A 52,101-nucleotide genomic window follows, 5' to 3' on the forward strand; every position below is an offset into this window, starting at 1 on the left:
CCCGCCGCCGCGCCGCCCGCCGCGCCGCGCACACGCTGCCCCGACGGCGCGGGCTGTGACTGCTGGTTCGCGGCATTCTGCGCGAGGACGGCGGGATTGACGCCCGTGTTCTGCGTGGCCCAGCTCTCGCATTGCGACATGTCGCTCGACTGCTTTTGCTGGCTCTGGCCTTTGGCTGGATAGAAGATCGCCTGCTGCGCCGTCGCCGCATGGGCGAGCAGCAGCGCGGCAAGCATCGACGTATGTCGTATCGTTCGTTTCATGATGAATCTCAGGTTGGTGCGAATGCGTACGTCAATCGCGTTGCGCGCAACGCGCGGCGAACGTATCGGGATGCGCCAGCCGCGCTGGCCGATCCGCTGCAATAAAGTGTGGAATCCGGGCAGGTCGAAGACAATTGGACCTTGGTCCAATAGCCGAACCCGCGGGCGTGGTCTCGCGCGGCGACCGCGCGCACGCGTGCGCTCGCGCTCGCGGATATCGGCGCGGATGAGTGACGCCGTCATAGCGGCGCAGCGATGCCGAGCACGGCACACACTGTCCGGAGAAACAGCACGTCGTTGAAGGGCTTGCGCAGATAGGCGCGCGCACCCGCGGCGAGCGCGCTTTCGCGCACGCCCGCATCGTCATGGGCCGTGATGAAGACGACGGGCACGCCGCTAGCGGCAAGGCGGCGCTGCACCTCGATGCCGTTGGAGCCGGGCATCTGCACGTCGAGAATCACGCAGTCGGGATGATAGGTAGGCGTGGCCGACAGCACGTCGAGAAACTCGTCGCCGCTCGTGTAGGTATCGGCTGCGATCCCGGCGGAGCGCAACAGACGCCTGATCGCCCTGCCCACCGACGCATCGTCGTCGACCACGACGACGAATGGTTTGTCTGTGCCCATCTGTTTAGCCTATTGAGCCGCCTCACCCGCGCGAACGATGCGCGGGCGTCTCTGCAATAGACTATGTAACTGCGGGCGCCCGTGGTATTGGACCTTGGTCCCGTATGAGACCGCTGGCGGACCCGGGCGCGTCGGGCACACGGCGCGAGCGCGCACTGTCGGGCGCATGCGTGCCGCTTGCGGTGGCCAGCTTGTCGGCGATGCGCACCAGCTCCGCGAGCGAACCCGCTTCCATCTTCTGCATCACGCGCGCGCGGTGCGCCTTGACGGTCTTCTCGACGGTGCCGAGCTCGGACGCCACCTGCTTGTTCAGCAGGCCGAGCACGATCAGATCCATCACCTCGCGCTCGCGCGCCGTCAGCCGGACCACGCGACTCTGCAGCTCTTGCAGTTCGCGCATCGACTTCGACACGACGGCGGAATGCGCGAGCGCCTGATCGATGGCGCGCAGCAGATCGTCGTCGCAAACGGGCTTGGTGAGGAAGTCGGTCGCGCCCGCCTTGATCGCGCCGACGGTCATCGCAATGTCGCCGTGTCCCGTCAGAAAGACGATGGGCAATCGCGTATCGACCTCGCGCTGCAATTCCAGTCCGCTCAGGTCGGGAAGCTGCACGTCGAGCACGACGCAGGCGGGCACGCGTTCGATACGCGCATGTTCGAGAAACTCGCGTGCCGAACCATACGCTTCGACTTCATAACCCGCCGATCTGACAAGACGCGTGAGCGCGCGGCGCACGGACGCGTCGTCGTCGACGACATAGACGAGCGCGGCGGCCGCGTTCATGACGCCACCTGCACAGCGGCAGCACCGCCCGCATCGCGCGATGCGGGCAGCGCGACGCAAAACGTCATGCCCCGGTCGGGATTGTTCTCAGCCCACAGGCGCCCGCCGTGCAATTGCACGATCGATCGGCTGATCGACAGGCCGAGCCCCAGACCTTGAGGCTTCGAAGTGACGAACGGCTTGAAGATGCACTCGAGCTTGTCGGCGGTGAGACCCGGCCCCCGGTCGCGGACTGCGATGCGCACCGCCGTCCCGTCATGCTCGGGTTGCGCAAAGAGCGCCACCACGCGATCGGACGCGGCGCATTCGCTGACGGCATCGAATGCGTTGAGCAGCAGATTCAGCAGCACCTGTTGCAGTTGCACCTTGTCGCCGCGCACGGCCGGCAAGCCATCGTCGATCACGTGCGACACGTGGATGCCGCGCGCCACGGCGTCGCCATGCACGAGCAACGCGACGTCGCGCAGCAGCCCGCGCACATCCAGACTCGCCAGTTGCTGCTGCTCCTCCTTTTTCACGAACGCGCGCATCCGGCGTATCACTTCGCTTGCGCGTCCGCTATCGGCGACGATGTCCTTCAGGATGTCGCGCACTTCGGCCAGATCGATCGACTCGTGATCCATGAAACGTTGCGCGGCCTGGCCGTTGCTGAGTATCGCCGTCAGCGGCTGATTCAGTTCGTGCGCGAGCGACGCTGCGAGTTCGCCCATCGTCGAGACGCGCGTCAGATGCGCCAGTTCGCGCCGATTGCGTTCGAGTTCGAACCGTTCCGTCACGTCGGTGATGAACGCGACAGTCGCGCTGCGTCCTTCATGACAGATCGCGCTTGTGGCGATCTCGACGGGAAATTCGCTGCCGTCGCGGCGTCGCGCGCGCAGATTGCAGGTCCGCGCGGCATGCGGACGGGTCGCGTGCAGCGAACCGCCCGCGCGGCCATGCTGCGAGAGCGTCGGCGCGATCAGGCCGACACAGGCGCCGTTGAGCGCGCCGCGCCCGTAGTCGAAGATGCGTTCCGCCTGCGCGTTGGCAAGAACGATCGCGCCATGTTCGTCGAACACCACGGACGCAACGGGCAGACTTTCGATGACGTCGGCGAGGCCGGACATCGCATAGGACTGTTTTCGGATGACATGGGAAAAGCCGAATACGCGGTACACGGAACCGAGGAGGCGTGCAGCCGCGCTCGACGCGCGCTGAAGCAGCGGCTCATCTGACATGTGGTTGCGTACAGGTGCGAAGGCTCCCGCCCGATGCGGGGCGACACGGCGCACGTGCAGCGTCCACCAGACAACGATTGCAGCCACCGCGACCGTCAAAGCAGAAATAGCGATGTGCATGGCTTACCGTTTTCCTCAAGACGTTCGCATACGGATTGCCACGGCGACGGCACGAGATGCGATCCCCCGATGCCTGGGCCTTCATGCATCGACTACATCGAGCCGTGACAACGTCTTGTACTGATGCACTCGTTAGCTAACGAGGTCAATGACCCACGGTAAAAAAATGAACAACCGAACTGCCGCTAGCCAAATCTTCATAGGGACTGCGAATAGCGGGCTATCAAAGCCACGTCGCGTTCTGGTGAACAATTACGGGTGACTTTTACTCATCCGATGCTGTACCGGCGGAAAAAAGTGCAACTTCATCCTAGGCAGAAAGCGAGGCTTAGTAAAGTGAAGAGAGGCTGTATCCGAGGCGCGCGCCATGTATTGAGGAAGCATTCTCTTAATCGCGCGATTCGTGCGCAGCCCGAAACGATTCAACGGATTATTAACCGTCGCGGGCCACGAAGTTTCAGCAGATGTGGAAGGGAGGCAGCGGGGATCATGCGAAATCGGACGGGCCCGGATCGGGGACGCCCGGCGGCGGGTCATCGTCGCCCAAGGGCTCGGGTTCGTCCGACGGTTGCGCCGATGCTTCGTCGTCTGTCTTCGGCTTTTCGGGCAATGGCTGGTCGAGGCCGGGCTCGGTAGGCGTCGGTATCGCGTCGCCGATTGGCTTGTTCAGCTCGGTCGGCGGAATTTCGGCCGGGTCCTCGGGCAGCGTATTTTCCTCGCGATTGGGGCTCGTCATCGTTGACTCCAATGGATTGGCAGACACATCCACTGATGCAACGACCATACCAATGGTTCTTGTGCAGGCGCATCCCATTGGCTGACGACGCCCGCGGTGTCTTTGAAACAGGCGATGTGCAATCGAACATGCACACGAAGGCGCCGCGCCAATATTTGAAGTGAAATGGCGAATGACTGGCGAGGAGCGCGAAGCCGTTGTAATTTGCGACGCCCGATCTTGCTGGCGAGAGCCGGCAGATATGCGCTCGACGCACGGCCCAAACGAAAGACGAGCGCACAAACGAAAACAGGCCCCGAAGGGCCTGTTTTGTTTGCATCTGGCGGAAAGGGTGGGATTCGAACCCACGATACGGTATAACCGTATACCGGATTTCGAGTCCGGCGCATTCGACCTCTCTGCCACCTTTCCAGATTCTTTGACTTGCCACCAAGGTGGTCTTGTCGCGTCACGCTAAGCGGGTCGTTGCTTGCGTGAGACGAAGATTATAGAACAGCCTTTTTCGAATTCCAAGTCCTTTTTCGCAGAACCTTGAAAAAGGACTTGGCGCGACGATGGCAGCGTAGACGCCTAGGCGGCCTTTGTCAGTTCGAGGCGCTCGACGCCGCCCAGATACGGACGCAGCACCGTCGGCACCGTCACCGAGCCATCCGCGTTCTGGAAATTCTCCAGTACCGCGACGAGCGTACGGCCCACCGCCAGCCCCGAACCATTGAGCGTATGCACAAGTTCAGGCTTGCCCTGCGCATTCCGATAGCGCGCCTGCATCCGGCGCGCCTGGAATGCTTCCGTGTTCGAGCAGCTCGAAATTTCTCGGTACGTGTTCTGCGCGGGCAACCACACTTCGAGGTCGTACGTCTTCGCCGCCGAGAAGCCCATGTCGCCCGTGCATAGCGTAATCACACGGTACGGCAGCTCCAGCTTCTGCAAGATCGTCTCCGCGTGCGCAACCATTTGCTCGAGCGCGTCATACGATGCCTCGGGCGCCACGACCTGCACCATTTCGACCTTGTCGAACTGGTGCTGGCGAATCATGCCACGCGTGTCGCGGCCGTACGAGCCTGCTTCCGAGCGAAAGCACGGCGAATGCGCCGTCAGCTTGATAGGCAGTTCGTTGGCATCGACGATGCTGTCGCGCACCGTGTTCGTCAGCGAAATTTCGGAAGTCGAAATCAGATACTGCGTGACCGTGTTTTCGCCGCCGCCCTTCTCGACGCGGAACATGTCGTCGGCGAACTTGGGCAGCTGGCCCGTGCCGTACAGGATTTCAGGATTGACGATGTACGGCGTATAGATTTCCGTGTAGCCGTGCTGCTGCGTGTGCGTGTCGATCATGAACTGCGCGAGCGCGCGATGCAGACGCGCGATCTGGCCGCGCAGCATCGTGAAGCGCGCGCCCGACAGCTTCGCGCCCGTCTCGAAGTCGAGGCCAAGCGGCGTGCCGACATCGACGTGATCCTTCACCTCGAAGTCGAACTGGCGCGGCGTGCCCCAGCGGCGCACTTCGACGTTGTCCGCTTCGTCGTTGCCGACGGGCACGCTCTCGTGCGGCAGGTTCGGCACGCCGAGCAGCAGATCGGACAGACGCTTCTGGATGTCTTCGAGTTGCAGAGCCGACGCCTTCATCTCGTCGCCGATGCCGCCCACCTCGGCCATCACGGCCGACGTGTCCTCGCCCCGACCTTTCATCGCGCCGATCTGCTTCGACAGACTGTTGCGCTTGGCTTGCAGCTCTTCGGTACGGGTCTGGATGGCGCGGCGTTCGGCTTCGAGCGCGGAGAACGCCGCGACGTCGAGGGTGAAGCCGCGGTCGGCGAGACGCTTCGCGACGCCGTCGATATCTTTGCGCAGCAGCTGGATGTCAAGCATGGGATGGGGCAACTGTTCGTGGTGTGAATGGGCGATTTTAGCGCACCGGCGCGTGCGGCCGGCGGCATTGTCGACTCTTGCGCGACGCGCGCCGTCAGCGCTTCTTCCCGTTCTCGCTGCGCCATTGCGCATCGAGTTCGGCAAGGCGCGAGAGCTTCTCGCCGATCTTGCCTTCGAGCCCGCGCGGCGTCGGCCGGTACCAGTGCTGCTCGCGCATGCCGTCGGGCAGATAGGTTTCGCCCGCCGCGTATGCGTCGGGTTCGTCGTGCGCGTAGCGGTACTCGTGGCCGTAGCCGAGTTCTTTCATCAGCCTGGTCGGCGCGTTTCGCAGATGGATCGGCACGGCTCGCGACTGGTCCTTGCCGACGAAGCTGCGCACCGCGTTGTACGCGTTGTAGCCCGCATTCGACTTCGGCGCGACGGCCAGGTAGATCACGGCCTGCGCGAGCGCCAGTTCGCCTTCAGGCGTGCCGAGACGCTCATAGGTTTCAGCGGCGTCGAGCGCGATGCGCGCGGCGCGCGGATCGGCAAGGCCAATGTCTTCCCACGCCATGCGCACGAGCCGCCGCGACAGATACCGCGGGTCCGCGCCGCCGTCTAGCATCCGGCAGAACCAGTACAGCGCGCCGTCGGGGTTGCTGCCGCGCACCGACTTGTGCAACGCGCTGATCTGGTCATAGAACGCGTCGCCGCCCTTGTCGAAGCGCCGCAGGTTTTCGGAGAGCGCGCTGGCAAGCAGGTCGCCGTCGATCTCTGTTTTCTTCTGCTGCGCCGCCGCGCGCGCGACGATTTCCAGGTTGTTCAGCAGCTTTCGACCGTCGCCGTCGGCCGAACCGATCAACGCGTCGCGAGCTTCGTCGGTGAAAGTCAGGCCCCCGAGTTCCTTTTGCGCGCGTTCCAGCAACTCGCGCTGCTCGTCGGTATCGAGGCTCCTGAGCACATACACGGCCGCCCGCGACAGCAATGCGCTGTTCACCTCGAAGGACGGATTTTCCGTCGTCGCGCCGACGAACACGAACAGTCCCGACTCGACATGCGGCAAGAACGCGTCCTGCTGGCTCTTGTTGAAACGATGCACTTCGTCGACGAACACCAGCGTCTGGCGGCCGTTCGCGCGATGGATCTGCGCGGTCTCGACGGCTTCGCGAATATCCTTGACGCCCGACAGCACCGCGGACAGCGCGATGAACTCGGCGTTGAACGCGTCGGCCATGAGCCGCGCGAGCGTGGTCTTGCCGACGCCGGGCGGGCCCCAGAGGATCATCGAGTGCGCCTCGCCGGATTCGAACGCGACGCGCAGCGGCTTGTTCGGGCCTAGCAGATGCTTCTGCCCGATGACTTCGTCGATGGTGCGAGGCCGCAGGCGCTCGGCGAGCGGGACATTGGCGCGGGTTTCTTCAAACATGGCGTTTTGGGGATAATCTCGGCTTTTCGGGTATAAACCGTCACGATGCAGCAGGCGATACGCGACGGCCTGGCCCAGAACGGCATGCAACCGCGCCGAACCGTCATTGGACGGCAAGCGGCGCATGCAGAGTTGTGCATTATGACAGCCGGCGCGCGGCGCGGCCTGCGGCAAACGTCATAGGCAATTTCTGATGGAACCGGCCGCAAGACGCGTACCGTGCGCGCAACCGCCGTGCGCGACCACCGCTAAGACAACGACAGACAGGAAACAGATTCGATGGCTCAAGATTTCATTGCCGGCGACGCCGGCTCGACCTACGCACCGCTCAAGCCGGTGCCGGACTCGCGCCGCGCGTTCAAGACGGGCGACGCGTTCGCGCTGTGGTTTTCGCTCGGCATCGGCCTGCTGGTCGCGCAGGCGGGCGCGCTGCTCGTGCCGGGGCTGTCGCTGCCGCATGCATTGCTGGCTATCGCGATCGGCAGCGCGATCGGCGTCGTGCTGCTCGCGCTCGCGGGCGTGATCGGCACCGACACCGGGCTCGCGGCGATGTCGTCGCTGCGCCCGACGCTCGGCGTGCGCGGCGCATCGATTCCCGCCGTGCTGAACATGATCCAGCTGGTCGGCTGGGGCGCGTTCGAGGTGATCGTGATGCGAGATTCCGCCGACGCGCTGTCGAAACAGGCCTTCGGCTTCTCGGCGCCGCTCGTCTGGACGCTGATCTTCGGCGTGCTGGCGACGCTGCTCGCGATCAGCGGCCCGCTTTCGTTCGTGCGGCGCTTTCTGCGTTCATGGGGCATCTGGCTGCTGCTCGCGGGCGCCGCGTGGCTCACTTACGCGGTCCTCGCGCAGCACGATCTGGGCGCGTTGATGCGCCGTCCGGGCAACGGAGAAATGTCGTTCGGCGGCGCGATCGACCTCGTCGTCGCGATGCCGTTGTCGTGGCTGCCGCTGATCGCCGACTACACGCGCTTCGGCCGCAAGGCGGGCGAGACGTTTCGCGGCACGATCCTCGGCTACGGCATTGCGAATCTCTGGTTCTATGCGCTCGGCGCCGTCTACGGCCTGGCGGCAGGCGGCGGCGACGCGCTGCTGACGACGGCCCTCGCGCAGGCGGGCGGCGGCCTCGCGCTGTTGCTGGTGCTGATCGATGAAATCGACAACGCGTTCGCCGACGTGCACTCGGCGGCAGTGTCGACGGGCACGTTCTGGACGCGCGCGAGCGTGCCGATGCTGTCGGCGGCGTTCGGCGCGCTGTGCACGCTGATCGCGCTCGTCGTGCCGATGGCGAAGTATCAGAACTTCCTGCTGCTGATCGGTTCGGTATTCGCGCCGCTGTTCGGCGTGGTGCTGGTCGATCACTTCATCGTGCGCAAACGCCGCATCGACGTCGGCTCGCTCGCCGACACGCAAGGCCGCTATGGCTTCTCGGGCGGCTGGCACATCAGCGCGTTCGTCGCGTGGGCGATCGGCATTGCCGCGTATCAGGCAATCAGCCAGTGGCTGCCGAATCTCGGCGCGACGCTGCCGGCGCTTGTGATCGGCGCGGTCTGCTATCTGGCGTTCGTGTCGACACGCAAGCAGGCGTACGCGTAAGCGTTTTCGCTGTTCAGACCCGCATGCGCGAGCGTGCCGGCCATGCCTCAAGCGCGCTTCTCACGCGTTCGATCACCTCTGCCCATTCGCCGGGCTGCGTCTGGCGGAACAAGCGCGTGTTCGGATACCACGGCGTGTCGTCGCGATCGTGCAGCCAGCGCCAGCACCCGTCGTAACGCGACAGCAGCCACACCGGCCGGTTCAGCGCGCCCGCCAGATGCGCGATCGACGTATCGACGCTGATCACGAGATCCAGTTGCTCGATGATCGCGGCCGTATCGGCGAAATCGTGCACATCGTGCATCGGGTCGAACGGACGCAGGTCCGGCGGCAGTGTATCGATTTGCGGTTGCGTCAGCGCGCCCTTTTGCAGGCTCACGAACGTGATGCCGGGCACCCGCAGCAACGGCAGATAGGCGCGTGCATCGAGCGAGCGGAGGCGGTCGACGGCATGGATTGCCGGCTGATCCGGGCGCGCGTCGCCCGCCCACACCAGACCGACCTTGAACTCGCCTTCGGGCAGGCGGCCCGCCACTTCGTCGCGTAGGCGGCCGGCACCCGCAGATAAGGCGTCGCGCCCGGAATGGTCGCGAGCGTCGTTCGCAGCCGATGCGGCAAGCTCATCGTCAGACAAACGTAGTCGTGCGACGCAATGGCGTGCTCGCCGTCGAGCGGAATGCACGCATCGACGCCATCGATCATTTCGAACAGGCTCCGCAACACGGGCGAGCAGGCGACGCTCAGCTTCGCGAGACCTTGCGCCCTGAGCATCGGCAGATAGCGGCAGAACTGCAGGCTGTCGCCATGTCCCTGCTCGGGCCAGACCAGCAGCGATCTGCCCACGAGCGACTCGCCGCGCCACATCGGACAATCGACCGGCGGCGGCGCGATCTTGCGCTGCGGCCAGACGGGATCGTAGCGAGTCTCAAACAGCGCCCAACCTTCTTCGAGACGTCCGAAGTAAGCAGCAGATGAGCCAGGTTGAGCTTTACCTCGAAGTAATCGGGCCGAAGCGCAAGCGTCTGTCGATACGACATTTCCGCCTCGTCGAAGCGCTTCTGCATCTTGAGCACGACACCCAAGTTGAAATGCGCCTTGACCGCGTCCGGACGCGCGGCGATTGCATGGCGGTAGGCGGCCTCGGCTTCGGACAAACGCACCTGGTCCTGGTACAGCACGCCGAGATTAAGAAAAGTATCGCTGTCGGCGGGCTGAAGACGGATGGCGTGCAGATAGGCCGCTTCGGCTTCGGCGGGACGGCCAAGCTCCGCAAAGAGCCGCCCCATGTTCACGTGAGCGCCCGCGTGGCACGGCGAAATCGCCAGCGCCTGCCGATAACACGCCTCGGCCTCCGCCAAACGGCCCTGTTCCTTGAGCGCGACGCCCAGGTTGTTGAGCGCGTCGGTGTAGTCGGGTTTGACGGCGAGTGCACGCCGCCAGTACGTTTCGGCGTCGCGTGGACGGTCGATCAACAGGCAGCATGCGGCCGCGAGGTTCAGAACGTGCACGCCAGTCGTGGGCGCATGCAGAAGCGGCGCGAGCTGCGAAAGCGCCTCATCGAAACGACCGAGACCATACTGAGATGCCGCCGTCGAATAGCGGTCGATCACCGGCTCGGGATTGCGCTGCAAATTGCCGTCCATGAGTTGACCCTGCGAGAGACGTTTAGGTGCGCCGTTGGCGCATGAGACAGGCGGGCGCGCTTTCAGATTTACCAGGAATTTGAATCGGGTGCGCGCGCCCAAACTTGTCTAGCCTACCGAGGCGCAACGGCCGTCTCTAGCTCACCATTCTTAAAAGCAACCCGGCAGGGCGAATTGCGCAGAATCCGGCAGCAGAAGGCAACAATGCCCATAACGAAGGTTATGGGCATTGTCTGAACGGCCTTGCGAGCCGTCTGCACTGATGCGGCGTTATCTGCCCGCCGCACTTAAGAAGACTTTTTACCGCGTCGCGGGCCGATACCCGACGCCCGGCAGCACGCACAGCAATTCGAACGCGAGATTGGCGGCGAGCAGTGCTGTCGTGCCGAACGGATCGTACGGCGGCGCGACTTCCACCAGATCGCAGCCGACGATGTTCAGCCCGCGCGCGCCGCGAATGATTTCGAGCGCCTGCGGCACCGTCAGCCCCGCGATCTCCGGCGTGCCCGTGCCCGGCGCGAAAGCGGGATCGATGCCATCGATATCGAACGTGATGTAGACGGGACCATCGCCCATCTGCTCGCTCACGCGTGACATCAACGGCACCAACGACTGGTTCCAGCACGACTCGGCCTGCACGACCTGGAAGCCCTGATCGCGGCACCAGTCGAAATCCTCCGCGGCGTAGCCCGTGCCGCGCAGGCCGATCTGCACGACGCGCTCGCAGTCCAGCAAGCCCTCTTCGACCGCGCGGCGGAACGGCGTGCCGTGCGCGATCTTCTCGCCCATCATCGTGTCGTTGACGTCAGCGTGCGCATCGACGTGAATCAGGCCGACCTTGCCGTGCTTGCGATGAATCGCGCGCAAAATCGGCAGCGCGATCGTGTGGTCGCCGCCCAGCGTGATCGGTTTCGCGCCGTGCAACAAGATTTCGTCGTAAGCGCGCTCAATCCGGCCGATCGAATCCAGGAGGTTATAAGGATTGATCGCAACATCGCCGATATCCGCGACCCGCAGCCAATCGAACGGCGCGGCGCGTGTCGCCATGTTGTAGGGACGCAGCAGCACCGATTCGGCGCGGATCTGGCGTGGGCCGAAGCGCGCGCCCGTGCGGTTCGACGTACCCAGATCGAACGGCACGCCGACGAAGCACGCGTCCAGACCTTGCGCCGAGCCCACGTTCGGCAGACGCATCATGGTGGCAATCCCGCCCGAGCGCGGCATCGCGTTGCCCGACAACGGCTGCGGCCGCTCCGTCAGGTCTGGAGAGACGAAATTCGGGGAAGTATTCATCGTGGTCAGCCAATGAAAAGGCACAACATCTTGGAAAGCTTCGAATCCAGCCGTCGCAAGGCGCGCGACGCCGGGGCATTGCTTATTTTTGTGCAGTTCCGGCGAAGATAAAATGCCGACGGAATAAACTTCACATCGATCGACACCGATGTATCCTGCCGCATGTTCTCCCAACTCACCGACCTAGACCTGCGCCTGATTCGCGTGTTCCTCGCCATTGTGGACGCGGGTGGGGTTTCGCCTGCTCAGGCTACACTGAATGTCGGCCAGTCGACCATCAGCACGCAGCTATCGACGCTCGAGACGCGTCTGGGCTATCGCCTGTGCGAGCGCGGCCGCAGCGGCTTTAGCCTGACCGCGCGAGGCGAGCAGTTCGTCGAAGCAGCGCGCGCCCTCCTTTCCGCCGTCGACGCGTTCGGCGTGCAGGCACGAAACGTCGGACGAAAGCTGGTCGGCACGCTCGGAATCGGCATGATTGGCCATACGCCCGTGTCGGAAAGCGCGCGAATCAGCGATGCGATCGCGCGTTTTCGCGCCCGCGACGAATCCGTGCGCTTTTCGATTCTGGTGCGCTCCCCAGGGGAACTCGAAGAATTGCTGCTGAGCGGACGCATTCAGATCGGCATTGGATATTTCTGGCACCGCGTGCCGTCGCTTGAGTACACGGAGATTTTTTCAGAGGAACAGTTCGCGTACTGCGCGAAGGGGCATCCGCTGTTTGCCCATGCGGGCAACGTGTCGCCGGCGGAAGCAGCGCAGCACGAATGGGCGTGGCGCAGCTATCCGCTGCCCGAAGCCGAAGCGTCGTCAACGCCGAGCAACGTGACGGCCGTCGCCGACAACATGGAAGCCGTCGCGATGCTGGTGCTGTCGGGCCATCACCTCGGCTATCTGCCGGGGCACTTCGCCGCGCCGTACGTGAAGGAGGGTTTGCTCGCCGCGCTGAACCCGCAGCAGATGGGCTACCGCGTCGCGTTTCATATGGTGACGCGCACGCGGCAGCATCGGACGGAAATCGTCGAGGCGTTTGTCAACGACATGAAGACCGCGCATCCATCGCCCGACCTTCATGTTTGAGACGGCGTTCAGCCGTTGATCACGTCGGCACCCTTGGGCGCCGTGAACTTGAACGTGTCGGCGGGCAGCGACGGATTCTTCTGGATGTTCGAGAATTTCAGCAGCGTCACGTTGCCGAACACGTCGTGCAGTTCCATTGCTTCGAGGTTGCCGTCGCGAAACCCGATGCCGACGCGTTGAAATTGCGTGTCCTTGGACTTCGGAATCAGTTCTAGCCAGTCGATGCCCGCCTTCACGCCCGCGTCCTTCAGCGTGAAGTTCTTGTCGAGGTCGTTGCTGCCGAACAGGATTGCCGCCGGGCTCGCGCCGAGCGCGTTGCCGAGCTTGCGCACGGTCACCTGGTTCAGATCCTTGTCATAGACGTACAGCTTGTCGCCGTCGGCTTGCAGCAACTGCGCGTACGGTTTCTCGTACGACCAGATGAACTTGCCCGGACGCGCGAACCTGAACGTGCCGCTCGACACTTTGTTCTGCGTCGCGTTCTGCGTCGACAGCACGCCGCTCGCCTGTTGCTGCGCGTTGCTTGGCGCGCGTACTTCCGTCTGCACAAACTCGCCGCGTGCCGAATGCACCTGTGAGACGAACTGCTTCAGTTGATCGGTGCCGCTTGCGAACGCATGCGACGCGACGAGCATCGATGCGCCGAAAGTCAGCGTTCGCATCAGACTGCCAAGACGGGTCTTAGACCCAACGATTTGCAGCATGTAGTTTTCTCCCTTCTCTGAGTGTCGCTTGCGATCAGCCGGGCGCGGAATCAAAAAAGCGGCAGCGCTTCGTCGCGTGCCGCTCTTCGCCATCCATCGCGTGAATGAAGCGCCCGGGTGTCACTCCGTCTCGCGCGCCGGCACGAGAATCTCGCGATTGCCGTTCGACGACATCGCCGATACCAGCCCAGACTGCTCCATCTGTTCGAGCAGGCGCGCCGCGCGGTTGTACCCGATGCGCAGATGCCGCTGCACGAGCGAGATCGACGCGCGACGGTTCTTGATGACGATCTCGACAGCCTGATCGTACAGAGGGTCGGACTCGCCGCCGCCCGCTCCGGTTCCCGCGCCTTCGGCGGAGCCTTCGTCGCCTTCGCCCGCGACGCCGCCTTCCAGCAGGCCTTCGATGTAGTTCGGCTCGCCCTGCTCCTTGAGCTTCTCGACGACGCGATGCACCTCGTCGTCGGACACGAACGCGCCGTGGACGCGAACGGGCAGACCCGAGCCGGGCGGCAGATACAGCATGTCGCCCATGCCGAGCAGCGACTCCGCGCCCTGCTGATCGAGAATCGTGCGCGAATCGATTTTCGACGACACCTGGAACGCCATCCGCGTCGGCACGTTGGCCTTGATCAGGCCCGTGATGACGTCGACGGACGGACGCTGCGTTGCGAGAATCAGATGAATGCCCGCCGCGCGCGCCTTCTGTGCAATACGCGCGATCAGTTCTTCAACCTTCTTACCGACCACCATCATCAGATCAGCCAATTCATCGATCACCACGACGATATTCGGCAGACGCGAAAGCGGTTCAGGATCATCCGGGGTCAGGCTAAACGGATTTGGAATTTTCTCTTCGCGCTTGTTCGCTTCTTCGATCTTGTTGTTGAAGCCCGCGAGGTTACGCACGCCGAGCTTGCTCATCAGCTTGTAGCGGCGTTCCATCTCGGCGACGGTCCAGTTCAGCGCGTGGCCGGCCTGGCGCATGTCCGTCACCACGGGGCACAGTAGATGCGGAATGCCTTCGTAGACGCTCATTTCGAGCATCTTCGGATCGATTAGGATCATTCGCACTTGATCCGCGCTCGCCTTGTAGAGCAGCGAGAGAATCATCGCGTTGATACCAACCGACTTGCCCGAACCCGTCGTACCCGCGACCAGCAAGTGCGGCATCTTCGCGAGGTCGGCGCACACAGGCTTGCCGCCGATGTCCTTGCCGAGGCCCATGGTCAGCGGGGAACCGGCGTCGGCATACACGGTCGAGCCGAGAATCTCCGACAACCGCACCGTCTGGCGGCGCTGGTTCGGAAGTTCGAGCGCCATGAAATTCTTGCCCGGAATCGTCTCGACGACGCGGATCGACGTCAGCGACAACGAGCGCGCGAGATCCTTCGCCAGATTCACGATCTGGCTGCCCTTCACGCCAATTGCCGGTTCAATTTCGTAGCGTGTGACAACCGGACCAGGATACGCCGCGACGACGCTTACATCGACGCCGAAGTCTTTTAGCTTCTTCTCAATGAGTCGCGAGGTGAATTCGAGCGTATCGGCGGAAATGGTTTCCTGCGTGGCAGGCGCGGGATCGAGCAGGGAGATGGGCGGCAGCGTGGAATCACCCGGCAGGCTGTCGAAGAGCGGCACCTGGCGCTCTTTCTCGACACGCTCGGATTTTTCCGGCTTCGTCACGGGCGGGACGATCATCACCGGCTCGTGCTCTTCGATCTTCACCCGGCTTTGTTCGACCTTGCCTTCCCGCTTGACGGCAGCCGCTTCGCCCAGCTTGCGGTCGCGGCCCGCTTCGCGGCGCAGCTTGGCGAGCGTCACGGCGTTGATGATCGACTCACCGACTTTCTCGCACACGGACAGCCACGAAAAGCGGAAATACACCGACAGACCGATTGCAAGCGCGATGAGCAGCGCGAGCGTGCCGCCCGTGAAGCCGAGCGCATGCGACACGCCCTTCGCGACGGCCTCGCCGATCACGCCGCCTGGCGCGCGCGGCAGCTGTACCTTCAGCGACCACATGCGCAGCGCCTCGATACCGTCGCACGCGAGCAGCACCAGCACGAACGCGAATACGTCGACAAGCCAGCTGTTGTCGCGCGGCGTGTCTTCGTCCGGTTCTTCGTGGCGCGTGATGCGCTGGTAGTTCGCCGAGATGCGGCGCGCCAGCAGCACGATCCACCACCACGCGGACAGGCCGAACAGCAGAAGGAGAATGTCGGAGGTCCAGGCGCCGACGCGGCCGGCCCAGTTCGAAATGTGATCGACCTGCGCCGCGTGCGTCCAGCTCGGGTCGCGGCGGCTGTAGCTGATGAGCGCCATCACGAGGAAAACGCCGAGCGCCACCTGGAGAATCCAGCGGATTTCGGTGAAAAGGCGCGACATGCGATGAGGCAATGCCTGCGCGTTCGCGGAATAAGGAGCTTTTGCCATTGAGCCTGTTGCGTGTGCAGCTTGCAGCGGTTTTCGACGCCGGTTCGGTTCCCGTCACCGGCAGCCGTTTCAGTTGCCCTTCATCGCTATCCGGGCTGTGCAAGCCGCCTGTCTTTCGTTGGCGACTATTGTAAACGCACTGTTGCATGCGAGGCTGTAAATGACGGTAACCTCGGCCGAACGGCCAGGAATGTCGTAAAACGCATACGCTTCGAGGCAAAATAGACGTGTTTTCAGCCGTTTTTGGCGCCGATAGCGGCATGAGTCATTCGGCAACCGCTATCGGCCTGATCGTAAAGCTTCATGAAGCACCTGCGTTCCCCGCCCTTTATAATACCGGGCGGATACCCATCTACCGTGTCAAGCAGGTTTCCCCGGCTCGACGCCAGTACTGCCGGTCATCGCCGCTTCACGCCGTGGCCGACGCTTTTAACGGATTTCGATCATGCCAGCTTCCCCGACCAAACACGCGAAGGTTCTGATTCTCGGTTCCGGCCCTGCCGGTTACACGGCGGCCGTCTACGCGGCGCGCGCCAACCTGTCGCCGGTGCTCGTCACGGGCCTCGCGCAGGGCGGCCAGCTGATGACCACGACGGATGTGGAGAACTGGCCCGCGGACGCCAAAGGCGTGCAGGGCCCGGAACTGATGGGGCGCTTCCTCGAGCACGCGGAGCGCTTCAACACGGAGATCGTGTTCGACCATATCCACACGGCCAAGCTGGACGAGAAGCCGATTCGCCTGATCGGCGATTCGGGGGAATACACGTGCGATTCGCTGATCATCGCGACGGGCGCGTCGGCGCAGTATCTCGGCCTGCCCTCGGAAGAGCTGTACATGGGCCGCGGCGTGTCGGCGTGCGCAACCTGCGATGGCTTTTTCTACAAGAACCAGCACGTCGCCGTGATCGGTGGCGGCAATACGGCCGTTGAAGAAGCGTTGTATCTGTCGGGCATCGCGAAGAAGGTCACGGTGGTTCACCGCCGCGACAAGTTCCGCGCCGAGCCGATCCTGATCGACCGCCTGCTGGAAAAGGAAAAGGAAGGCGTCGTCGATATCAAGTGGAACCATGTGCTCGACGAAGTGAAGGGTGATGACGGCGGCGTGAACGGTCTGCGCATCAAGCACGTGACGACGGGCGCGACCACCGATCTCGACCTGCAGGGTCTCTTCGTCGCGATCGGTCATAAGCCGAACACGGATATTTTCGAAGGCCAGCTCGAGATGAAGAACGGCTACATCATCACGAACGGCGGCCTGAACGGCAACGCAACGGGCACGAGCGTGCCGGGCGTGTTCGCGGCCGGCGACGTGCAGGATCACATCTACCGTCAGGCCATTACCAGCGCGGGCACGGGCTGTATGGCAGCACTGGATGCGCAGCGTTACCTGGAAAGCATCCATGAGTCGATCGGCGAGCACGCGATGAGCGCTGAGGCTGAGCGCTGATTTTGCTGAACCGACCGCGGCGGCTTTTTCGGGATGCGGATCGGTAGAATAGCGGCAGATGCCAATCCGCCGCGAGTTGATTGAGAATTGTCCATTGACGACAGGGCCGCGGCGGTTTGCCGGCGGCCCTTTTTGTTGTCCTCTCGCTTCTTGCCGATTGCTTTTCCGCTTCGTCTCTCCAGTCCTATCGCCATGCCTAAGAATCTGCCCCATCCGAGCGAACCGAAACGGCCCCGTAATGCGACGGCTAGGCCCGCGTCTGATTCCGCTGATTTGGCGGCTTCGGGTTCGGGTTCGGCTAAGAAACCGTTGGTCGAAACTGGGGCTGGACTCGCCGGGCTGGGTGGACTTCGTGACGCCTTGAAGGGCGCCGCGCAGCGCAATCAGCGCGAGAAGGCGGCCGCCGCGCAAGCTTCGCGAGAAGCAGCGGCCGATGCCGACCTGTTTCGACGCGAGATCGGTGAAGTCGCGCCGCTCGGCGCCAAGCCCCGCGCGACAGTGCCTCGCACGCCGCCCGCGCCTGTTCCGATCCAGACCAAACTCGATGAAGAAGCGGTGTTGCATGAGGCGATTTCGGATGAGTTCGATCCTGAGGTGCTGCTCGACACCGATGAATCGCTTTCCTACTGTCGTCCAGGCGTGAGTCAGGAGATCGTTAAGAAATTGCGGCGTGGAGCGTGGATCGTCCAGGCGCAGCTTGATTTACATGGGATGCGTCGCGAGGAAGCGCGCGAGGCGCTTTCCGAGTTCATCCGTGAGGCGAGTAAGAAAGGTCTGCGCTGTCTGCGCGTGATCCATGGGAAAGGGTTGGGATCGGTTGGTAAAGAACCTGTTCTTAAAGGCAAGGTTCGCGCGTGGCTCGTGCAGAAGGAAGAGGTCATCGCGTTTTCGCAGGCTCGTGCTCACGATGGTGGTGCGGGTGCGGTGCTTGTTTTGTTGCAGCCGGGATCAGTTGCCTCGGGCTCTTCGTCTTCTTCCTCCGGCAAAGTCTAAGAAGGCTATCCGACGATGCATCCACGTCTCACTCTCGCGCTTGCCATCATGGAAGCGCTGGCTATTCTTGCCTATGCCATCTCAGGGTTTATCGAAGCCCGAACGAGACGGCTCGATGCCGTTGGGACTTTTCTTGTCGCGATGGCGACGGCTTTTGGCGGTGGGACGGTTAGAGATGTTTTGCTCGATCGGCGACCGTTCTACTGGGTCGAGCATCAGTGGTATGCGATCTTGATCTTTGTTCTTTCGTTCTTCGCGCCGTTTGTGCTGAAGGCCTATACGCGGGTCTTTAACGAGCGCGCGTTGCTTGTGGCCGATGCGGTGGGGCTCGGATTATTCAGTATCTCGGGGACTTCTCTGGCGCTCGACGCGCAGATGCCCTGGTTTGTCGCTTCGATGATGGGCGTCGCGACGGGTGTGTTCGGCGGGATTATCCGGGACGTGATTTGCAATGAGGTTCCGCTGATTTTGCGAGACTCACGGCCGTATGCGACTTGTGCGCTTGTTGGATGCTGGCTCTACCTGCTGCTCGACTACATCAACTTCGATACGGTCTATAGCGTGTTGATTGCGACGGGATTCATTCTTGTCGCGCGATTGGTGACGTTCAAGCTCGACGTCAGGCTGCCGCACTAGCTTCCGTAAACTAAAGCATCGCAATAAAAAAGTCCCAGGCGCGACCGCGACTGGGACTTTTTTGCGAGTACGTCTGACTTAGAGAAAACTCTTAAGCAATCCGGTCTTCCGTCTTAGGATCAAACAGAACCGCCTTAGAAACATCGAACATCAGCGACATGTTCTGTTCAGGCTGGGGATTCGCCCCCGGGTGTACCCGGCTGACGATGCGCTTGCCGTTCACCTGCGCGAACACCAGCGTGTCAGGACCGGTCGGCTCGATCACATCGACCTTGACATCGATCGGCTGCAGTTTCCCGTCTTCGACGTTATGAGCATTGCGGGTATCGGTGATCCGCTCGGGGCGCAGACCAAGAATCACCTCCTTACCCACATGCGACTTCACCGCGCCATCGAACGGCAAATTCAGCACCGAGCGCTTCACACCCGTATCGAGTTCAAGCCCGACGCCCGAGCCCTGCTCGACGACCTTGCCCTGGATGAAGTTCATCGGCGGCGCACCGATGAAGCCTGCCACGAAGAGATTGGAAGGCGAATCATAAATCTCTTGCGGCGCGCCAAACTGCTGCACGATGCCGTCCTTCATCACGGCGATCCGGTCGCCCAGCGTCATCGCCTCGATCTGATCGTGCGTCACATAAACGATCGTCGTCCCAAGGCGTTGATGCAGCAGCTTGATCTCCGAGCGCATCTCGATCCGCAACTTGGCGTCGAGGTTCGACAGCGGTTCGTCGAACAGGAACATCGCGGGGTCGCGTGCCAGCGCACGGCCCATCGCGACGCGCTGACGCTGACCGCCCGACAGCTGGCCCGGCTTGCGATCCAGCAAGTGCTCGATCTGCAGCAACTTCGACACGCGCGACACGATCTGATCCTGCTCGCCCTTCGGCACCTTGCGGATATTCAGACCGAAAGAAATGTTGTCGCGCACCGTCATCGACGGATACAGCGCGTACGACTGAAACACCATCGCGATATCGCGATCTTTTGGCGACAGGTTGTTCACCGTCTTGCCGCCAATCTGGATATCGCCCTTCGTCACGGTCTCGAGGCCGGCGATCATGTTGAGCAGCGTCGACTTACCGCAGCCCGAGCCGCCAACGAGAATCAGGAACTGACCGTCTTCGATGTCGATATTGACACCCTTCAGGACGGGCACCCCGTTCGGGTAGGTCTTGTACACGTCACGGATGGAAAGGCTTGCCATGCTGTGAATCCTCTAGTCTCTGTACTGCTGATGCGCCGCTAGCTGGCGACGCGAGCCGAATGCCGTTGATCGCCGCGCCAGCCGAAAACACGCGCCAGCAGCGGCAAACCGAAATTGATTAACCCTTCACCGCGCCCGCCGTCAGGCCGCGCACGAAGTAGCGACCGGCAATCACATAGACGAGCAGCGTCGGCAGTGCCGCGATGATCGCGCCCGCCATGTCGACGTTGTATTCCTTCACGCCCGTCGACGTATTCACGAGGTTGTTCAGCGCCACGGTGATCGGCATCGAATCGACGCCGGAGAACACGATACCGAACAGGAAGTCATTCCAGATCTGCGTGAATTGCCAGATCAGGCACACCATGAAAATGGGCAGCGAGATCGGCATCATGATCTTGGTGAAGATCATGAAGAAACCGGCGCCGTCGATACGCGCGGCCTTTACGAGTTCAGCCGGCACGCTCACGTAGAAGTTGCGGAAGAACATCGTCGTGAACGCGATACCGTAGACCACGTGCACCAGCACCAGACCGCCGATCGTGTTCGACAGGCCGAAGAAGCCTTGCAGACGCGCCATCGGCAGCAGAATCGCCTGGAACGGAATGAAGCAGCCGACCAGCAGCATCGTGAAGAGCGCGTCGGCACCGCGAAAGCGCCAGTGCGTCAGCACATAGCCGTTGAACGCGCCGATGATCGACGAAATCAGCACGGCGGGAATCACCATCTTCACGGAGTTGAAGAAGAACGGTTGCATGCCCTCGCAGCGCACGCCCGTACACGCTTCGCTCCACGCCTTCACCCACGGCGCGACCGTCCAGTGCGACGGCGGCGTCAGCAGGTTGCCCGTGCGCAGCTGATCGATGTCCTTGAACGACGTCGACAGCATCACGTACAGCGGGAACAGGAAGTACAACGCAAACAGGATCAGCGCCGCGTAGATGACGGCACGGCTGATGTTCATCTTAGGCTGCATTGCGCGTGCTCCTCGATTCCAGGTACATCAGCGGCACGAGCACGGCCACGACGGTTGCGAGCATCATCATCGACGACGCAGCGCCGACGCCCAGTTGCCCGCGGTTGAACGAAAACGTGTACATGAACATCGCGGGCAGCGACGACGACGTGCCCGGACCGCCCGCCGTCAACGCGACGACGAGGTCGAAGGTCTTGATCGTGATGTGGCAGAGAATCAGCAGCACCGAGAAAAACACCGGGCGCATGCTTGGAATCACGATCTTGCGATAAATAGTGGGCAGCGTCGCGCCGTCCACTTGCGCAGCCTTGAAGATTTCGCTGTCGACACCGCGCAAACCGGCGAGGAACAGCGCCATCACGAAACCCGTGGACTGCCAGACGGCCGCGATCACGACGCAGAAAATCGCCTTGTCGGGGTCGCCGAGCCAGCCGAACGAGAAGCTGGTCCAGCCCCAGTCGTTCAGCACTTTCTGAAAGCCGAGGTCCGGATTCAGAATCCACTGCCACGCCGTGCCCGTCACGATGAACGACAGCGCCATCGGATACAGGAACACCGCGCGCAATGCGCCTTCATTGCGAATCTTCTGATCGAGCAGGATCGCCAGAAACAGGCCGAGCCCGACGCAGATCGCGATAAACGGAATGCCGAACCAGCCGAGGTTCTTGGCCGACGTCCACCAGACGTCGTTATCGAACAGTTCGGCGTACCGGTCGAAACCGGCGAAATCGTAACGCGGCATCAGTCGCGAGGTGGACAGCGACAGGTAACCGGTAACGAGAATAAAACCGTAGACGAAGACCAGGCTGATCACGATGCTGGGCGACAACACCAGCTTCGGAATCCAGCGGTCGGCCATTGCCGCCATCGGCGACACGCGGCGTGCTGCGGACGCCGTGCCTTTTGCGTTTCCGCTAATAGAAGCAGTCACAACTCGACTCCTGGAACTGTACCGTCAGGCATCGTCGATCGACGACTGAGCGGCGAAGGCGCGTGATGCAACGCACCATGCTTCGCGCCATGTCGTCCGGCACGCACGGATCTTCATCACTTCATTAAAGACCATGCGCGCCGGGCGTTCTGCTACAACTGTGCTACGACTGCTTACTTGGTCTTCGCAGCCTTCGCGAGTGCTGCAACGGCGCTCTTGGAGTCCTGATTCGAGTTCATGAACTTCGTCACGACGTCCGAGATCGCGCCTGCTGCTGCGTCCGGCTGAGCCATGCCGTGAGCGAGCGACGGCACGTAGCCGCCCGACTTGATGGCCGTCTGTTCATCAGCGTAGGACTTCTTCGCGCAGTCGTCGAATTTATCCATCGGCACGCCGAGACGAACGGGAATCGAGCCCTTGTACAGGCTGAACTGTTCCTGGAACTCCGGGCTCATGATGGTCTTCGCGAGCGCGAGCTGACCCGGCGTTGCAGCCTTTTGGCCCTTCTGCTGGAAGAACACGAACGAGTCGACGTTGAACGTGTACGACTTCTCCGTGCCCGGAACGGCGGCGCAGATGTAGTCGGAGCCGGACTTCTTGTTCGCGTTCGCGAACTCGCCCTTCGCCCAGTCGCCCATGAACTGCATGCCGGCCTTGCCGTTGATGACCATTGCCGTTGCCAGGTTCCAGTCACGGCCCGTGCGGCCGCTGTCGAAGTAGCCCTGGATCTTGCGGACGGTATCGAACACGCCGACCATCTGCTCCGACGTCAGCGTCTTCTGGTCGAGGTCGACGAGCGCCTTCTTGTAGAAGTCCGCGCCTTGCGACAGCACGACGTCTTCCCACAGCGTCAGGTCTTGCCACGGCTGGCCGCCCATCGCGATCGGCTGGATGCCGGCTGCCTTCATCTTGTCGGCGACGGCGAAGAACTCAGGCCACGTGGTCGGCACCTTGCCGCCTGCCTTGTCGAGCGCTGCCTTGTTGATGTACAGCCAGTTGACGCGGTGCACCGAGAACGGCGCCGCCACGTAGTGGCCGTCCGCGTGCATGATCTTGTCGATTTCGGGCGGCAGGTTCTTCTTCCAGTCGCCGGCGACCGAGTCGATGTTCACGAGCACGCCTTGCGATGCCCAGTCCTGGATCAGCGGACCCTTGATCTGAGCCGCGCTCGGCGCGTTGCCCGAGATCACCTGGGTCTTCAGTGCCGTCATGGCCGCTGCGCCCGCGCCGCCTGCCACCGCGAAGTCCTTCCACGTGTAACCCTGCTTCTGCAGGTCGTCCTTCAGCACGCCGACGGCCTTCGATTCGCCGCCCGAGGTCCACCAGTGCAGCACTTCGACAGATTCGGCCGCCTGTGCCGTGGCGACGCCACACATCAGACCTGCGGCGCACAGGGCGCCCATGATCGCACGGAATTTCATTGCTTATCTCCTCCAGACACCTGAACTAAAAACGAGTGGCCCCTGATGTCACCAGGGTGTGATGGTTGGTCAAACAGGCAATGCGCTGGACGGTCGAGCGTCGGACAGGGCACACATTGTGTGAATGTGCCGGCGTGCCGAGGTCGGCCGCGTGACGCTCAAGAGATGAGTGGTTTGCGATGCAAGAACTGTCTCCTCTTTTGATTTTTGCCTGCTCCGCCTTCTGACTGCGGCGCGTTGCAGACTCGAGGTGATCCGCGCACATCGTTCGGGGCAAACGCCTCGCTCCGTCACGCCTGCGCCGCACCCGAAAGGCACGCTGGCGCATGTGGGAACGCGTTGTCCATTAACATGCGGGGAAGCTACGCTCACTCGCGAAATGGCGCCTGTTCTCAAGCCCCGCAAGCTTTTTTCATCGAATTCACGTTACCTCTTGATTTGGATTGTAGTTAAACTACAATTCAGTGTCAAAAAAAATTTTATCGGACTACGGGCGCCTTACACGCCCATCAGACATCCCACGGAGACGCATGCAAACCGACTCTAGCTTCACCTTCGTTCTCTTCGGTGGAACCGGCGATCTGGCGATGCGCAAGATCCTGCCGGCTCTGTATGAAGCGCACCGTGCGGGCATGCTCGCGGCGACGGGCAAGATCGTGGCCGTCGCGCGTCACGAGGAAGATCGCGGCGGTTATCTGCAATGGGTGAATGAACATGTGAAGGCACACGTTTCAAAGAACGGCGTCGATGAAAACGCGTGGTCGAGCTTTCTCGATCGCATCGAGTACGTAAAGCTCGATCTCGGCCGCGCCGAAGACTTCGTCAAGCTGCGTGATGCGCTGCAAGGTCAGTCCGGCACGCGCGTGTTCTATCTGGCGACGGGTCCGTCGCTGTTCGTGCCCATCTGCCGCGCGCTCGCGTCGGTGGGACTGAACCAGAACGCGCGCATCGTGCTCGAAAAGCCGCTCGGCTATGACTTGCGTTCGTCGAATGCAATCAACGATGCCGTCGGCGAGATCTTTGCCGAAGAGCAGATCTATCGCATCGACCACTACCTCGGCAAAGAGCCCGTGCAGAACCTGCTGGCGCTGCGCTTCGGCAATGCGCTGTTCGAGCCGCTGTGGCGCCGCGAGTGGGTCGAGAGCATCCAGATCACGATTGCCGAAGAACTCGGCGTCGAAGCGCGCGGCGACTTCTACGACAACACGGGCGCGCTGCGCGACATGGTGCAGAACCATTTGCTGCAACTGCTTTCGATCGTCGCGATGGAGCCGCCGCACTCGATGGACTCGGATTCCGTGCGCGACGAAAAGCTGCGCGTGCTGCGCGCCCTCAAGCCGATCGATCCGCGCGACATCAGCCGCGTGGCCGTGCGCGGCCAGTATCATGCGGGCGTCATCCGCGGCACGTCGGTGCCCGCGTATGCGACGGAACCCGGCGTGAAACCGGACAGCACGACGGAAACGTTCGTCGCGCTGAAGGTGGAGATCGAGAACTGGCGCTGGGCGGGCGTGCCGTTCTTCCTGCGCACGGGCAAACGGCTTGCCGATCGCGTCGCGGAAATCGTCGTGAATTTCCGTGCAGTGCCGCATTCGGCGCTCGGCGCGTCGGCGTTGCGCGCGGGCGCGAACCGCCTCGTGATTCGCCTGCAGCCAAACGAGACAATCCGCCTCTACTGCCTCGCGAAAAAGCCGGGCGAAGGGATGAACCTGTCGAGCGTGCACCTCGACCTCGCCTTTGACCAGTTCTTCAAGGAAGGCCAGATGGAGGCGTATCAGCGCCTGTTGCTCGATGTGATCAACGGACGTCTTGCTCTCTTCGTGCGCCGCGACGAACAGGAAGCAGCGTGGAAGTGGGTCGAGCCGATCCTCAACGAATGGGCCGCGTCTGGCAAGCCGAAGCCTTATGCGGCGGGAACGTGGGGCCCGGCGGCCGCGAGCGCGATGCTCGCGCAGCACGGTACCTGCTGGCTCGAAGAAGAGAATTGAATTGACCTTTGTGAGGCGCGCGGGGTTTTGTCCTGCGATGATTGAAGTCTTGCTGGCGGTTTTGCTCCCGGCGCGCCTTTGCAGTATCGACTGAACGCAGCATGACATTGCCGGACGGGAGCCGGACGGCAGAGCACCGGCAGGGGCAACAGCGGCACAGGTCGACGACGGCGCGCAGGATGGCCGCCGCCAACCCGCAGCACTTCAGATCAAACAAAGAAAGCAGCATGGAGGAGAAGTGATCGAGCTTCACGCTTTCGACGACCCGCGCGCCCAATCGGACGCGCTGGCGAAGGCGGTCGGCGGCGCGTTACATGCGTCGCTCGCCGCCCGTGCGAGCGCAACCCGCGCACGCCCGACTACGTTCGCCGTGTCCGGCGGCACGAGTCCGCGTCCGTTCCTGCAGACGCTATCCACGCAACCGTTCGACTGGAAGCGCATCGCCGTGACGCTCGTCGACGACCGCTGGGTGCCCGACACCGACGACGCCAGCAACGCCCGCCTCGCGCGCGAGACGCTGTTGCGTAACGCCGCAAGCGAGGCGGCCTTTCTGCCCCTCGTGGACGCGGCCCAATCGCTCGACGCGCACATTGCCGCGTTGAACCGCGAAGTCGCGAGCGGCGCGCGGCAACTGCCCGACGTCGCCGTGCTCGGCATGGGCGAAGACGGCCACACGGCATCGATTTTCGCGGATGCGCCCGAATGGGAGCACGCCGTCTCGACGGCCGAGCCGTTCGTCGCCGTACATCCCGACGCCGCGCCGCATGCGCGCGTGAGCTGGTCGATGTCCGCGCTCCAGAAAATCGACCGGCTGTTCCTGCTGATCGCCGGTCAGAAAAAGCTCGACGTGCTCAATGCCGCCGCAGCCGCCCCACAAAAAAATGCCATCTCGATGTTGGCGAACGACAAGGGAGTGAGACTCGATGTCTACTGGTGTGCAAACTAAGACTGTTCCCGGCGCGGGACAGCACGCCGACGGACCGAGGCTGCTCGCCGACATCGGCGGCACCAATGCGCGGTTCGCGCTCGAAACCGGTCCCGGCGAAATCACGCAGGTGCTGGTGTATCCGTGCGCCGACTATCCGGGCGTCGCGGAGGTTATCAAGAAATATCTGAAGGACACCAAGATCGGCCGTGTGAATCATGCGGCGATTGCGATTGCGAATCCGGTCGACGGCGATCAGGTCAGCATGACCAATCACGACTGGACCTTCTCGATCGAAGCGACGCGCCGCGCGCTTGGCTTCGATACGCTGCTGGTCGTCAACGACTTCACGGCGCTCGCGATGGCGCTGCCCGGACTCACCGATACGCAGCGCGTGCAGGTGGGCGGCGGCTCGCGTCGCCAGAACAGCGTGATCGGTCTGCTCGGGCCGGGCACGGGCATGGGCGTTTCGGGCCTGATTCCCGCCGACGACCGCTGGATCGCGCTCGGCAGCGAAGGCGGCCACGCCACTTTCGCGCCGATGGACGAGCGCGAAGATCTGGTGCTGCAGTACGCGCGCAAGAAGTGGTCGCATGTGTCGTTCGAGCGCGTGGCGGCCGGACCCGGCATCGAGGTGATCTACCGCGCGCTTGCGCAACGCGACAAAAAGCGGGTGCCCGCGACGCTCGAAGTGTCGGAGATCGTGAAGAAGGGACTCGACGGCGATCCGCTCGCGGCGGAAACCATCGACGTGTTCTGCGGCATTCTCGGCACGTTCGCCGGCAATATCGCGGTGACGCTCGGCGCGCTGGGCGGCATTTATATCGGCGGCGGCGTGGTGCCGCGTCTGGGCGAGGTGTTCGCGCGCTCGTCGTTCCGTCAGCGCTTCGAGGCGAAGGGCCGCTTCGAGGCTTATCTGAAAAACGTGCCCACCTACGTGATCACGGCGGAGTATCCGGCGTTTCTCGGCGTGTCGGCGATTCTTGCGGAACAGCTGTCGAACCGCGCGGGCGGCAGTTCGTCGGCCGTGTTCGAACGGATTCGCCAGATGCGCGATGCACTGACACCCGCCGAACGGCGCGTCGCGGATCTCGCGCTGAACCATCCGCGCTCGATCATCAACGACCCGATCGTCGACATCGCGCGCAAGGCCGACGTGAGCCAGCCGACGGTCATTCGATTCTGCCGTTCGCTCGGCTGCCAGGGCTTGTCCGATTTCAAGCTGAAGCTCGCGACGGGCCTGACGGGCACCATTCCCGTCTCGCACAGCCAGGTGCATCTGGGTGACACCGCCACGGACTTCGGCGCGAAGGTGCTGGACAACACGGTGTCGGCGATCCTGCAGCTGCGCGAGCATCTGAACTTCGAGCACGTGGAAGCGGCGATCGACTTGCTGAACAGCGCGCGGCGCATCGAGTTCTACGGTCTCGGCAATTCGAACATCGTCGCGCAGGACGCGCACTACAAATTCTTCCGCTTCGGCATTCCAACCATCGCTTATGGCGACCTGTACATGCAGGCCGCATCGGCGGCGCTGCTCGGCAAGGGCGACGTGATCGTCGCGGTGTCGAAGTCGGGACGGGCGCCGGAACTGCTGCGCGTGCTCGAAGTGGCGATGCAGGCGGGCGCGAAGGTGATCGCGATCACATCGAGCAACACGCCGCTCGCCAAGCGCGCGACGGTCGCGCTGGAAACCGATCACATCGAGATTCGCGAGTCGCAGCTGTCGATGATCTCGCGGATTCTGCATCTGCTGATGATCGATATCCTGGCCGTGGGCGTGGCGATCCGCCGTGCGGCGCCCGCTTCGGAGGTGAGCGCCGCCGTGACGAAGGCGCGCAAGGGCGCCGATGACGACACGTCGGCGGTGCTCGACTGGCTCAGCCACGGCGCTGCCGCTTCGCCGAGGGATTGATCCGCGCTTTCTTCCGTTTCCTTCGCGTTTGCTTCGCTCTGCAAACTGAAAAGCCGGGCCATCGGGGCCCGGCTTTTTGTTATCTGCTCGTTCCCATTGCGTCGTGAGAATCAGGCCGTCGAAGCCTGCGCCGGCCGACGCCCATGCCAGCGAATCACCAGCCAGCGCCCGACGAAGCACAGTGATCCCGCGACGGCAATCGTCACGCCCATCCCCTGCGGCGAGCCGTCGTGCCACAACCCGACGACAAAGCTCGACAGCGCGCCCAGCGCAAGCTGCATCGCACCGAACACGGCGGCCGCCGCGCCCGCGTTTCGCGGATAGCGATGCATCAGATCGGTCGTGCAGTTGGCGGACAGCAGCCCAACCACGCCCACCACGAAAAACAGCCCGGCGACGATCGACCACAACCCGCCCCACCCCGTCAGACACATCAGCGCAACGTACAGCGACGCGACGAAGCTGATCGTCGCCGCAACCGAGATCACGGGCAGCGACCCCGTTCTGCCGACCACCCGCGTATTGATGAAGTTGCCCGCCATGATGCCGATGATGTTCAGCCCGAACAGAAAGCCGTAGTGCTGGGCGGACACGTGGAAATACTCGATATAGACGAACGGCGTGGCCGTGATGTACGCGAACATCGACGCGAATGCCATGCCGCCGCACAACATGTGGCCCCAGGTGACGGGGTCTTTCAGCAGCGTGCCATACGCAGCGAACGATTGCAGCACCGCGCCGTGCGCGCGTTTTTCGCGCGGCCAGGTCTCCGGCACGCGCAGGAACGCTGTGACGGCGCAGCTTGCGCCGAACAGCGTCAACGCGATGAACACGACGCGCCAGCCGCCGAGCAGCAGCAACTGTCCGCCGATCAATGGCGCCAGCAGTGGGCCCACGGAGGTGACGATGGCGAGCATCGACAGCACGCGTGCCGCGTCCGTCGGGCCATGCGCGTCGCGGGCAATCGCGCGGGCGAGCACCGACGCGGCGCCCGCGCCGAGCGCCTGCACGAAGCGGAACGTGACCAGCGTACTGATCGACGGGGACAACGCGCAGGCGATTGTCGCGAGTGTGTACATCACGATGCCGCCGAGCAGGACGGGACGCCGCCCATATGCGTCGGACATCGGCCCGTACAGCAGCATCCCGATGGAAAGGCCGAGCATGAAACTCGTCAGCGTGCCCTGCGCAGCGCCCGCGCTGACGCTGAAGGCCTGCGTGATCGACGGCAGGCTGGGCAGATACATATCGATCGATATCGGCCCGCACGCGGCCAGCGCGCCAAGCAGCAGAATCAGCCGGGTATCGGACCGGGATCTGACGACGTGAGACATGGAATTCCAGAGAGAGGCGACGCTCAAAGGCCGGCACCAGACAGGGCGCCACAGCGGACGGCAGAGTGTCGCGAATATGGCCCCCGATTGTAACCGACGCCGCCAATCGCCCTTCCCGACGGCCGCCGCCAGCGACCTTCGGACGTCTTATCGGTTAATCTGGCCGTCCCTTCGTTCGACACAGACCTTTTACCCAGATGACCGCCTTCCTGCTGATCTGGAGCCCAAAGAAGTGGCCTTGGCCCGAGCTGCCGGACGTCGCGAAGCGCGTCGCGGCGGGCGAGGCCGTCGCCGACGTATGGGGCTGCGGCTTCTCGCGCAGCATCCTGCCGGGCGATCGGGTGTTCATCCATCGTGTGACGCTGGAGCCCAGGGGCGTGTTCGCGTCCGGCTACGTCACGCGCGCGCCCTACGAAGTGCCCGACGCGACCAAAAAGCGCGGATACCGGCTGTGCGTCGACTTCGTCTACGACTATCTGCTCGATGCGCATCATGAAGTCGTGATCTCGCGCGACGAGCTGCGCAAGCACCCATTTTCGGTCCAGACGTGGGACGCGCAAACTTCGGGCATTTCGATCAAGCCGATCGCCGAAGGCGCGCTCGAGAAGCTGTGGATCGAACGCACAGGCAAACGGGCGCGGCCCACGGTTCCGCCGCCGTCCAGCCAGCCGGCAACATCGACGAAAGAGCAGGCCACCGAGGCCTGGAGCGTCGCGAACAAGGCGGCGGCGGGCAAACGCGCGGCGCGGGTTGCGATGTATTTCAGTCCAGCCAGGCGTTCGGGCGGCACGCCGTCCGACGGCGAAGGCGATGACGACGGCAATCACGGCAACGACACCTGATGCCCGGCAGGCATCCGCCGCATCTTGCCGCCCGCCCCCGCTCACGGCCGACTCGACGCGACTCCGGTACAATTTCACGATGTCATTCTTACGGCCATGCGTGCGCCGCGCGCTTGCGCGCCGCCTTTGCCGCCGCATCGCTGCCGCCCTTGTACTGCACTCGCGCCCGTCATGCCCGCCCGACGCGCGAGCCCAACCCAAGCAGGTCCAACGCTCATGTCCACCAATCAAGCACTCTTCGAACGCGCCCAGAAAACCATTCCCGGCGGCGTCAACTCGCCCGTGCGTGCCTTCCGCTCGGTCGGCGGCACGCCGCGCTTCATCGAGCGCGCAGAAGGCGCGTACTTCTGGGACGCCGAGGGCAAGCGCTATATCGATTACATCGGCTCGTGGGGGCCGATGATCGTCGGACACGTGCATCCCGAAGTGCTGGACGCCGTGCAGCGCGTGCTGGCGAACGGCTTCTCGTTCGGCGCGCCGACTGAAGCCGAGATCGAAATCGCCGAAGAGATCTGCAAGCTCGTGCCCTCCATGGAACAGGTGCGGATGGTGTCGAGCGGCACGGAGGCGACAATGAGCGCGCTGCGCCTCGCGCGCGGCTTTACGAACCGCAGCCGCATCGTCAAGTTCGAGGGCTGCTATCACGGCCACGCTGACAGCCTGCTGGTCAAGGCAGGCTCGGGCCTGCTGACGTTCGGCAACCCGACATCGGCGGGCGTGCCCGTCGATATCGCGAAGCACACTACCGTGCTGGAGTACAACAACGTCGCGGCGCTCGAAGAGGCGTTCAAGGCGTTCGGCAACGAGATTGCGTCGGTGATCGTCGAGCCCGTGGCGGGCAATATGAACCTCGTGCGCGCAACACCCGAATTCCTGGCCGCGCTGCGCCGCCTGTGCACCGAGTACGGCGCGGTGCTGATCTTCGACGAAGTGATGTGCGGTTTTCGCGTCGCGCTCGGCGGCGCGCAGCAGCTGTACGGCATCACGCCTGACCTCACGTGCCTGGGCAAGGTGATCGGCGGCGGCATGCCGGCGGCGGCGTTCGGCGGACGGCGCGACATCATGGCCCATCTCGCGCCGCTGGGCGGCGTGTACCAGGCGGGCACGCTGTCGGGCAACCCCATCGCGGTCGCGGCCGGTCTGAAGACGCTGCAGCTGATCCAGGCACCCGGCTTTTACGACGCCCTCTCGCGCCAGACTTCGCGCCTCGTGCAAGGCCTGTCGGAAGCCGCGCACGCAGCGAAGGTGCCGTTCGCAGCGGATTCCGTCGGCGGCATGTTCGGTCTGTATTTTTCGGAGAGCGTGCCGGGCAGCTTCGCGGAAATCTCGCGTTGCGATGTGCCGCGCTTCAATGCGTTCTTCCACAAGATGCTGGACGCAGGGGTGTACTTCGCGCCTTCGGCCTACGAAGCGGGCTTCGTGTCGAGCGCGCATGACGACGCAATCATCGACGCCACAGTCGAAGCCGCGCGCGGCGCATTCAAGTCGCTCGCCTGACCGACGCCGACGAAACACTGAACGGATAACCCGACGCCGATGTTCTCGCAGACCGATTTCGTCCACATGGAACGCGCGCTGGCCCTTGCCTGGCGCGGCCTGTACACGACCGACCCGAATCCGCGCGTCGGCTGTGTGCTGGTCAAGCACGGCGAGGTGATCGGCGAAGGCTACACGCAGCCCGCCGGTCATGATCACGCGGAAATCCAGGCGCTGAAAGATGCGCGCAGACGCGGACATGATCCGCAAGGCGCAACCGCCTATGTCACGCTGGAACCGTGCAGCCACTTCGGCCGCACGCCGCCGTGCGCGAATGCGCTGATCGAGGCCAAGCTCGCGCGCGTGGTGGCCGCGATGGAAGATCCGAACCCGCGCGTGTCGGGACGCGGTCTGTCGATGCTGCGCGATGCGGGCATCGAAGTGCGCTGCGGTCTGCTCGAAACGGAAGCGCGCGAGCTGAACATGGGCTTCGTGTCGCGTATGACGCGCGGCCGGCCGTGGGTTCGAATGAAGGTGGCGGCGTCGCTGGATGGCCGCACGGGATTGCCTTCGGGCGAGAGCCAGTGGATCACGAGCGAAGCGGCGCGCAACGACGGCCACGCGTGGCGTGCGCGCGCATCGGCGATCCTGACGGGCATCGGCACCGTGAAGGAAGACAATCCGCGCATGACGGTGCGCGCCGTCGACACGCCGCGCCAGCCGCATCGTGTGTTGATCGACAGTCAGCTCGAGGTGTCGCCCGAAGCACAGATTCTTGCCGGCGCGCCAACGCTGATTTTCTGCGGCGTGCTCACGCCGCTGCTGGAAGAGCGCGCCGCCGCGCTGCACGACCGCGGCGCGGAAATCGTTCCGCTCGCGAACGAGAACGGCAAGGTGGACTTGCCGCGCATGCTCGAAGAGCTCGCCAAACGCGAAGTCAACGAGTTGCACGTGGAAGCGGGCAACAAACTGAACGGCTCGCTGTTGCGCGAAGGCTGCGTCGACGAGCTGCTCGTTTATCTGGCGCCGAGCCTGCTCGGCCACGACTCGATGAGCATGTTCAATCTTGCCGCGCCCGCCTCGCTCGATGCGCGCACGCAACTCGAATTTCATGCCGTGGACCGGATCGGCAGCGACGTGCGGATTCTCGCGCGCATCGTGCTGCAGCCGCCCGCGCACTGAACACAAACGAAAGGACACGACACGATGTTTACGGGAATCGTCGCGGCTGTGGGCCGCATTGCATCGATCACGCCGCTTGGCACCGAGCCGGACGCGGGCGTTCGACTCACTGTCGAAGCGGGCGGACTCGACCTCGAAGACGTGCAACTGGGCGACAGCATCGCAATCCAGGGCGCGTGCATGACGGTGATCGACAAAACGCCGGTTTCGTTCGACGTGGACGTGTCGCGCGAAAGCCTGAACCGCACGGCGGGCCTCTCGGACACGGGCGAAGTGAACCTCGAAAAGGCGCTGCGCTCGCACGACCGGCTGGGCGGCCATATCGTGTCGGGCCACGTGGACGGCCTGGGCACCGTGACGCGTTTTGCGCCTGTCGGCGAATCGCACGAGCTGCGTGTGCTGGCGCCGCGCGATATCGGCCGGTATCTGGCGTACAAAGGCTCGATCACTGTGAACGGCGTGAGCCTCACCGTGAATTCGGTGACGGACCGCGACGACGGCTGCGAGTTCTCGATCAATCTGATTCCGCATACGGTTGAAGTGACCACGCTCAAGGCGCTGAAGGAAGGCGCGCAGGTGAATCTGGAGATCGACCTGATCGCGCGTTACGTGGAGCGGATGCTCAACGCGCCGAAGTAGTCTCCCGCGCTTTCCCGCAGCTGAACATTCGTCCGGATGGCATATGCCGTTCGGACGGGCGACTTGCCGAGCGGCGTGGCGTAAAATACGCGCTTTCCCAAACTTCTCGCCAACATGACCCTCGCCTCCACTCTTGAAATCATCGCCGAGCTCAAAGCTGGCCGGATGGTGATTCTTGTCGACGAAGAAGACCGCGAGAACGAGGGCGACCTCGTCATCGCGGCGGAATTCATCACGCCGGAAGCGATCAACTTCATGGCCCGCTATGGCCGTGGCCTGATCTGTCTGACGCTTACGCAGGACCGCTGCAGGCAGCTGAACCTGCCGTTGATGACGCATCGCAACGGCACGCAGTACGGCACGGCCTTCACGGTGAGCATCGAGGCTGCTGAAGGCGTCACCACGGGTATTTCGGCAGCGGATCGCGCGCACACCATCGCCACAGCCGTCGCATCGAACGCGCGCGCCGAAGACATCGTCCAGCCGGGCCATGTCTTTCCGATCATGGCGCAGCCGGGCGGCGTGCTGGTTCGCGCGGGCCACACGGAAGCAGGCTGCGATTTCACGGCGCTCGCCGGCTTGACGCCGGCTGCGGTGATCTGCGAAATCATCAAGGACGACGGCACGATGGCCCGTCTGCCCGACCTGTTGACGTTCGCGCAGGAACACAAGCTGAAGATCGGCACGATTGCCGACCTCATCCACTATCGCAGCCGCACGGAATCGATTGTCGAGCGTGTGTGCGAGCGCACGATGCAGACGGTGCACGGCCCGTTCCGCGCGGTGATGTATCTCGATCAGCCGAGCGGTCAGCCGCATATGGCGCTGGTGCGCGGCGCGCCCACGCCCGAACGCGAAACCATGGTGCGCGTGCACGAGCCGCTCTCCGTGCTGGATCTGCTCGAAGTCGGCCGGTCCACTCACTCGTGGACGCTCGACGCCGCAATGAAGGAAATCGCCGCGCGCGACCACGGCGTGATCGTGCTGCTGAATTGCGGCGACTCGAAGGAACACATGATCGATGTGTTCAAGGCATTCGACGAAAAAAGCCGGGCCGAAGCGCTCAAGCGCCGCCCGGTGGACTTCAAGACCTATGGCATCGGCGCGCAGATTTTGCGCGAACTCGGTGTCGGCAAGATGCAGGTGCTGTCGAACCCGCGCAAGCTAGGCAGCATGTCCGGCTACGGGCTCGAAGTGACCGGCTTCGTGCCGATGCCCGGCGGCGCGGCTGAGAAGCCGCAGAACTGCTAAACGCTACGACTGATCTCAAACCCGGTTTTCGCGTCGTTTTCGCAAACCTGCGCTCAACCAACACTCTACGGACCAGATATGGAAATCGGACAATACCAACCGAATCTCGACGGCGACGGCCTGCGCATCGGCATCGTCCAATCGCGCTTCAATGAACCTGTCTGCAACGGCCTCGCCGATGCTTGCATCGAGGAACTGGAACGCCTCGGCGTGACGGGCGAAGACGTGCTGCTCGTCACCGTGCCGGGCGCGCTCGAAATTCCGCTCGCGCTGCAAAAGCTCGCCGAAAGCGGCCAGTTCGATGCGCTGATCGCGCTCGGCGCCGTCATTCGCGGCGAGACGTATCACTTCGAACTGGTGTCGAACGAAAGCGGCTCGGGCATCTCCCGCATCGCGCTCGACTTCGGCATTCCCGTCGCGAACGCCGTGCTGACGACGGAGACGGACGAGCAAGCCGTCGCGCGCATGACGGAGAAAGGCCGTGACGCAGCGCGCACCGCCGTCGAAATGGCGAACCTCGCGGTCGCGCTCGAACAACTGGACGGCGACGACGACGAAGGCGAAGAAGAGGACGACGAAGAGGAACGGGCATGAAAAGCGCACGCCGACGCTCCCGCGAACTGGCCACGCAGGGGCTTTATCAGTGGCTGCTGTCGGGTTCGCCGGCAGGTGAAATCGACGCGCAATTGCGTGGCGCACAAGGCTTCGACAAGGCCGATCATGAGCATCTGGACGCTATCCTGCATGGCGTGATCCGCGATTCGGCGGCGCTGTCCGCCGACCTCACGCCCTGCCTCGATCGACCCATCGACCAGTTGTCGCCCGTCGAGCGCGCCGTGCTGCTGGTCGCCGCGTACGAGCTGAAGAATCACATCGACATTCCGTATCGCGTGGTCATCAATGAAGCTGTCGAACTGGCGAAAACGTTCGGCGGTGCGGACGGCTACAAGTACGTGAATGGCGTGCTGGACAAGCTGTCGGTGAAACTGCGCGAAACGGAAACGCAGGCAGCCGGGCGCAAGCAGTAAGCGAATCCATCGGCGCGACCGGCTTCGGCCGTGGTCGATGCAGGCGGGTCCGGCGTGACGCGGGCCTGCCTTTGTTTTTTGCGCGGCGATATTTTCGCCTCTGTAGAACTCTGGACACACCGAATGAATAGCGTCACCGAACCCCTCGTGAAACTGGCCGCGCGTGTCGACGCGATCCGGCCGTTCTACGTGATGGAACTCGTCAAGGAAGCGCACCTGCTGGAGCGCGCCGGGCGCGACATCATCCACATGGGCATTGGCGAGCCCGATTTCACGGCGCCCGAGCCCGTCATCGAGGCCGCGACGCGCGCTCTGCGCAGCGGCGTCACGCAATACACGAACGCGCTCGGCATCCACGCGCTGCGCGAGGCGATCGCGGGTCATTACAAGCACGCGTACGGGCTCGACATTGATCCGGCGCGAATCGTCGTGACGGCGGGCGCGTCGGCGGCGCTGCTGTTGGCGTGCGCGGCGCTCGTCGATCGCGACGACGAAGTCCTGATGCCCGACCCGAGCTATCCGTGCAACCGCCATTTCGTCGCCGCCGCCGAAGGCAAGCCCGTGCTCGTGCCGAGCGGTCCCGCCGAGCGCTTCCAGTTGACGGCGAACGATGTCGAACGTCTGTGGAACGAGCGTACGCGCGGCGTCCTGCTCGCGTCGCCGTCGAACCCGACGGGCACGTCGATCGAGCCGGCGGAGTTGAAACGGATCGTCGAAGCGGTACGCACGCGCGGCGGCTTCACGATCGTCGACGAGATCTATCAGGGCTTGAGCTACGACGCGCCGCCCGTGTCGGCGCTGTCGTTCGGCGAGGACGTGGTCACCGTCAACAGCTTCTCGAAGTACTTCAACATGACGGGCTGGCGGCTCGGCTGGCTCGTGGTGCCGCCAGCCATGGTCGGCGCGTTCGAGAAGCTCGCGCAGAATCTGTTCATCTGCGCCTCGGCGCTCGCGCAGCACGCGGCGCTCGCGTGCTTCGAGCCGGACACGCTTGCGATCTACGAAGCGCGCCGGATGGAGTTCAAGCGCCGCCGCGATTTCATCGCACCGGCGCTCGAATCGCTGAGCTTTTCGGTTCCTGTGATGCCGGACGGCGCGTTCTATGTCTACGCGGACTGCCGCGGTGTCGCGCATCCCGCCGCAGGCGACAGCGCCGCGCTGACGAAAGCGATGCTGCACGACGCGGGTGTCGTGCTCGTGCCCGGCATGGACTTCGGCACGTATCAGCCGCATGAGTACATCCGGGTTTCGTATGCGACCGCGTACACGAAGCTCGAAGAGGCCGTCGAGCGCCTGCGCAAGCTATTCGGCGGCTAGGCCCGGCCGAGCCCGGTACGCACAAGGGTTGACGGGGGCTGGCTTCGCTTCGAAGACACGTGGCCCCGGTTCGACGTTGCGGCATGGCATGCTCGCAACTTCCCGCCACCAATGACAAAGGGCACCCGAAGGTGCCCTTTGTCTTTTGCGCAATTCGCCAATCCGGCGCTACGCTTCTACGCTTACGCGCCGAACTCCGGCTGCTGCGCCACATGCTTGGCCGCATTGGCGCTCGCGTCGTCCTGATCGCTGCTCTTTTGCCCAGCGGACGCCTTTGCGGCGATCGGATGACTGTCCAGCGTCACCTGCACGCGCTTGTTCGAGTCGTTCGACGAGGCGGTCGCGGTCGCCGTCGACGTCGATGCCGTCACCGTGGCGGGCGCCTGCGGCGAGTTGATCGGCACCTTCCGGCCACGCGCGACATCGCGCAAGCGGGTGCGCTCGGCCATCACCTTCGCGCCGTAGCCGCCGTCGTCGGGCGACGTCGAGCCGACATACAGACGCAGGCCACCCGGCAGCGAACCGCCGCGCGCGATGCAATCCTTCAGCACGATCGCGCCGACCTTGATATTGGCAAGCGGCTCGAGGGCCGCGCTCTGCCCGCCGAAATAGCGGAACTTGTCCGAATGGACAGTCGACATGACCTGCATCAGGCCCTTCGCGCCAACGCCGCTTTCTGCATACGGATTGAAGCCGGATTCGATCGCCATCACGGCGAGCAGCAGCAACGGGTCGAGACCGACTTCGCGGCCGGTGTCGAACGCAGCCTTCACGAGTTCGCTGACGGGCTCCTGAGCCACGCGGTAGCGGCGCGACAGGAACGACGCGACCAGGTCCTGCTCGCGCGTGGAAACCAGCACACGGTCGTCGCGGGCGTCCGGAGACACGCGCTGTGTCGGGATCATCGAAGCGATCGTGCTGACGCTTGGCAGCGTGCGCGGATCGAGGCCGTTGAGCGCCGCCGACGACATGCCCGTGCTGCTCGACGGGGACGTCAAGCTGTTGTTGTCGCTGACGACGCTGTAGCCGGCATCGGCCGATGCCGCGGCCGTGTTGGCGTTGTCGCCCGGATTCGACGAGCTCGACAGCGTGTCGGTTTGCGGTGCCGGTACCGCGGGAATGCGCTGGGGCGGCGCGAACGACGGCAGCGGATTACCCTGCAGCAGACGGGCCGGACCAGCCTGCACGGCGGCCGAGATAAAAGGCATCAGCCGGGTGGCCAGCGTCAGACGCCAGCTGGGCATCAGCCACAGCGTGAGCGCGAACAGCACAGCGAAGCCGCCGACCACGCTGAAAAGATGATGACTCAAACGCGTCCCTTGGCGGAGCGCGCCGCGCATGACCTGCGCGAGCCGCTCGTTGGGACGCCACGATAACCAGGCGTTCATTCAGATCTCCCATGTTGCTGGCTCCGCGAACACCGTCAAGACGACCGGCTGCACTGCTGTTCGAAAGAGCCAAGACGCCGCGTGCTCTGGTTAAGGCGACTACGACGTCGGGAAAACGGCAAAAAGTACCGTTGGGGAGCCAAAGTCTTGAAAAAGGGCCGCCTGCGCTGCAAAAAGCGCGCATTCGGTGGCTCCCACGCGAAAAAACCAGCGTCGAAATGCGCTGGTAGAGACTACATATGACCGTCAATACCGTGCAGGGGCGGTAGGAGCGACGCGTTGCGTCTAAGGGACCGGGGGACGGTGGTAAAAACTATCAATTCCCTGCAACCAATGTGACCGGATTCTAACAGGGTTTTATAGATCGTCAACACTATAAACGGTCAAAATTATAACCATTTGTAATTATGAACAGCGTTCAGAACGTCGGAGCCCGCTTGGCAAGGGCGTTTGCAGCGAGTTTGGAAATGCTCCATTCAACGTGCGTTGCCGAACGCAGGTAAAATCGACAATCCATTCGGCGCGGCGCGCTGATCGCGGCGCCGCTTGCGCTGCGCCTGCACTTCGCGCCGCTTCGCACCTTTAGCCACCACCGTTCTCTGCCTTGTCTCGGCCGCCCCTCGCGGCGAGCGGACCCCGACCGATGAAATACAAAGACCTGCGTGACTTCGCAAGCCGCCTCGAAGCGCTGGGCGAACTGCGCCGTATCCCGCAAAAGGTGTCGCCTGTTCTGGAAATGACCGAACTCTGCGACCGCGTGCTGCGCGCCGGCGGCCCGGCGCTGCTGTTTGAGTCGAAGGAAACCCATGCGTTCCCGGTGCTGGGCAATCTGTTCGGCACGCCGCGGCGCGTTGCGCTCGGCATGGGCATCGAAGCGGCCGAACAACGCGACGCGGGCGGCGATCAGGCGGCGCTGGAGTCGCTGCGCGACGTCGGACGTCTGCTGTCGGCGCTGAAGGAGCCCGAGCCGCCCAAGGGGCTCAAAGACGCGGGCAAGCTGCTGTCGCTCGCGAAGGCGGTGTGGGACATGGCGCCGAAAACCGTGAGCGCCCCGCCCTGCCAGGAAATCGTCTGGGAAGGCAACGACGTCGATCTCGCGAAGCTGCCTATCCAGACCTGCTGGCCAGGCGACGCTGGCCCGCTGATCACCTGGGGCCTCACTGTCACGCGCGGTCCGAACAAGACGCGGCAGAATCTCGGCATCTATCGGCAGCAGGTGATCGGGCGCAACAAGGTCATCATGCGTTGGCTCGCGCATCGCGGCGGCGCGCTGGATTTCCGCGAATTCGCGCTGAAAAACCCAGGCAAGCCCTACCCCGTCGCCGTCGTTCTCGGGGCCGATCCCGCGACGATCCTCGGCGCGGTCACGCCCGTGCCAGACACGCTGTCCGAATATCAGTTCGCGGGGCTGCTGCGCGGCGGGCGCACCGAGCTGGCCAAGTGCCTGACGCCGGGCGTCGACCTGCAGGTGCCCGCCCGCGCGGAGATCGTGCTCGAGGGCTTCATCTATCCGCAGGAGGGCGCGCCTGCCGCTGCGCCCGCAGGCGCGCCGCCGCGTCCGTCGAAGGGCGCGAGCGCCGCTTATGAACACGCTCTGGAAGGCCCGTACGGCGATCACACCGGCTACTACAACGAGCAGGAGTGGTTTCCCGTCTTCACGATCGAGCGCATCACGATGCGGCGCGACGCGATCTATCACTCCACCTACACGGGCAAACCGCCCGACGAGCCCGCCGTGCTCGGCGTCGCGCTGAACGAAGTGTTCGTGCCGCTTCTGCAGAAGCAGTTCACGGAGATCACCGACTTCTATCTGCCGCCCGAAGGCTGCAGCTACCGGATGGCGATCGTGCAGATGAAGAAGGCCTACCCGGGCCACGCCAAGCGCGTGATGTTCGGCGTGTGGAGCTTTCTGCGGCAGTTCATGTACACGAAGTTCATCGTGGTCGTCGACGAGGACGTGAACATCCGCGACTGGAAGGAGGTGATCTGGGCGATCACAACGCGCATCGATCCTTCGCGCGACACGGTGCTCGTCGATCGCACGCCGATCGACTATCTGGATTTCGCGTCGCCGGTCGCGGGTCTGGGTTCCAAGATGGGCCTCGATGCGACCAACAAATGGCCCGGCGAAACCGACCGCGAATGGGGCCGGCCGATCGTGATGGACGAGGCCGTCAGGGCCCGCATCGACAGCCTGTGGAACGAACTCGGCCTGTAAGCCGCGCCCGTTTTTCGAACAACAACAAACCCTGAAAGCGGTTCGCCGGATGCATAGCTTGTCGATGTTATCGGATGGTTTTTTTCTGTCGCTGTCGTTGTGCCTCGATATCGGCCTCGTCAACGTGGCGATCATTTCGCTGACGCTGTCGCACGGTTTTCGGCCTGGCTTCTGGCTGGGGCTCGGTTCGTGTTTCGGCGATCTGATCTACGCGGCGCTCGCGCTCGCGGGCATGGCGGCGCTGCTGCAATTCGAGTCGGTGCGGTGGGTCGTGTGGATCGGCGGCGCCGCCATTCTGCTTTTTCTCACATGGAAGATGGCGCGCGAAGCGCTCTTCCCCGCGTCGGCGCCGCCCGTCGAAGGCGAAGCCGACGCGTCGACGCCGCATCTCGATCCCAGGCGCGGCTTTGCGCGTGGCGTGCTGCTCGCGATCTCGTCGCCTAGCGCCATTCTGTGGTTCGCCGCCGTGGGCGGCGCCCTGATCGCCAAAGCAGGCGCGACGACGGTGACAACGGCGCCCGTGTTTCTAGGCGGCTTTTTTCTCGGCGGACTGTGCTGGACGCTGCTGATTTGCGGACTCGCGAGCCACGGACGCAAGCGCGCCGGCACGGGACTTTTGCGCGTTTGTCATGTGTTGTCGGCACTGCTGTTCGCCTGGTTTTCGTACAGCGTGATCGTCAACGGGTACCGCGACCTGATCGTCCAGACGGCCAGCTAAGCGAGCGATTTCGGACGGCAATAATGCAAACGGCGCAACGCGGCATGAGCCGGCGTTGCGCCGTTGTTGTTTGCGACCTGCGCAGTGACCTTCCCGTTGTGTCGCTACGCGGCCGCCAGGCCATCAATAACGGTAGTAGGGACGGCCGTAGTAGCCGTGATGGTAGTACGGCCGGTGATAGCCGTAGTACCCGCCGACCACGACGGGCGGCGCCACCACGACAGGCGGCGCAGGCGCATAAACGACGGGCGGCGGAGGCGGCGCATAGTACACGGGAGGCGGCGCTGCATAGACGGGATACGCCGGTGCGACAGGCACGCCGATGCCGATACCCACTGACACGTGAGCCTGCGCTGCACTGCTCAAACCCACCCCGAGTGCAGCGACGGCGATAAACGGAACGATCTTCTTCACTTGTATTTCTCCTGGCGGCTCGGCCCATCCGACCGCGTCGCATGACGACATGCTGTGAGATCAATGTATCGAAAAAGCCTGCATGCCGTTGTCTGCATTTGTTGCAAATTGCAATTGCCGGAAAGCGGTGGGTCAGCCAGGGGCTTCGCTACGCACCTCAGATGACATCGACGGCGTCGAAAATCAAGGGATTAGCCGCCAATCGCATGCTGATCGGGCATCCTGACCGGTTGCGCGACACGCGCGCCGCGCGCTCCGGTAATCTTTATTTACAAATTCGGCGGCGTCCGTTGCGCGCGCGCATCGGCGGCTGGCCGCGCCTCCTCGAGACGGTCAGTCAGGCCCGGAAAAGCCAAACGCCCGGCAGCGAGCCGGGCGTTTTGCGCGATGCGACACGTATGAGCGTCAACCAACTTTCACATACGTGAACTCGCGAGAAACATTGGGCGGCACATAGGCGCCACTGATCTTCACACGAGGCGTGAGCCGCTTCCTCTGGTCCCACCAGCGGCGGCGTTGGGTATGCGTGAGAAAACGCAAGTGCTTTCGGTAAGCAAAGATGCTCATATGACCACCTCCCGAATCTGACTGCGAGACATTGAAAACGACGGTGACTGCCGATCCACTCCTACGGAAAATGCCCTAGCAGGTTTCGCGCCTGGCGCTGGAACTCACGCTGCCGCGCGCCCGCAGCCGTCATGACAGCGTCAGTTGACCGCGAAATGGACGCTTGTGTGCGCCCAAACCACCTGCGAAAGCCGCCAGATTGCGTGTCGATCGGTTGAAGCGCGACACGCCGCGCTTCTCTTTTCAGTCCCGTCGGGAGCAGAAACCATGTCCCAGCCCACCCTGCCGCGCCTCGGCTTGTCGGCCCGGCCGGATTGCACGCTGCCTCGCGCCCGGCTTCGCACGCGCCGGGTATCCCGTCACGGCAATCGCGAGCCGCTCGCCGCCATAGGCGCGCAGTCTCGCCAGTCAGATCGAATCCTGCGCCGCGTTTGGCGACCCTCAGGGGGTCGTCGAGTCGGCGGACATGCTCTTTTTAACCGTCCTGGATGACAGCATCGGTACGACAGCGAACACACTCGCCGCTTCCCGCCAGGCGGCGCCCGGGAAAGGCGCTTGGGCCGTCGTGCATTGCAGCCGTGCGTCGCCCGTCGAACTGCTGGCGCCGGCTCGGTCGATCGGCGGTTTTCGTCCACTGTACCTGTTCAGCGGCGATCTCACAGACGTCGACCGCATCGCCGGATGCACTCTCACGATCGAGGCCGAAGATGCGCTCAAGGAAGCGCTGGTTGCGCTTGCCCGCGCTCGATTGCATCCGCTGCCGAGTCCTCAGGCGCCCGGCTGCTGTATCGGGCGGCCGCGCATTACACAGCGAGCTTTGGTTTATGCAATCTGGCTGAGAACGGACGCGTTGCGCGGCCCGCTGCCAGTGATGGCCGACACGCTCGAAGCGCGCGCAACCCGGTCTGGCGAACGCGCTCGCGGAACCGGTTTTACGCGGCGACCCCGGCGTGGTGGAAAAGCAACTGTCGTTGATGGAAGCGCTCGGCGAGCATCATGCCGGGCTGTTGGGGGCTGATGTCGCGGCGCGCCGTCGCGCTCGCGCGGCAACCGCCGACTCCGCCCGCCCCGATCGACACGATCGCCACAGCTGTCGAACAATCGCTCGAACGTGCGCTCACAGGCGCGGCGAAAGGTGCAAGCGCCGAGTAAGCCGTGATAATGTGACGTCCGGCATGAACGGACCCTCGCGACCGCCGCGCTTCGGGGCGCAAGCGGTGCAGCGGACTCCGTCAGCGGCGCCGGCACCAACACGCGGGCAACGACGCGGCAGGCGAGCAACGGCCGCCTGCCGCGTCGTGACCAACCGACGAGAACGCACAATGATCAAGGTCAGCATCCTCTACCCGTATCGAGAAGGCGGACGTTTCGACGTCGACTATTATTGCGGCACGCACATGCCGCTCGCCGCGAAGCTGTTCGGCGCGGCGCTCAAGGGCTGGTCCGTCGACGTCGGCATCAACGCCGGGCCGCCGGGCTCGCCGCCGCCGTTCGTCGCAGCGGGGCACTTCCTGTTCGATACGGTCGAGGCGTTTTACGAGGTGTTCAAACCCGCCGGCGACACATTGCTCGCCGACATTCCCAACTACACGGACGGCGGCAACGGCAAGATCCTGATCAGCGAAGTCAAGGTCACGGTCTGACGATGCCGCCTGACGCAGCCGTTCGCGCGAAACTGCCGCGAGCGGTGCGCGCAAGCGTTCAGACGGCGCGCCCGGTGCCCGGCGCGCGCCCGAAGTGTTCAGCCGTCCGCCGGCCTGCCGGCGCCACGCGTCCCGCCTCGCGAGACGCTTTCTGAAGGAAAGGACCCACGATGTTCGGCGATATCGCCCGTTTTCTGCTTAATACTGTCTTCACGCTGTTCGGCGCCGCGCTCCTGCTGCGTGCGTGGCTGCAGTTCGTGCGCATGCAGCCGTACAACCCGGTGTCGAGCGCGGTGCTGCAGGTGACCAACTGGCTCGTGCTGCCGCTGCGCAAGATCATTCCGGGCGTGCGCGGCATCGACTGGGCGAGCCTCGTCGCCGCGCTGATCACGTCGATCGTCTACGTGGTGCTGATGGTTGCCATCGTCGGCGTCGATCCGCTCGGGCTGATGCCGTCGCTTCTGATCGTCGCACTGCTGACGGTCATCAAATGGGCGCTGAATCTGCTGATCTGGCTGACGATCCTGATGGCGCTGCTGTCGTGGCTCAATCCGCGCTCGCCGGCCATGCCGATCCTGTATCAGCTGACGGCGCCGTTTCTCGACCCGCTGCGCAAGATCATGCCGCGCCTCGGGGGCATCGACCTGTCGCCGATCCTGCTGTTCGTGATCGTCCAGGTGCTGCTGATGGTGGTGACGCGGGCGGCCGTGTCGCTGACGCTGTTCGGCATCTGACCGGTCTCATGCGTCGGGCGCCGGGCGCGGAAAGCGGCGTCGCGGCCCGGACGGCGCCCCGCCGATTTGCCCAAATCGGCCGAAACCGCGTAAAATGGCGCGCTCTGCGGGCGTCGTATAATGGCTATTACCCTAGCTTCCCAAGCTAGAGACGTGGGTTCGATTCCCATCGCCCGCTCCACTTTCAGCCGCTTTCTCTGCCGTACCCAGCCGGTGCGCGCGCGGAGAAACGAGGCGGAGAATCCAACGTGAGAGCCGCCTGTTCAGGCGGCTTTTTTGTAGCGTGCCCGCTGAAGCGCATAGCGCGCCCCTGCTGTGCGGCGCGTCCAGCGAGCAACCCAAAGCGCCCTCTCACGCGCTTCGCCGTCACTCTTGCCTTCATCCACGATGATTCACGATCCGAACGAAGCCGGCCTGCCGCGCGATCCTTCCCAATTGTCCAGCGACGAGCCGTCCGCATCCGCCCAGGCCACCGGCGCCGATGCACCGGACGAAGCGCTGCATCTGCGCCGCATCCGCAGCTTCGTGACGCGTGCGGGCCGCGTGTCGACCGGCCAGCGCCGCGCCATGGACGAACTCGGTCCGCGCTTCGTCGTGCCATATGCGCCGGCGCAGCCGGACTGGGACGCGCTCTTTGGACGCCGCGCGCCGCGCATCCTCGAAATCGGCTTCGGCATGGGCGCGACGACGGCCGAGATCGCCTCGCATCGTCCCGATGACGACTTTCTCGGCGTCGAAGTGCACGAGCCGGGCGTCGGCGCGCTGCTCAAGCTGATGGGCGAGCAGAATCTGTCGAACATCCGCATCATCCAGCACGACGCCGTCGAAGTGCTCGAGAACATGATCGCGCCGCAGAGCCTCGACGGCGTGCACATTTTCTTCCCCGATCCGTGGCACAAGGCGCGCCATCACAAGCGCCGCCTGATTCAGCCGAAGTTCGTCGCGCTGCTCGTGTCGCGCCTGAAGCCGGGCGCGTACATCCATTGCGCGACCGACTGGCAAAACTACGCTGAACAGATGCTGGAGGTGCTCGGCGCGGAGCCCGCGCTCCAGAACACGGCCGAAGGCTACGCGCCGCGTCCCGACTATCGTCCCGTGACGAAGTTCGAGAAGCGCGGCCTGCGCCTCGGGCATGGCGTCTGGGATCTGATCTTTAAGCGCCGTCCGAGCGACTGATCAGGTCTGCGGCTGCAAAAACAGAAACGGCCTGCGATTGAAGAATCGCAGGCCGTTGTCATGTCTGGCGTCTGGAACGTCGCGCGGTTCGCACGTTCTGCCCGAGCAGGGTCAGTCCGCCCAGCTCAGCCCGCCGCTATAGCCGATCAGCAGGATCAGCAAGCCGAAGCCGATCCGGTACCACGCAAACGCGCTGAAATCGTGCGCGGCGATATAGCGCAGCAGCCAGCGCACACACGCGAACGCGCTGACGAACGCCGCCAGGAAACCGATCGAGAATAGTCCGAGCGCATCCGACGACAACGCTTGCCAGTCCTTGTGCAGCTCGTAGACCGTCGCGCCGAAGATGATCGGGATCGCGAGAAAGAACGAAAACTCCGTCGCGACGCGCCGGTCGAGCCCGAACAGCATGCCGCCGATGATCGTCGAGCCCGAGCGCGACATGCCCGGAATCAGCGCGAAGCATTGCGCGAGCCCGACTTTGAGCGCGTCGAGCGGACTCAGGTCGTCGATGGAATGCACGCGCGCGCGCACGTTCGGCCGGCTGCGCTGCCGAGCCTCGACCCACAGGATCAGCACGCCACCCACCACGAGCGCAAACGCGACGGGCACGGGCGAAAACAGCACCGCCTTGATCGCCTTTTCGAACAGCAAGCCCAGCACGATCGCCGGGATGGTCGCGATGATCACATTGAGCGTGAAGCGGCGCGCTTCGGGGCGCGTCGCGAGGCCCGCCACCACGTTGCCGATGCGCTGCCGAAACTCCCAGCACACGGCAAGAATGGCGCCGAGCTGGATCACGACGTCGAACGTCTTTTCCTGCGGCACATCGAAATTGAGCAGACTGCCGGCGACGATCAGGTGCCCCGTGCTCGATACCGGCAAAAACTCGGTCAAGCCTTCCACGACGCCGAGAATCAGCGCCTTCAACGTGAGTATCCAGTCCATCGGTGGCCCTTTTCGCTTCGAGTTGGTAGGCGATGCGCGGCCACGTCACACAAAGGCGCGGCCCGCCCGGCCACGCGCACGTCACTTTTCGACGATCTGCACGCGTATGCCGTTTGTAAGGACCGTGATTGTACCGGGTTCGTAGTTCACTCCGGCAAATTGCAGCTGATCGGGCTTGAATGTATAGACGGGATAGTTGGCGAGCAGCTGTGTCGCGATCAGCGCGGCGGCCGCGTTGATCTGTTGTGAATAGGCTTGCGCGTTGCCGTCGACGGCGACGTTGTCGACGTTCGGCGAGCGCAGCACGACGGAACGGCTTTGCGGATCGTATTCGAGCTGGCTCGACAGCGTGATCACGCCGTTCACCGGCTGTTGCAGGAACGGGCTCGCGAGCCGCGCATCGAGCCGCACCGACACGCGGTTCGTATCGGCCAACAGGCCGACGACAGGATTCGCCAACGCGACCTCGAACACCTGCGACACCGTGCGCTGATACGGGAACTTGCGCTGGACAGCGTCCTGAACCTGCTTTTGTGAAAACGTGTAGTGGTCCGGAACAAACGGGAACGTCGATGTCGCGCATGCAGCGAGCGGCGCGGCGATCCCCGCGGCGGCGCACGCCGACAGCGCGGAAACCAGAAAGCGGCGCCGTGCGGGCGCAGCGGGTTGGGTCATGCAGATTCTCCTTGTGCTACGGCGGGCACCGCGCGGTGGTGCCCGTGTTGCTCATGTTGAGCGCGTAACCAGCCAATATCTCGATGTCCGGGAAGCGGCACGCCGCGATCAAGTCCGGAATCGACCCGGACTGTCATGGCCGAGTATCGGCTTCGAGACGCGAGAGCCAGACAAGCGCTTGTTCTCGCGAGTTGCCGCACATATCGGCCTGCGGCTGTAGACCCGAACAGCAGGCCGGACGTTCCGGCTGGCCGAAAATCGCGCAACGCAGATCGTCGCCGAGTTGCGCGCAGCGCACGCCTGCCGGCTTGCCGTCCGGCATGCCGGGAATCGGGCTAGAGATGGACGGCGCGATGCAGCACGCGCCGCAACGGGGGCGGCACGCGTGTTCCGCCGACGCGGATGGCGCTTGAGACAAAAGAACAGACACTGCAGCTTCCTGTAACGCGGATACGCGAGACGGCACGCAATCATGCGAAAAATTGACGTCGATCAAACGATATTGTGCCATTTGACGCGTGCGGCTCTTTTACGCAATACCTCGCGCGCGCACTCCCGTAGACTCGATCGGACTGAACCCACGCTCGCACGGCGCCTGCCCTGTCCACCCGAGCGTCAGCGCGCCGCATTGACGGCATGCGCATCACCGGGCGGGCGTCTGGACATTGCCGATGACTACCGCGCCCTCCCTGCCTTCCGCCGATTCGCTGTTCCGCCCCGATCTCCTCGCCCGATACAGCGCGAACGGCCCGCGCTATACGTCCTACCCGACCGCTTTGCAATTCCGCGACGACTTCGCACCCGGCGACTACCGCCGCGCCGCCGCCGACGCGGGCGCATCGGACACGGACCTCTCGCTGTACTTCCACATTCCGTTTTGCGACACCGTCTGCTTCTACTGCGGCTGCAACAAGGTCGTGACGAAGAATCGTGCGCGTTCGGCGGCGTATCTCGCGCGGCTCAAGCGCGAGATCGCGCTGCAGGCGCAGTTGTTCGACGCCGCGCGGCCCGTGTCGCAACTGCATTGGGGCGGCGGCACGCCGACCTTTTTGTCGCACGACGAAATGACGGAGCTGATGGCCGTCACGCGCGAACACTTCCAGCTGCGCAACGACGCTGAAGGCGAGTATTCGATCGAGGTCGATCCGCGTGAGGCGCCGCCGAAAACCATCGTGCATTTGCGCAATCTCGGCTTCAACCGGCTGAGCCTCGGCGTGCAGGACTTCGATCCCATCGTGCAACGCGCGATCAACCGTATCCAGCCGCTCGAAATGACCGCGAGTGTCATGCGCGCCGCACGCGCGACAGGCTTTCATTCGATCGGCGTCGATCTGATCTACGGCCTGCCGTACCAGACGGTGAAGAGCTTCAGCAAAACGCTCGACGCGATGCTCGAACTCGCGCCCGACAGGCTGTCCGTGTTCGGCTATGCGCATATGCCGCAGCTCTTCAAGATGCAGCGCCAGATGGATGCTTCCGCGCTGCCCTCCCCCGCCGAGCGGCTGGCGATCTTGCGCGTCGTCGTCGAGCGGCTGACGGGCGCGGGCTATGTGTATATCGGCATGGATCATTTCGCGCTGCCCACGGACGAACTCGCGCGCGCCCAGGCGCAACGCACGCTGCATCGCAATTTCCAGGGTTACAGCACGCGTGCCGAATGCGATCTGATCGGCTTCGGCGCGTCGTCGATCGGCAAGGTCGGCGACGTCTACGCGCAGAACGCGAAAGACCTGGCGGGCTACGCGGCCGCCATCGATCAAGGCGAGCTGGCGATCACGCGCGGCGTGCGTCTCTCGGCCGACGACCGCCTGCGGCGCGACATCATCACGGAACTGATGTGCAATCTGGAATTGCGCTTCGACGAGTTCGAGGCGGCATACGGCATCCGCTTTCATCAAGCGTTCGCGCCGGAACTGGAGCGACTGCGCAGCTTCGAGAACGACGGGCTCGTGAAGATCGGTGAAAGGCGGCTCGATGTGCAGCTTGCCGGGCGCATGCTCGTGCGCAATATCGCGATGGTGTTCGACCGCTATCTCGGCCAGGCGCCGCTGCAGCGGTTTTCGCGCACGGTCTAGCGGGTGCGGCTTGGGCTCTGGCTTGCTCGTCGGCGGGTTTTCGGCCATAATCTGCCTCTTCGCCTCGCGCGGGTTCATTCTCGAAACCGCGCCAGCATTAGCCCAGGTGGTGAAACAGGTAGACGCAGGGGACTCAAAATCCCCCGCCGCAAGGCGTGCCGGTTCGAGTCCGGCCCTGGGCACCAGAATACAGCGTCGATCAGATCAGACAACCCGCGTTCATCGTTTAGCCGATGCCGCGGGTTTTTGCTTTCCGACACCTGCACTCCGAGGCACGGCGCCACGAAAGTAAAAAGCCGGACGACCTCGCGGCCAATCCGGCTTTGCAGTCAGCTTCGTCATCAAGTGCCCGAAACCTCGGCGCCTCTCAGCGCTTCCCCATCCGTACAAGACAGCCCAGGAAAACGCTTACCGCCCAGCCGCCGCACCCGCCAGCCGATGCGCAGCCGCGCGCCGACGCTTCACGACATAGCCGAGCCACATCGCGAGCAGCCACGCGGGCACCAGCAGCACCGACACGTTCAATCCTGGTGTCATCGCAAGAATGACAAGAATCATTGCCATGAAGGCAAGACAGATCCAATTGCTGGCCGGGAACCACAGCGACCTGAATACGAGCTTCTCACCCTGCGCCACCATCGCGCGACGCGACTTCAGATGCGTCAAGCTGATCAGCGACCAGTTCAACACCAATGCCGCGACGACTAGCGCCATCAGCACGTCGAGCGCTTTCGCCGGAATCAGATAATTGATGATCACGCAAGCAAACGTCGCGATGGCCGACAGGCCGATTGCCATATACGGCACGCCGCGCCGATCCACCTTCAACAGCGCACGCGGCGCGTTGCCCTGCTCCGCGAGGCCGTACAGCATGCGGCTATTCGCATACACGCCGCTGTTGTAGACAGACAGCGCAGCCGTCAACACGACGACGTTAAGAACATTCGCCGTCAACCCCGCGCCGATCTGGGAAAAGATCATCACGAACGGACTGCCGCCTGCCGCCACCTGATTCCACGGATACAGCGACAGCAGCACGACCAGCGAGCAGATGTAGAAAATCAGAATCCGGTAGATCACCTGATTGACGGCCTTCGGAATGCTCTTCTGCGGATTGTCGGCTTCGGCGGCCGTGATGCCGATCAATTCCAGCCCGCCGAACGAGAACATGATGACGGCCAGCATCATGAACAGGCCGCTGAAGCCGTGCGGGAAGAAGCCGCCGTCGCGCCACAGGTTGGCGACCGATGCCTGCGGGCCGCCCTGGCCGCTCACCAGCAGAAAGCCGCCGAACACGATCATGCCGATCACGGCCACGACCTTGATGATCGCAAACCAGAACTCCGTCTCGCCGTACGCCTTCACGTTGGCCAGGTTGATCGCGTTGATCGCGACGAAGCAGACGAGCGCCGACACCCATGCCGGCACCGTCGGCCACCAGAAATGCACATACGTGCCGACGGCCGTGAGTTCGGCCATGCTGACGAGCACATACAGCACCCAGTAATTCCAGCCTGACAGGAAGCCAGGGAAATCGCCCCAGTACTTGTATGCGAAATGGCTAAATGATCCGGCGACAGGCTCCTGCGCCACCATCTCGCCGAGCTGGCGCATGATCAGAAACGCGATGAAGCCGCCGATCGCGTAGCCGAGAATCATCGACGGCCCTGCCGATTTCAGCACGCCCGCCGATCCGAGAAAGAGGCCCGTGCCGATGGCGCCGCCCAGCGCGATCAGCTGGATATGCCGGTTCTTCAGGCCGCGCTTGAGGCCGTCGTCATGCTGTCCGTTGCTCAAAATGTCTCACTCCACTGCAATCACATTCATCCGGGTACGCGCCGCCCAGTTCGAATGCAGGTCGAACCCGTGCGGAAAAGCCGTAAATTGTACCCTTCGCCGCTATCCGGCCCGCCCGGCAGAGGCTGGCGCCATCTCGACCCAGGCGCGGCGCGGAACCGCCATCGCACCATGAAGGATGGCCACGCTCCCGCCAAACCCCTGCGCAACGTGTCCGAAATTAGCGCGGGATAGCGGTTGTCACCCTGGCTTGCGTTCGGTATGGTCGCAGAATCCCGTCCAGCCGATGGAGTCGCCATGTCGCCGAAACATCTGCTCTATGCCGTTCTCCTTGGCGCCTGTCTTGGCGCAACCGGCGCATCCGCACAGACGGGACAGACTCCCACCGAGCCAGCACCGTCCGCGGCACCCGTTGCGCCCGCACCCGACATGACGCCCGCGCCCGCTGCTGCCGAACCCGCTGCACCCGCG

General features: G+C 63.6%; 45 protein-coding genes, 3 tRNA genes and 2 pseudogenes. 26 read left to right on the plus strand and 24 right to left on the minus strand.

The genetic code is table 11. The features are described 5' to 3' along the window. The 8 genes and pseudogenes from H3V53_RS28385 to H3V53_RS28420 all read right to left on the minus strand — a co-directional run. Positions 1-263, minus strand: a pseudogene (locus H3V53_RS28385) (glycine zipper family protein); the annotation flags it as partial. A 239-nt stretch (positions 264-502) separates the two neighbouring features. Continuing rightward, entirely contained in the window at positions 503-889 is a 387-nt protein-coding gene (locus tag H3V53_RS28390; RefSeq protein ID WP_054916812.1) for a response regulator, read from the minus strand. Positions 890-950: 61 nt separating this feature from the next. Beyond that, on the minus strand, positions 951-1,673 hold the full coding sequence (locus H3V53_RS28395; RefSeq protein WP_336600753.1) for a response regulator transcription factor: 723 nt from the start codon (positions 1,671-1,673) through the stop codon (positions 951-953). Further along, entirely contained in the window at positions 1,670-3,010 is a 1,341-nt protein-coding gene (locus H3V53_RS28400; protein WP_336600754.1) for a two-component system sensor histidine kinase NtrB, read from the minus strand. Before H3V53_RS28400 ends, H3V53_RS28395 begins: the two co-directional genes overlap by 4 nt. 487 nt (positions 3,011-3,497) lie before the next feature. Next, on the minus strand, positions 3,498-3,746 hold the full coding sequence (locus H3V53_RS28405) for a hypothetical protein (RefSeq protein WP_336600755.1): 249 nt from the start codon (positions 3,744-3,746) through the stop codon (positions 3,498-3,500). 320 nt (positions 3,747-4,066) lie between these two features. Beyond that, a tRNA-Ser gene (locus tag H3V53_RS28410) sits at positions 4,067-4,157 on the minus strand. 159 nt (positions 4,158-4,316) lie between these two features. Then, positions 4,317-5,615, minus strand: a complete 1,299-nt coding sequence (serS, locus tag H3V53_RS28415) for a serine--tRNA ligase (RefSeq protein WP_336600756.1) — start codon at positions 5,613-5,615, stop codon at positions 4,317-4,319. 94 nt (positions 5,616-5,709) lie between these two features. After that, positions 5,710-7,020: a replication-associated recombination protein A gene (locus tag H3V53_RS28420; RefSeq protein ID WP_336600757.1), complete on the minus strand. Its 1,311-nt coding sequence runs from the start codon at positions 7,018-7,020 to the stop codon at positions 5,710-5,712. 279 nt (positions 7,021-7,299) lie between these two features. Between H3V53_RS28420 and cytX the strand changes: the two genes are divergently transcribed. Then, on the plus strand, positions 7,300-8,616 hold the full coding sequence (cytX, locus tag H3V53_RS28425; RefSeq protein ID WP_336600758.1) for a putative hydroxymethylpyrimidine transporter CytX: 1,317 nt from the start codon (positions 7,300-7,302) through the stop codon (positions 8,614-8,616). Positions 8,617-8,629: 13 nt separating this feature from the next. Here cytX and H3V53_RS28430 read toward each other — a convergent pair whose 3' ends face one another. From H3V53_RS28430 to speB, 3 genes are all read right to left on the minus strand, one after another. Further along, positions 8,630-9,250 (minus strand): glycosyltransferase family 9 protein, encoded by a 621-nt coding sequence (locus H3V53_RS28430; protein ID WP_336600759.1) that lies wholly within the window; start codon positions 9,248-9,250, stop codon positions 8,630-8,632. Between the two features lie 106 nt (positions 9,251-9,356). Next, positions 9,357-10,259: a tetratricopeptide repeat protein gene (locus H3V53_RS28435; protein ID WP_336600760.1), complete on the minus strand. Its 903-nt coding sequence runs from the start codon at positions 10,257-10,259 to the stop codon at positions 9,357-9,359. 300 nt (positions 10,260-10,559) lie between these two features. After that, the gene (speB, locus tag H3V53_RS28440) at positions 10,560-11,552 is read right to left on the minus strand and encodes an agmatinase (RefSeq protein ID WP_336600761.1); all 993 of its coding nucleotides are present in this window, start codon (positions 11,550-11,552) and stop codon (positions 10,560-10,562) included. Positions 11,553-11,714: 162 nt separating this feature from the next. On the opposite strand from speB, the gene H3V53_RS28445 reads away from it, so the two are divergent. Then, on the plus strand, positions 11,715-12,629 hold the full coding sequence (locus H3V53_RS28445) for a LysR family transcriptional regulator (protein WP_336600762.1): 915 nt from the start codon (positions 11,715-11,717) through the stop codon (positions 12,627-12,629). 8 nt (positions 12,630-12,637) lie between these two features. Here the strand turns inward: H3V53_RS28445 and lolA are convergent, their stop codons facing one another. Both lolA and H3V53_RS28455 read right to left on the minus strand, forming a co-directional pair. Further along, the gene (gene lolA, locus H3V53_RS28450) at positions 12,638-13,333 is read right to left on the minus strand and encodes an outer membrane lipoprotein chaperone LolA (protein WP_336600763.1); all 696 of its coding nucleotides are present in this window, start codon (positions 13,331-13,333) and stop codon (positions 12,638-12,640) included. A 120-nt stretch (positions 13,334-13,453) separates the two neighbouring features. Continuing rightward, the gene (locus H3V53_RS28455) at positions 13,454-15,769 is read right to left on the minus strand and encodes a DNA translocase FtsK (RefSeq protein WP_336600764.1); all 2,316 of its coding nucleotides are present in this window, start codon (positions 15,767-15,769) and stop codon (positions 13,454-13,456) included. 445 nt (positions 15,770-16,214) lie between these two features. Here H3V53_RS28455 and trxB point away from each other — a divergent pair, with 445 nt between their 5' ends. The 3 genes from trxB (at position 16,215) to H3V53_RS28470 (ending at position 18,845) form a co-directional block, all read left to right on the plus strand. After that, positions 16,215-17,216, plus strand: a complete 1,002-nt coding sequence (gene trxB, locus H3V53_RS28460) for a thioredoxin-disulfide reductase (RefSeq protein ID WP_336600765.1) — start codon at positions 16,215-16,217, stop codon at positions 17,214-17,216. A gap of 192 nt (positions 17,217-17,408) precedes the next feature. Beyond that, positions 17,409-18,209, plus strand: coding sequence for a Smr/MutS family protein (locus H3V53_RS28465; protein WP_336600766.1), 801 nt, complete (start codon positions 17,409-17,411; stop codon positions 18,207-18,209). A 15-nt stretch (positions 18,210-18,224) separates the two neighbouring features. Further along, complete coding sequence (locus tag H3V53_RS28470) at positions 18,225-18,845, plus strand: TRIC cation channel family protein (RefSeq protein ID WP_054916824.1); 621 nt, start codon at positions 18,225-18,227, stop codon at positions 18,843-18,845. A gap of 91 nt (positions 18,846-18,936) precedes the next feature. Here H3V53_RS28470 and H3V53_RS28475 read toward each other — a convergent pair whose 3' ends face one another. The 4 genes from H3V53_RS28475 to H3V53_RS28490 all read right to left on the minus strand — a co-directional run bounded on the left by H3V53_RS28475 (position 18,937) and on the right by H3V53_RS28490 (position 23,380). Then, positions 18,937-20,052, minus strand: coding sequence for a sn-glycerol-3-phosphate ABC transporter ATP-binding protein UgpC (locus H3V53_RS28475; protein ID WP_054916825.1), 1,116 nt, complete (start codon positions 20,050-20,052; stop codon positions 18,937-18,939). A gap of 118 nt (positions 20,053-20,170) precedes the next feature. Then, positions 20,171-21,028 (minus strand): carbohydrate ABC transporter permease, encoded by an 858-nt coding sequence (locus H3V53_RS28480; protein ID WP_012400041.1) that lies wholly within the window; start codon positions 21,026-21,028, stop codon positions 20,171-20,173. Then, a complete protein-coding gene (locus H3V53_RS28485; RefSeq protein WP_054916827.1) occupies positions 21,018-21,959 on the minus strand; it encodes an ABC transporter permease subunit in 942 nt (313 codons plus the stop codon). The genes H3V53_RS28480 and H3V53_RS28485 overlap by 11 nt, the downstream gene beginning before the upstream one ends. A 173-nt stretch (positions 21,960-22,132) precedes the next feature. Then, entirely contained in the window at positions 22,133-23,380 is a 1,248-nt protein-coding gene (locus tag H3V53_RS28490) for an ABC transporter substrate-binding protein (RefSeq protein WP_336600767.1), read from the minus strand. Between the two features lie 530 nt (positions 23,381-23,910). Here H3V53_RS28490 and zwf point away from each other — a divergent pair. The 3 genes from zwf (at position 23,911) to H3V53_RS28505 (ending at position 28,208) form a co-directional block, all read left to right on the plus strand. Then, positions 23,911-25,368, plus strand: coding sequence for a glucose-6-phosphate dehydrogenase (gene zwf / locus H3V53_RS28495; RefSeq protein WP_336600768.1), 1,458 nt, complete (start codon positions 23,911-23,913; stop codon positions 25,366-25,368). A gap of 238 nt (positions 25,369-25,606) precedes the next feature. Further along, on the plus strand, positions 25,607-26,314 hold the full coding sequence (pgl, locus tag H3V53_RS28500; protein WP_336600769.1) for a 6-phosphogluconolactonase: 708 nt from the start codon (positions 25,607-25,609) through the stop codon (positions 26,312-26,314). After that, positions 26,292-28,208, plus strand: coding sequence for a bifunctional transcriptional regulator/glucokinase (locus tag H3V53_RS28505; RefSeq protein WP_054916830.1), 1,917 nt, complete (start codon positions 26,292-26,294; stop codon positions 28,206-28,208). Before pgl ends, H3V53_RS28505 begins: the two co-directional genes overlap by 23 nt. A gap of 110 nt (positions 28,209-28,318) precedes the next feature. On the opposite strand, the gene H3V53_RS28510 is transcribed toward H3V53_RS28505, so the two are convergent. Further along, positions 28,319-29,542 carry a Bcr/CflA family multidrug efflux MFS transporter gene (locus H3V53_RS28510; RefSeq protein ID WP_336600770.1) on the minus strand — a complete coding sequence of 408 codons (1,224 nt, stop codon included), beginning with the start codon at positions 29,540-29,542 and terminating at the stop codon, positions 28,319-28,321. A gap of 197 nt (positions 29,543-29,739) precedes the next feature. Between H3V53_RS28510 and H3V53_RS28515 the strand changes: the two genes are divergently transcribed. The 8 genes from H3V53_RS28515 to H3V53_RS28550 all read left to right on the plus strand — a co-directional run bounded on the left by H3V53_RS28515 (position 29,740) and on the right by H3V53_RS28550 (position 37,277). After that, complete coding sequence (locus tag H3V53_RS28515) at positions 29,740-30,384, plus strand: hypothetical protein (RefSeq protein WP_336600771.1); 645 nt, start codon at positions 29,740-29,742, stop codon at positions 30,382-30,384. Between the two features lie 216 nt (positions 30,385-30,600). Then, positions 30,601-31,881 carry a glutamate-1-semialdehyde 2,1-aminomutase gene (gene hemL / locus H3V53_RS28520; RefSeq protein ID WP_336600772.1) on the plus strand — a complete coding sequence of 427 codons (1,281 nt, stop codon included), beginning with the start codon at positions 30,601-30,603 and terminating at the stop codon, positions 31,879-31,881. A 39-nt stretch (positions 31,882-31,920) separates the two neighbouring features. Continuing rightward, positions 31,921-33,042: a bifunctional diaminohydroxyphosphoribosylaminopyrimidine deaminase/5-amino-6-(5-phosphoribosylamino)uracil reductase RibD gene (gene ribD / locus H3V53_RS28525; protein ID WP_336600773.1), complete on the plus strand. Its 1,122-nt coding sequence runs from the start codon at positions 31,921-31,923 to the stop codon at positions 33,040-33,042. Positions 33,043-33,066: 24 nt separating this feature from the next. After that, positions 33,067-33,681 (plus strand): riboflavin synthase, encoded by a 615-nt coding sequence (locus H3V53_RS28530; RefSeq protein WP_336600774.1) that lies wholly within the window; start codon positions 33,067-33,069, stop codon positions 33,679-33,681. Between the two features lie 114 nt (positions 33,682-33,795). Continuing rightward, positions 33,796-34,932: a bifunctional 3,4-dihydroxy-2-butanone-4-phosphate synthase/GTP cyclohydrolase II gene (gene ribBA, locus H3V53_RS28535; RefSeq protein WP_336600775.1), complete on the plus strand. Its 1,137-nt coding sequence runs from the start codon at positions 33,796-33,798 to the stop codon at positions 34,930-34,932. Between the two features lie 78 nt (positions 34,933-35,010). Further along, the gene (ribH, locus tag H3V53_RS28540; protein ID WP_054916837.1) at positions 35,011-35,526 is read left to right on the plus strand and encodes a 6,7-dimethyl-8-ribityllumazine synthase; all 516 of its coding nucleotides are present in this window, start codon (positions 35,011-35,013) and stop codon (positions 35,524-35,526) included. Beyond that, a complete protein-coding gene (gene nusB / locus H3V53_RS28545) occupies positions 35,523-35,960 on the plus strand; it encodes a transcription antitermination factor NusB (protein ID WP_054916838.1) in 438 nt (145 codons plus the stop codon). The genes ribH and nusB overlap by 4 nt, the downstream gene beginning before the upstream one ends. Before the next feature lie 123 nt (positions 35,961-36,083). After that, positions 36,084-37,277, plus strand: a complete 1,194-nt coding sequence (locus tag H3V53_RS28550; RefSeq protein ID WP_336600776.1) for a pyridoxal phosphate-dependent aminotransferase — start codon at positions 36,084-36,086, stop codon at positions 37,275-37,277. Positions 37,278-37,459: 182 nt separating this feature from the next. On the opposite strand, the gene H3V53_RS28555 is transcribed toward H3V53_RS28550, so the two are convergent. Next, the gene (locus H3V53_RS28555) at positions 37,460-38,665 is read right to left on the minus strand and encodes a transglycosylase SLT domain-containing protein (RefSeq protein ID WP_336600777.1); all 1,206 of its coding nucleotides are present in this window, start codon (positions 38,663-38,665) and stop codon (positions 37,460-37,462) included. Between the two features lie 643 nt (positions 38,666-39,308). Between H3V53_RS28555 and H3V53_RS28560 the strand changes: the two genes are divergently transcribed. Both H3V53_RS28560 and H3V53_RS28565 read left to right on the plus strand, forming a co-directional pair. Continuing rightward, positions 39,309-40,883, plus strand: coding sequence for a UbiD family decarboxylase (locus H3V53_RS28560; protein WP_336600778.1), 1,575 nt, complete (start codon positions 39,309-39,311; stop codon positions 40,881-40,883). A 49-nt stretch (positions 40,884-40,932) separates the two neighbouring features. Further along, positions 40,933-41,601 carry a LysE family translocator gene (locus tag H3V53_RS28565; RefSeq protein WP_336600779.1) on the plus strand — a complete coding sequence of 223 codons (669 nt, stop codon included), beginning with the start codon at positions 40,933-40,935 and terminating at the stop codon, positions 41,599-41,601. A gap of 123 nt (positions 41,602-41,724) precedes the next feature. Here H3V53_RS28565 and H3V53_RS28570 read toward each other — a convergent pair whose 3' ends face one another. Then, the gene (locus H3V53_RS28570) at positions 41,725-42,015 is read right to left on the minus strand and encodes a hypothetical protein (RefSeq protein ID WP_336600780.1); all 291 of its coding nucleotides are present in this window, start codon (positions 42,013-42,015) and stop codon (positions 41,725-41,727) included. Between the two features lie 41 nt (positions 42,016-42,056). Here H3V53_RS28570 and H3V53_RS28575 point away from each other — a divergent pair, with 41 nt between their 5' ends. The 6 genes and pseudogenes from H3V53_RS28575 (at position 42,057) to trmB (ending at position 46,135) form a co-directional block, all read left to right on the plus strand. Further along, positions 42,057-42,443, plus strand: a complete 387-nt coding sequence (locus H3V53_RS28575; RefSeq protein WP_336600781.1) for a hypothetical protein — start codon at positions 42,057-42,059, stop codon at positions 42,441-42,443. 406 nt (positions 42,444-42,849) lie between these two features. Next, positions 42,850-43,734, plus strand: a pseudogene (locus tag H3V53_RS28580) (DUF2520 domain-containing protein). Positions 43,735-43,904: 170 nt separating this feature from the next. After that, complete coding sequence (locus H3V53_RS28585; RefSeq protein WP_054916846.1) at positions 43,905-44,225, plus strand: EthD family reductase; 321 nt, start codon at positions 43,905-43,907, stop codon at positions 44,223-44,225. A gap of 170 nt (positions 44,226-44,395) precedes the next feature. Next, positions 44,396-44,959 carry a YggT family protein gene (locus H3V53_RS28590; protein WP_054916847.1) on the plus strand — a complete coding sequence of 188 codons (564 nt, stop codon included), beginning with the start codon at positions 44,396-44,398 and terminating at the stop codon, positions 44,957-44,959. A 106-nt stretch (positions 44,960-45,065) separates the two neighbouring features. Beyond that, positions 45,066-45,140 (plus strand) — tRNA-Gly (locus H3V53_RS28595). Positions 45,141-45,346: 206 nt separating this feature from the next. Next, positions 45,347-46,135, plus strand: coding sequence for a tRNA (guanosine(46)-N7)-methyltransferase TrmB (trmB, locus tag H3V53_RS28600; protein ID WP_336600785.1), 789 nt, complete (start codon positions 45,347-45,349; stop codon positions 46,133-46,135). 111 nt (positions 46,136-46,246) lie between these two features. Here trmB and H3V53_RS28605 read toward each other — a convergent pair whose 3' ends face one another. From H3V53_RS28605 to H3V53_RS28615, 3 genes are all read right to left on the minus strand, one after another. Further along, positions 46,247-47,083, minus strand: coding sequence for an undecaprenyl-diphosphate phosphatase (locus tag H3V53_RS28605; RefSeq protein ID WP_054916848.1), 837 nt, complete (start codon positions 47,081-47,083; stop codon positions 46,247-46,249). A gap of 81 nt (positions 47,084-47,164) precedes the next feature. Further along, the gene (locus tag H3V53_RS28610) at positions 47,165-47,758 is read right to left on the minus strand and encodes a DUF1439 domain-containing protein (RefSeq protein WP_336600782.1); all 594 of its coding nucleotides are present in this window, start codon (positions 47,756-47,758) and stop codon (positions 47,165-47,167) included. 133 nt (positions 47,759-47,891) lie between these two features. After that, on the minus strand, positions 47,892-48,188 hold the full coding sequence (locus H3V53_RS28615; protein ID WP_336600783.1) for a YkgJ family cysteine cluster protein: 297 nt from the start codon (positions 48,186-48,188) through the stop codon (positions 47,892-47,894). A gap of 241 nt (positions 48,189-48,429) precedes the next feature. Here H3V53_RS28615 and hemN point away from each other — a divergent pair, with 241 nt between their 5' ends. Then, entirely contained in the window at positions 48,430-49,833 is a 1,404-nt protein-coding gene (hemN, locus tag H3V53_RS28620; RefSeq protein WP_419539588.1) for an oxygen-independent coproporphyrinogen III oxidase, read from the plus strand. 100 nt (positions 49,834-49,933) lie between these two features. Then, positions 49,934-50,018: transfer RNA gene (locus H3V53_RS28625), tRNA-Leu, on the plus strand. A gap of 223 nt (positions 50,019-50,241) precedes the next feature. Here the strand turns inward: H3V53_RS28625 and H3V53_RS28630 are convergent. Beyond that, on the minus strand, positions 50,242-51,630 hold the full coding sequence (locus H3V53_RS28630) for an amino acid permease (protein ID WP_336600784.1): 1,389 nt from the start codon (positions 51,628-51,630) through the stop codon (positions 50,242-50,244). Positions 51,631-52,101 lie beyond the last annotated feature (471 nt).

It is taken from the genome of Paraburkholderia bengalensis (assembly GCF_037126505.1).
GTDB classification, from domain to species: Bacteria; Pseudomonadota; Gammaproteobacteria; order Burkholderiales; family Burkholderiaceae; genus Paraburkholderia; species Paraburkholderia bengalensis.

What these genes read in the sequence shown, in the direction of transcription:
- H3V53_RS28590 (WP_054916847.1), top strand. Translation starts at nt 44,396, where the DNA reads ATGTTCGGCGATATCGCCCGTTTTCTGCTTAATACTGTCTTCACGCTG.
- serS (WP_336600756.1), bottom strand. Translation starts at nt 5,615, where the DNA reads ATGCTTGACATCCAGCTGCTGCGCAAAGATATCGACGGCGTCGCGAAG.
- H3V53_RS28470 (WP_054916824.1), top strand. Translation starts at nt 18,225, where the DNA reads ATGCATCCACGTCTCACTCTCGCGCTTGCCATCATGGAAGCGCTGGCT.
- H3V53_RS28550 (WP_336600776.1), top strand. Translation starts at nt 36,084, where the DNA reads ATGAATAGCGTCACCGAACCCCTCGTGAAACTGGCCGCGCGTGTCGAC.
- H3V53_RS28395 (WP_336600753.1), bottom strand. Translation starts at nt 1,673, where the DNA reads ATGAACGCGGCCGCCGCGCTCGTCTATGTCGTCGACGACGACGCGTCC.
- H3V53_RS28510 (WP_336600770.1), bottom strand. Translation starts at nt 29,542, where the DNA reads ATGTCTCACGTCGTCAGATCCCGGTCCGATACCCGGCTGATTCTGCTG.
- H3V53_RS28435 (WP_336600760.1), bottom strand. Translation starts at nt 10,259, where the DNA reads ATGGACGGCAATTTGCAGCGCAATCCCGAGCCGGTGATCGACCGCTAT.
- cytX (WP_336600758.1), top strand. Translation starts at nt 7,300, where the DNA reads ATGGCTCAAGATTTCATTGCCGGCGACGCCGGCTCGACCTACGCACCG.
- trxB (WP_336600765.1), top strand. Translation starts at nt 16,215, where the DNA reads ATGCCAGCTTCCCCGACCAAACACGCGAAGGTTCTGATTCTCGGTTCC.
- hemL (WP_336600772.1), top strand. Translation starts at nt 30,601, where the DNA reads ATGTCCACCAATCAAGCACTCTTCGAACGCGCCCAGAAAACCATTCCC.
- H3V53_RS28390 (WP_054916812.1), bottom strand. Translation starts at nt 889, where the DNA reads ATGGGCACAGACAAACCATTCGTCGTCGTGGTCGACGACGATGCGTCG.
- H3V53_RS28605 (WP_054916848.1), bottom strand. Translation starts at nt 47,083, where the DNA reads ATGGACTGGATACTCACGTTGAAGGCGCTGATTCTCGGCGTCGTGGAA.
- ribH (WP_054916837.1), top strand. Translation starts at nt 35,011, where the DNA reads ATGGAAATCGGACAATACCAACCGAATCTCGACGGCGACGGCCTGCGC.
- H3V53_RS28515 (WP_336600771.1), top strand. Translation starts at nt 29,740, where the DNA reads ATGACCGCCTTCCTGCTGATCTGGAGCCCAAAGAAGTGGCCTTGGCCC.
- H3V53_RS28565 (WP_336600779.1), top strand. Translation starts at nt 40,933, where the DNA reads ATGCATAGCTTGTCGATGTTATCGGATGGTTTTTTTCTGTCGCTGTCG.
- H3V53_RS28560 (WP_336600778.1), top strand. Translation starts at nt 39,309, where the DNA reads ATGAAATACAAAGACCTGCGTGACTTCGCAAGCCGCCTCGAAGCGCTG.
- H3V53_RS28475 (WP_054916825.1), bottom strand. Translation starts at nt 20,052, where the DNA reads ATGGCAAGCCTTTCCATCCGTGACGTGTACAAGACCTACCCGAACGGG.
- zwf (WP_336600768.1), top strand. Translation starts at nt 23,911, where the DNA reads ATGCAAACCGACTCTAGCTTCACCTTCGTTCTCTTCGGTGGAACCGGC.
- nusB (WP_054916838.1), top strand. Translation starts at nt 35,523, where the DNA reads ATGAAAAGCGCACGCCGACGCTCCCGCGAACTGGCCACGCAGGGGCTT.
- ribBA (WP_336600775.1), top strand. Translation starts at nt 33,796, where the DNA reads ATGACCCTCGCCTCCACTCTTGAAATCATCGCCGAGCTCAAAGCTGGC.
- speB (WP_336600761.1), bottom strand. Translation starts at nt 11,552, where the DNA reads ATGAATACTTCCCCGAATTTCGTCTCTCCAGACCTGACGGAGCGGCCG.
- H3V53_RS28420 (WP_336600757.1), bottom strand. Translation starts at nt 7,020, where the DNA reads ATGTTTGAAGAAACCCGCGCCAATGTCCCGCTCGCCGAGCGCCTGCGG.
- H3V53_RS28610 (WP_336600782.1), bottom strand. Translation starts at nt 47,758, where the DNA reads ATGACCCAACCCGCTGCGCCCGCACGGCGCCGCTTTCTGGTTTCCGCG.
- H3V53_RS28490 (WP_336600767.1), bottom strand. Translation starts at nt 23,380, where the DNA reads ATGAAATTCCGTGCGATCATGGGCGCCCTGTGCGCCGCAGGTCTGATG.
- H3V53_RS28505 (WP_054916830.1), top strand. Translation starts at nt 26,292, where the DNA reads ATGTCTACTGGTGTGCAAACTAAGACTGTTCCCGGCGCGGGACAGCAC.
- H3V53_RS28530 (WP_336600774.1), top strand. Translation starts at nt 33,067, where the DNA reads ATGTTTACGGGAATCGTCGCGGCTGTGGGCCGCATTGCATCGATCACG.
- H3V53_RS28575 (WP_336600781.1), top strand. Translation starts at nt 42,057, where the DNA reads ATGACGACATGCTGTGAGATCAATGTATCGAAAAAGCCTGCATGCCGT.
- H3V53_RS28585 (WP_054916846.1), top strand. Translation starts at nt 43,905, where the DNA reads ATGATCAAGGTCAGCATCCTCTACCCGTATCGAGAAGGCGGACGTTTC.
- H3V53_RS28465 (WP_336600766.1), top strand. Translation starts at nt 17,409, where the DNA reads ATGCCTAAGAATCTGCCCCATCCGAGCGAACCGAAACGGCCCCGTAAT.
- hemN (WP_419539588.1), top strand. Translation starts at nt 48,430, where the DNA reads ATGACTACCGCGCCCTCCCTGCCTTCCGCCGATTCGCTGTTCCGCCCC.
- lolA (WP_336600763.1), bottom strand. Translation starts at nt 13,333, where the DNA reads ATGCTGCAAATCGTTGGGTCTAAGACCCGTCTTGGCAGTCTGATGCGA.
- H3V53_RS28455 (WP_336600764.1), bottom strand. Translation starts at nt 15,769, where the DNA reads ATGGCAAAAGCTCCTTATTCCGCGAACGCGCAGGCATTGCCTCATCGC.
- H3V53_RS28480 (WP_012400041.1), bottom strand. Translation starts at nt 21,028, where the DNA reads ATGCAGCCTAAGATGAACATCAGCCGTGCCGTCATCTACGCGGCGCTG.
- ribD (WP_336600773.1), top strand. Translation starts at nt 31,921, where the DNA reads ATGTTCTCGCAGACCGATTTCGTCCACATGGAACGCGCGCTGGCCCTT.
- H3V53_RS28405 (WP_336600755.1), bottom strand. Translation starts at nt 3,746, where the DNA reads ATGACGAGCCCCAATCGCGAGGAAAATACGCTGCCCGAGGACCCGGCC.
- H3V53_RS28445 (WP_336600762.1), top strand. Translation starts at nt 11,715, where the DNA reads ATGTTCTCCCAACTCACCGACCTAGACCTGCGCCTGATTCGCGTGTTC.
- trmB (WP_336600785.1), top strand. Translation starts at nt 45,347, where the DNA reads ATGATTCACGATCCGAACGAAGCCGGCCTGCCGCGCGATCCTTCCCAA.
- H3V53_RS28400 (WP_336600754.1), bottom strand. Translation starts at nt 3,010, where the DNA reads ATGCACATCGCTATTTCTGCTTTGACGGTCGCGGTGGCTGCAATCGTT.
- H3V53_RS28555 (WP_336600777.1), bottom strand. Translation starts at nt 38,665, where the DNA reads ATGAACGCCTGGTTATCGTGGCGTCCCAACGAGCGGCTCGCGCAGGTC.